At 71.2% G+C, this 40,934-nt stretch carries 35 protein-coding genes and 1 pseudogene; 11 read left to right on the plus strand and 25 right to left on the minus strand.

Translation table 11 applies throughout. From position 1 onward, the window contains the following. The first annotated feature begins 347 nt into the window (after positions 1-347). Together AB0B28_RS18450 and AB0B28_RS18455 are read left to right on the plus strand one after the other, a co-directional pair. A complete protein-coding gene (locus AB0B28_RS18450; protein WP_360122632.1) occupies positions 348-1,250 on the plus strand; it encodes a 2-hydroxyacid dehydrogenase in 903 nt (300 codons plus the stop codon). Between the two features lie 41 nt (positions 1,251-1,291). Then, positions 1,292-2,008: a spermidine synthase gene (locus tag AB0B28_RS18455; protein ID WP_360122634.1), complete on the plus strand. Its 717-nt coding sequence runs from the start codon at positions 1,292-1,294 to the stop codon at positions 2,006-2,008. A gap of 4 nt (positions 2,009-2,012) precedes the next feature. Here the strand turns inward: AB0B28_RS18455 and AB0B28_RS18460 are convergent, their stop codons facing one another. The 12 genes and pseudogenes from AB0B28_RS18460 to uraD all read right to left on the minus strand — a co-directional run bounded on the left by AB0B28_RS18460 (position 2,013) and on the right by uraD (position 12,727). Further along, positions 2,013-2,351 carry a tRNA-binding protein gene (locus AB0B28_RS18460; RefSeq protein WP_360122637.1) on the minus strand — a complete coding sequence of 113 codons (339 nt, stop codon included), beginning with the start codon at positions 2,349-2,351 and terminating at the stop codon, positions 2,013-2,015. Between the two features lie 15 nt (positions 2,352-2,366). Then, a complete protein-coding gene (alc, locus tag AB0B28_RS18465) occupies positions 2,367-3,341 on the minus strand; it encodes an allantoicase (RefSeq protein ID WP_360122640.1) in 975 nt (324 codons plus the stop codon). After that, a complete protein-coding gene (gene allB, locus AB0B28_RS18470; RefSeq protein ID WP_360122643.1) occupies positions 3,338-4,705 on the minus strand; it encodes an allantoinase AllB in 1,368 nt (455 codons plus the stop codon). The genes alc and allB overlap by 4 nt, the downstream gene beginning before the upstream one ends. Continuing rightward, a complete protein-coding gene (locus tag AB0B28_RS18475) occupies positions 4,702-5,079 on the minus strand; it encodes a gamma-glutamylcyclotransferase (protein WP_360122887.1) in 378 nt (125 codons plus the stop codon). The genes allB and AB0B28_RS18475 overlap by 4 nt, the downstream gene beginning before the upstream one ends. Positions 5,080-5,099: 20 nt before the next feature. Next, on the minus strand, positions 5,100-6,107 hold the full coding sequence (locus AB0B28_RS18480; RefSeq protein ID WP_360122646.1) for an XdhC/CoxI family protein: 1,008 nt from the start codon (positions 6,105-6,107) through the stop codon (positions 5,100-5,102). Beyond that, entirely contained in the window at positions 6,104-8,275 is a 2,172-nt protein-coding gene (locus AB0B28_RS18485; RefSeq protein ID WP_360122649.1) for a molybdopterin cofactor-binding domain-containing protein, read from the minus strand. The genes AB0B28_RS18480 and AB0B28_RS18485 overlap by 4 nt, the downstream gene beginning before the upstream one ends. Then, positions 8,268-9,629 (minus strand): 8-oxoguanine deaminase, encoded by a 1,362-nt coding sequence (locus AB0B28_RS18490; RefSeq protein ID WP_360122652.1) that lies wholly within the window; start codon positions 9,627-9,629, stop codon positions 8,268-8,270. Before AB0B28_RS18490 ends, AB0B28_RS18485 begins: the two co-directional genes overlap by 8 nt. 140 nt (positions 9,630-9,769) lie before the next feature. Then, positions 9,770-10,216: pseudogene (locus AB0B28_RS18495) on the minus strand ((2Fe-2S)-binding protein); the annotation flags it as partial. After that, entirely contained in the window at positions 10,213-11,067 is an 855-nt protein-coding gene (locus tag AB0B28_RS18500) for an FAD binding domain-containing protein (protein ID WP_360122655.1), read from the minus strand. The pseudogene AB0B28_RS18495 and the gene AB0B28_RS18500, both read right to left, overlap by 4 nt. Then, positions 11,064-11,909: a factor-independent urate hydroxylase gene (gene pucL, locus AB0B28_RS18505; protein WP_360122658.1), complete on the minus strand. Its 846-nt coding sequence runs from the start codon at positions 11,907-11,909 to the stop codon at positions 11,064-11,066. The genes AB0B28_RS18500 and pucL overlap by 4 nt, the downstream gene beginning before the upstream one ends. Then, the gene (gene uraH / locus AB0B28_RS18510) at positions 11,910-12,236 is read right to left on the minus strand and encodes a hydroxyisourate hydrolase (protein WP_360122661.1); all 327 of its coding nucleotides are present in this window, start codon (positions 12,234-12,236) and stop codon (positions 11,910-11,912) included. Then, on the minus strand, positions 12,233-12,727 hold the full coding sequence (gene uraD, locus AB0B28_RS18515) for a 2-oxo-4-hydroxy-4-carboxy-5-ureidoimidazoline decarboxylase (RefSeq protein WP_360122664.1): 495 nt from the start codon (positions 12,725-12,727) through the stop codon (positions 12,233-12,235). The genes uraH and uraD overlap by 4 nt, the downstream gene beginning before the upstream one ends. A 216-nt stretch (positions 12,728-12,943) precedes the next feature. On the opposite strand from uraD, the gene AB0B28_RS18520 reads away from it, so the two are divergent. Together AB0B28_RS18520 and AB0B28_RS18525 are read left to right on the plus strand one after the other, a co-directional pair. After that, positions 12,944-14,473, plus strand: a complete 1,530-nt coding sequence (locus tag AB0B28_RS18520) for a PucR family transcriptional regulator ligand-binding domain-containing protein (protein WP_360122667.1) — start codon at positions 12,944-12,946, stop codon at positions 14,471-14,473. Positions 14,474-14,532: 59 nt separating this feature from the next. Then, a complete protein-coding gene (locus tag AB0B28_RS18525) occupies positions 14,533-15,120 on the plus strand; it encodes a nucleotidyltransferase family protein (protein ID WP_360122670.1) in 588 nt (195 codons plus the stop codon). Positions 15,121-15,235: 115 nt separating this feature from the next. Here AB0B28_RS18525 and ndk read toward each other — a convergent pair whose 3' ends face one another. After that, on the minus strand, positions 15,236-15,643 hold the full coding sequence (gene ndk / locus AB0B28_RS18530) for a nucleoside-diphosphate kinase (protein WP_360122672.1): 408 nt from the start codon (positions 15,641-15,643) through the stop codon (positions 15,236-15,238). A 124-nt stretch (positions 15,644-15,767) separates the two neighbouring features. Between ndk and AB0B28_RS18535 the strand changes: the two genes are divergently transcribed. Together AB0B28_RS18535 and AB0B28_RS18540 are read left to right on the plus strand one after the other, a co-directional pair. Further along, positions 15,768-17,915 (plus strand): VOC family protein, encoded by a 2,148-nt coding sequence (locus AB0B28_RS18535; RefSeq protein WP_360122675.1) that lies wholly within the window; start codon positions 15,768-15,770, stop codon positions 17,913-17,915. Positions 17,916-17,927: 12 nt separating this feature from the next. Continuing rightward, on the plus strand, positions 17,928-18,929 hold the full coding sequence (locus tag AB0B28_RS18540) for an SCO2521 family protein (RefSeq protein ID WP_360122678.1): 1,002 nt from the start codon (positions 17,928-17,930) through the stop codon (positions 18,927-18,929). Here AB0B28_RS18540 and AB0B28_RS18545 read toward each other — a convergent pair. The 3 genes from AB0B28_RS18545 to AB0B28_RS18555 are packed head-to-tail and all read right to left on the minus strand — an operon-like array spanning position 18,926 to position 22,733. Beyond that, positions 18,926-19,921, minus strand: coding sequence for an SCO2522 family protein (locus tag AB0B28_RS18545; protein WP_360122681.1), 996 nt, complete (start codon positions 19,919-19,921; stop codon positions 18,926-18,928). The genes AB0B28_RS18540 and AB0B28_RS18545 overlap by 4 nt on opposite strands. After that, positions 19,921-20,865, minus strand: coding sequence for an SCO2523 family variant P-loop protein (locus AB0B28_RS18550; RefSeq protein WP_360122684.1), 945 nt, complete (start codon positions 20,863-20,865; stop codon positions 19,921-19,923). The genes AB0B28_RS18545 and AB0B28_RS18550 overlap by 1 nt, the downstream gene beginning before the upstream one ends. Before the next feature lie 2 nt (positions 20,866-20,867). Further along, positions 20,868-22,733: an SCO2524 family protein gene (locus tag AB0B28_RS18555; protein WP_360122890.1), complete on the minus strand. Its 1,866-nt coding sequence runs from the start codon at positions 22,731-22,733 to the stop codon at positions 20,868-20,870. Positions 22,734-22,940: 207 nt separating this feature from the next. Here AB0B28_RS18555 and AB0B28_RS18560 point away from each other — a divergent pair, with 207 nt between their 5' ends. Beyond that, entirely contained in the window at positions 22,941-23,180 is a 240-nt protein-coding gene (locus AB0B28_RS18560; protein WP_360122687.1) for a hypothetical protein, read from the plus strand. A gap of 106 nt (positions 23,181-23,286) precedes the next feature. On the opposite strand, the gene AB0B28_RS18565 is transcribed toward AB0B28_RS18560, so the two are convergent. The 5 genes from AB0B28_RS18565 to AB0B28_RS18585 are packed head-to-tail and all read right to left on the minus strand — an operon-like array spanning position 23,287 to position 29,848. Continuing rightward, positions 23,287-23,709 carry a DUF4233 domain-containing protein gene (locus AB0B28_RS18565; protein WP_360122690.1) on the minus strand — a complete coding sequence of 141 codons (423 nt, stop codon included), beginning with the start codon at positions 23,707-23,709 and terminating at the stop codon, positions 23,287-23,289. Next, positions 23,702-25,039, minus strand: coding sequence for a folylpolyglutamate synthase/dihydrofolate synthase family protein (locus AB0B28_RS18570; RefSeq protein ID WP_360122893.1), 1,338 nt, complete (start codon positions 25,037-25,039; stop codon positions 23,702-23,704). Before AB0B28_RS18570 ends, AB0B28_RS18565 begins: the two co-directional genes overlap by 8 nt. 52 nt (positions 25,040-25,091) lie before the next feature. After that, on the minus strand, positions 25,092-27,710 hold the full coding sequence (locus AB0B28_RS18575) for a valine--tRNA ligase (protein ID WP_360122693.1): 2,619 nt from the start codon (positions 27,708-27,710) through the stop codon (positions 25,092-25,094). Positions 27,711-27,752: 42 nt separating this feature from the next. Then, a complete protein-coding gene (gene meaB, locus AB0B28_RS18580) occupies positions 27,753-28,673 on the minus strand; it encodes a methylmalonyl Co-A mutase-associated GTPase MeaB (protein WP_360122696.1) in 921 nt (306 codons plus the stop codon). Then, positions 28,673-29,848, minus strand: coding sequence for an acetyl-CoA C-acyltransferase (locus AB0B28_RS18585; protein ID WP_360122699.1), 1,176 nt, complete (start codon positions 29,846-29,848; stop codon positions 28,673-28,675). Before AB0B28_RS18585 ends, meaB begins: the two co-directional genes overlap by 1 nt. Positions 29,849-29,890: 42 nt before the next feature. Between AB0B28_RS18585 and mce the strand changes: the two genes are divergently transcribed. The 3 genes from mce (at position 29,891) to AB0B28_RS18600 (ending at position 33,811) form a co-directional block, all read left to right on the plus strand. Then, positions 29,891-30,319 carry a methylmalonyl-CoA epimerase gene (gene mce, locus AB0B28_RS18590; protein WP_360122702.1) on the plus strand — a complete coding sequence of 143 codons (429 nt, stop codon included), beginning with the start codon at positions 29,891-29,893 and terminating at the stop codon, positions 30,317-30,319. Between the two features lie 228 nt (positions 30,320-30,547). Then, positions 30,548-31,759 carry a cell division protein DivIVA gene (locus AB0B28_RS18595; RefSeq protein ID WP_360122705.1) on the plus strand — a complete coding sequence of 404 codons (1,212 nt, stop codon included), beginning with the start codon at positions 30,548-30,550 and terminating at the stop codon, positions 31,757-31,759. Between the two features lie 177 nt (positions 31,760-31,936). Then, positions 31,937-33,811 (plus strand): DivIVA domain-containing protein, encoded by a 1,875-nt coding sequence (locus AB0B28_RS18600; RefSeq protein ID WP_360122708.1) that lies wholly within the window; start codon positions 31,937-31,939, stop codon positions 33,809-33,811. Between the two features lie 223 nt (positions 33,812-34,034). Here the strand turns inward: AB0B28_RS18600 and mmsB are convergent, their stop codons facing one another. The 3 genes from mmsB to chvE form a co-directional block, all read right to left on the minus strand. Next, a complete protein-coding gene (gene mmsB / locus AB0B28_RS18605) occupies positions 34,035-35,333 on the minus strand; it encodes a multiple monosaccharide ABC transporter permease (protein WP_360122711.1) in 1,299 nt (432 codons plus the stop codon). After that, positions 35,330-36,883, minus strand: coding sequence for a multiple monosaccharide ABC transporter ATP-binding protein (gene mmsA / locus AB0B28_RS18610; protein WP_360122714.1), 1,554 nt, complete (start codon positions 36,881-36,883; stop codon positions 35,330-35,332). The genes mmsB and mmsA overlap by 4 nt, the downstream gene beginning before the upstream one ends. Positions 36,884-37,033: 150 nt before the next feature. Beyond that, entirely contained in the window at positions 37,034-38,119 is a 1,086-nt protein-coding gene (gene chvE / locus AB0B28_RS18615) for a multiple monosaccharide ABC transporter substrate-binding protein (protein ID WP_360122716.1), read from the minus strand. A 340-nt stretch (positions 38,120-38,459) separates the two neighbouring features. Here chvE and AB0B28_RS18620 point away from each other — a divergent pair, with 340 nt between their 5' ends. Further along, the gene (locus AB0B28_RS18620; protein ID WP_360122719.1) at positions 38,460-39,767 is read left to right on the plus strand and encodes a protein kinase; all 1,308 of its coding nucleotides are present in this window, start codon (positions 38,460-38,462) and stop codon (positions 39,765-39,767) included. Between the two features lie 52 nt (positions 39,768-39,819). On the opposite strand, the gene AB0B28_RS18625 is transcribed toward AB0B28_RS18620, so the two are convergent. Then, complete coding sequence (locus AB0B28_RS18625; RefSeq protein ID WP_360122896.1) at positions 39,820-40,587, minus strand: alpha/beta hydrolase; 768 nt, start codon at positions 40,585-40,587, stop codon at positions 39,820-39,822. Positions 40,588-40,934 lie beyond the last annotated feature (347 nt).

Here is a 40,934-nt window from a genome sequence, read left to right on the forward strand (position 1 = left end):
ACCCCGCACCCCGCACCCCGCACCCCGCACCCCGCACCCCGCACCCCGCACCCCGCACCCCGCACCCCGCACCCCGCACCCCGCACCGAAAGCGAAGCTCCCACCTCCCACCGGGCGCGAATGTCACACCCCTCGGGCAGGGTTGTTGCCGGGGATGCCGCGAAAACACGCGCGGGTAACTCGCCCCCATCGCGCCCAGTGCCCCGCCCAAGCTCCGCCGCGCCGCCACCGAGCGGCGGCACCGCCTCCCGCCGCGACGAGCATCGCCTCCGTCGCTCGTGAGTGACCGGTTCTTACCTGCCGGCCGGTGAAGCGTGGGCGTAACGCGAGGGTCCTACGATGGCCGCATGAAGATTTGGATCGCTCATGAAGCGGGGCTGTCGCGGCTGGGGGCGGTGCCCGATGGCGTCACCGTCGAGGTGTTCGACGGGCCCGAGTACCCCTCCGACCCCGCCGATGTCGTGTACTGGGTGCCCGCGCTCGATCGGGATCCGGCGACCGTATTCAAGGACATGCCGAACCTGCGAGCGGTGCAACTGCTCAGCGCGGGCGTCGAGGCGTGGGTCTCGCGCGTTCCCGAGGGCGTGGCCCTGTGCGGCAACCGCGGCGCGCACACCGAGACCACCGCCGAGTGGGTGCTGGCCGCCACGCTCGCGTCCGTGCGCCGCCTCGACGAGTTCGCGCGCAGCCAGGCCGAGAGCGACTGGGCCCCGCGCAGCGCCGGGACCCTCAACGGCGCGACCGCGCTCACCGTGGGCGCCGGGTCGATCGGCGAGTCCGTGGCCCGCCGCTACGAAGCCTGCGGCGTCACGGTCCACAAGATCGCCCGCACCGCCCGCCCCGGCGTCGGCACCCTCGCCGACCTCCCCGAACTGCTGCCGCGGGCCGACGTCGTGGTGCTCATCGTGCCGCTCACCGCCGAGACCGAGGGCCTGGCCGACGCCGCGTTCCTCGCCCAGATGAAGGACGGCGCGCTCCTGGTCAACGCCGCCCGCGGCAAGGTCGCCGACACCGCCGCGCTCACCGCCGAAGTCGCCTCCGGGCGGCTGCGCTGCGCGCTCGACGTGACCGACCCAGAACCGCTCCCGGCCGATCACCCACTGTGGACGCTTGACGGCGCGCTCATCACCCCGCACGTGGGCGGCCACGTCGAAGGCGTCATCGACCGCTGGTACCCGCCGGTGGGCGACCAGATCCGCCGCCTCGCGGCCGGAGAGCCGCTCGCGAACGTCGTCGCCAACGGCTACTAGGCGACACCCGCGCCGGTCGGGCTTGATGGTTCTATTGCACGGTGAACAAGCGGATTGAAGAACTGGGCTGGCGCCGGACGCCGAAGGGCGAGATCAGCCTCCGAAGACGGTTCGACCCGGTCGTGGGCGCCGTGGTGTACGAGGTCAAACTCGACGACGAGTTCCTCATGTCGAGCCTGTTCACCGTCGCCGAGATCGAGCTGGCGCGCCTCGGGCTCGCGCGCGCCGAGGGCGAGGAGCTCGACGTCGTCGTGGGCGGTCTCGGCCTGGGCTACACCGCCCAAGCGGCCCTTGAGCATTCGCGGGTGCGCGAACTGGTCGTGGTGGAGTACTCCGAGGACGTCATCGATTGGCACGAGCGCCAGCTCCTGCCCGACACCAGGCAACTGGTCGGCGACGAGCGCCTCCGCCTCACCCAGAACGACTTCTTCGCCGCCGCGACCGGCCCGGCGGGGTTCGACCCCGAACGTCCCGGCCGGGTCTTCGATGTGATCCTGCTCGACATCGACCACTCGCCGCGGCACCTGCTCGACTCCCCGCACGCGGACTTCTACACCCACGAGGGCCTCACCGCCCTCACCGCCCACCTGCGCCCCGGCGGCGTGTTCGCGCTGTGGTCGGACGACCCGCCGGACCAGGAGTTCACCGAGATCCTCGAAGGCGTCTTCGAAGACGTGACCGCCGAGCGCATCTGGTTCGACAACCCCTACACCGGGGGCCAGTCCTCGAACACCGTGTACGTCGCCACGCGGCCCTGACCGCTCAGGCGACGCGCGAACCGATCGGGACCTCGGCGTCCGGGGTCAGGAGCACCACTTCGTCGGTGCCCTCGACCGGGACGCCGAGGACCAGGACCTCCGACATGAAGTCGGCGATCTGGCGCGGCGGGAAGTTCGTCACCGCGATCACCGTGCGCCCCACCAGGTCCTCGGCCGCATAGCGCGCGGTGATCTGGGCGCTGGAGCGCTTGACCCCGAGCTCGCCGAAGTCGATCCACAGCTTGTACGCGGGCTTGCGGGCCTTCGCGAACACCTCCGCGCGCTCGATCCGGCCCGCGCGGATCTCGGTGCGGAAGAAGTCCTCGGCGGTCGTCTCAGTCATGCGCGGAGGATACCTTCACGCCTCGAACCGCTCCCGCATCGCCGCCAGGGCCTCGTCGGTGAGGCGCCCGTACAGGCGCAGTCGGGCCATGCCGCCGTCGGGGAAGATGTTGAGCCGCACCGAGGTCGCGGGGCGTGCGGTGAGGATCGCGAAGCGGTGCACGGTGTCCGGTTGGAGCGGGGTGCGCGGCAGGAGTTCGAAGGCTTCGGACCCGTCGTGGGCGTCGAGCGAGGCGGCCGAGGGCGCGTTGTGCTTGAAGTGGGTCGTGTCGAGCTCGGCCACGCGGACGACGCCGCGCCCGGCCAGGCGCAGGTCGAGCCATTCGTGGCCGGGGGTGCGGCGGCGGGCGGTCTCCCAGCCGTCGGCCTGATTGGCCGCAAGGCCCGGCCGGATCGCCCCGGCCGGGTCGGAGTAGAACGCGTTCGAGGCGTCGATCACGCTGCCGCCGTTGACGAGTGCGGCGAGGTCGAGCGGCAGGTCGGCGAACAGCGCGGGGTCGGGGACGGGCGTGCCGTGCAGCCGCAGGCGGGCCACACCGCCGTCGGGGTGGAGGTTGAGGCGGACGTGGGTGTAGCGCCGTCCGCTGTGGACTCGGTATTCGTTCGGGTGGTCGCCCTTGACCTCTGAGACGGGGACGAGCGGTTCCCATGCGGCGGCGAGGACTTCGGCGAGCGAGGGGTGGCCGTCGACGCGGGCGGCGTCGATCGAGACGCGGGGAGGGTGGTTGCCGGTGAAGTGGGCGGTGTCGACCACGGCGTGGTGCGCGATGCCGGGGACCGCGAGGCGGACCACGGCCCAGTCGTGGCCTTCGGTGCGGCTGCGGCGGGTCTCCCAGCCGTCGTATATCTGTCCTCTGTGGTCGAACGTGCGCGGGTGGTGCGCGACGGGGTAGGGGGCGATGAGGTGGTCTTTGGCGGCGAAGGACTCGTCGTTGGCGGCGAGGACCGCGCCGCCGAGGGCGCGGGCGGCGAGGTCGGGAAGCGGGTTCATCGCGGGTTCCTTTGCGGGTCTCGGCGGTGCAGGAGGCGGCCGCGCGGCGCGCCCTCGGTGTCGACGCGGGTGCCGCGCAGCCAGGTGGCGGCGACGCGGCCGCGGAGGATCCGGCCCTCGTACGGGGTGAGCGGATGGCGGTGGAGCAGGCCTGCGGCGCGGACGGTCCAGGACCGGTCGGGTTCGAAGGCCACCAGGTCGGCGTCGGCTCCGGTCGCGATGCGGCCCTTGCGGTCGAGGCCGACGAGGTCGGCGGGGCGGGTGGACGTCCACTGGACGAGTTCGGCGAGGGTGAGGCCGCGGCGACGGGCCTCGGTCCACAGCACCGGGAGTCCGATCTGGAGTGAGGCGATGCCGCCCCAGGAGGTGGCGAAGTCGCCGGTGCGCAGGTCTGGCGGGCTGGGCGAGTGGTCGGAGACGACGAGGTCGATGAGGCCTTCGCGCAGGGCGTCCCAGAGGGCCTCGCGGTTCGCGGCGGCGCGGATCGGCGGGCAGCACTTGTGGATGGTGGAGGCGTCGGGGATGTCCTCGGCGGCGAAGGTCAGGTAGTGGGGGCAGGTCTCGGCGGTGATGCGGACGCCGTCGCGGCGGGCCTCGCGCAGCAGCGGGAGCGCGTCGGCGGTGGCGAGGTGGAGGAGGTGGACGCGGGCTCCGGTGGCGCGGGCGGCGGCGATGAGGCTCGCGATGGCGGCGGTCTCGGCTTCGGGTGGTCTGGAGGCGAGGAAGTCCGCATAGGACGGTGAGGGTGCGGCGGGGTGGAGGTGCGCGGGGTCTTCGGCGTGGACGAGAAGGAGCGCGTCGAGGTCGACGGCGACGGCGCAGGCGCGGTGGAGGCCGGGGCCGTCGAGGTGCGGGAACTCGTCGACTCCCGAAGGGGCCGTGAAGCATTTGAACCCGAACACGCCCGCGGCGTGGAGGCGCTCGCGGTCGGTCTCGTTGCCGGGGGTCGCGCCGCCCCAGAAGCCCACGTCGATCCAGGTGCGGCCCTTGGCGGCGGCGCGTTTGGCGTCGAGCGCGGCGGTGTCGACGGTCGGCGGGATCGCGTTGAGCGGCATGTCGATCAGGGTGGTGACGCCGCCCGCGGCACCGGCCCGGGTCGCGGTCGCGAAGCCCTCCCAATCGGTGCGGCCCGGTTCGTTGACGTGGACGTGGGTGTCCACCAGGCCGGGCAGGAGCGCGAGGTCGCCGAGGTCCTCGGTGCGGGCGGCCGGGATCGGGTCGGCGTAGTCGCCGATGACCGCGATGCGCTCGCCCGCGATCGCCACGGCCGCAGGGCGTTCGCCGTCGGGCAGCACGGCGCGGCGCGAGCGCAGGACGAGGTCGTAGACGAGGGGCGATGCGATGTCGCCGGGATCGGCGATCACCGTTCACCGAGTCGGGCGAGGTGGGCGTTCCAGGACGCGAGATCGGAGATGTCGGTGAGGTCGGCGTCGCCGTCGTAGGCCGCGCGCAGGACCATCCCGAGGGATTCGGTGCCGTCGTGGAGGAGGACCACCCCGAGTTCGAGTTCCGGTGGTTCGGAAGGGAGGAGGTCCTCGCGGAGCAGGCGCATGGGCAGGTCGTAGAGCTCTCCGGCGACCGCCACGCCGCCCGCGTCGACGGGCACGAGCGCGGGATAGCGGTCGGCCACGGAGTAGAAGCGGTAGCGGGCCGCGGTGCGGGTCTCGGCGATGAGCGCCGCGCCGCCGAGCAAGTGGTGGATCGGGCCGCCGCGCATGCCGCCGCCGTTGAGGAACATGTGGACCACGGGGGCCTCCTTCAGTGGTGGATGGGACCTTCGGCGCCGCTGAGGAATCCGGCGTCCGCGCGGTTCCTCACGGCGGTGATCTCGGCCAAGATCGCGAGCGCGGTCTCGGCGGTGGTGCGGCCGCCCAGGTCGAGGCCGATCGGGGAGCGCAGCCGGGCGAGGTGGGTCTCGGGGACTCCGGCTTCGCGCAGGCGGGCGAGGCGGTCGCGGTGGGTGGCGCGGGAGCCGAGCGCGCCGACGTACCCGGCGGGCGAGGGGAGGGCGCGTTCGAGGAGCGGGAGGTCGAATTTGGGGTCGTGGGTGAGGACGCACACGGCGGTGTCGGCGTCGGGGGCGAGCTTGTCGAAGTGGCGGTGGGGCCAGTCCACGATCACGTCGTGGGCGTGGGGGAAGCGGATGGGGGTGGCGAAGACGGGCCGGGCGTCGCACACGGTGACGTGGAAGCCGAGGGGCACGGCGAGTTCCACGAGGGGCGCGGCGAAGTCGACCGCGCCGTAGACGAGGAGCCGGGGCGGGGGCCGGTGGACTTCGACGGCGTAGCGGTCGGATGCCGCGGGCGGTTCGGTGTCGAGGGTGAGCGGGCCGATCGTGCCCGCGGCGGTGATCGCGGCGGCCTGGCCGAGGTCGGGGGCCTGGAGGGAGCGGACGAGGGTGACGCTTTCGCGGGCGAGGATCGCGTCGAGCGCGGCGGTCAGGGCGGGGTCTGCCGGTTCGATGCGGACGATGAGCACGTCCATGGTGCCGCCGCAGGTCAGGCCTACGGCGAACGCGTCCTCGTCGCTGTAGCCGAAGGATTCGACGGCCGGGACGCCGGTGTCGAGGACCTCTTGCGCTTTGGTGTAGACGGCGGCTTCGACGCACCCGCCGGAGACGCCGCCGAGCGCGGTGCCGTCGGCGTCGACGGCGAGGGCCGCGCCGAGCGGCCTGGGGGCGGGGCCGGAGGAGCCGACGAGGGACGCGAGCGCGAAGGGGCGGCCTTCGCGCATCCAATCGCGCAGGGCGGCGGCGATGGCGTTCATGCGGGCCTCCCGGTGGTGAGGTGCTCGGGCCGGATGGGGACGCGGGTCAGGGCCAGGCCGGTGGCGTCGCGCACCGCGGCGGCGATCGCGGGCGTGGACGAGAGCGTGGGCGGCTCGCCCGCGCCGCGGAGTCCGTACGGCGCTTCGGGATCGGTGTTCTCGACGATCTGGAGGCGCATCGGCGGCATGTCGAGGATGGTGGGGATGAGGTAGTCGGTGAAGGACGCGTTGGCGACCAGGCCTTCGCTGGTGCGCAGTTCCTCCATGAGGGCGAGGCCGAGGCCTTGGGCGGAGCCGCCGTGGATCTGGCCTTCGAGGGCGTTGGGGTTGATGGCGCGGCCGACGTCTTGGACGCAGGTGAGGTCGACGACCTTGACGAGGCCGAGTTCGAGGTCGACGTCCACTGTGGCGCGGTGGACGCAGAGGGCGAGTTGCACGTGCGAGTCGCCTTGGCCGGTGACGGGGTCCATGCGTTTGGTGGGGCGGTGGCGGAAGACGCGGGTGGCCTCGATGGGGCCTGCGGCGAGGTCGTGGTCTTTCCACAGGTCGCGCACGGCGGCCGCGGCGGCCCGCACCGCGCCGCCGGTCATGTAGGACTGGCGGGACGCCGAGGAGGACCCGGCGGAGCCGACGCGGGTGTCGTTGGGGGCCAGTCGGACTCGCTGGACGCCGAGTTCGGTGCGGACTATCTGGGTCTGGAGGTTCCAGTGGCCTTGGCCGACTTCGGCGGCGGCGGTGTGGACGGTGGCGACCGGTTCGCCCGCTTCGAGTTCGAGGCGCACGAGCGCGGTGGAAAGGTCGTCGAAGCCTTCGGAGTAGCAGACGTTCTTCAGGCCCACGCCGTAGCCGGTGCCGCGGCGGATGCCTTCGCCGATGGTGGTGTTGCCTGAGCCGCCGGGGTGGGCGGTGGGGGCGTCTGCGGCGGGGATGGCGGCGAGGCGGTCGAGGAGGTCGGCGAGCGGGGAGAACCGCTCTTCGCGATCGGGCGCGTCGATGATCTGGCCGGTGATGAGGCGCGAACCTTGGGCGACGGCGTTGCGGCGGCGGATCTCCAAGGGGTGCAGGCCGATCGCTTCGGCGAGGGCGTCCATCTGGGACTCGTAGGCGAAGCAGGTCTGGACGCCGCCGAAGCCGCGCATGGCCCCGCACGGCGGGTTGTTGGTGCGCGCGCCCCACGCGTCGATCGAGACGTGTTCGACCTCGTAGGGGCCCACCGCGAGTGAGGCGGCGTTGCCGACCACGGCGTCGGTGGTGGAGGCGTACGCGCCGCCGTCGAGGACGATCGCGGCCTTGACGTAGACGAGGCGGCCTTCGGCGTCGGCGCCGTGCTCGTAGCGCATGCGCGCGGGGTGGCGGTGTACGTGGCCGAGGAAGGATTCGGCCCGGTCGTACATCATCTTGACCGGGCGGCCGGTGGCGAGGGCGAGCATGGCCATGTGGACCTGCACGGAGAGGTCTTCGCGGGCGCCGAACGCGCCGCCGATGCCGGACATGACGAGGTGGAGGCGGTCGGCGGCCAGGCCGAGGCAGGGCGCGAGCTGCTCCAGGTCGGAGTGCAGCCATTGGGTGGCCACGTGGAGGCGCAGGCCTTCGGCGGTGGGGACGGCCACGCCGGACTCGGGGCCGAGCGGGGCCTGGTCCTGCATGCCGACGGTGTACTCGCGGGCCACTACGTATGCGGCGGTGGCGGTGTCGGGGGAGCCGACGCGGACCGGTTGGTAGCGGAAGTACTCCCCCGCGTCCACGGCCGCCTGCGGGTCGGATTGCGGGGCAAGGGGTTCGTATTCGATCTCGATGAGCTCGGCGGCGGCGCGGGCGAGGTCCAATGTGGTGGCGGCGATGACGGCGACCGGTTCGCCGTGGTAGTTGACCTGGTGTTCGGCCAGGACCGGCTGGTCGGGTTCGACGAGGCCGTAGCGGTTCTCGCCGGGCACGTCGGCGGCGGTGAGCACGGCGGCGACGCCTTCGGCCGCAAGGGCTTTCGTGGTGTTGATGCCGCGGATGCGGGCCTTGGCGTGGGGGCTGCGCAGCGTGTGGCCCCACAGCATGCCGTCGAAGCGCAGGTCGGAGGCGTAGTCGAAGGTGCCTGCGGTCTTCGCGGCCGCTTCGGGGCGGATCGGGGACTGGCCGACGCCGCCGGGGGTCTCGTTCACCTGCACCTCAGGCATCGGCGGCCTCCTGGAGGTTCGCGGCGGCGGCCGCGAGGTCGCGGGCCAGGGTCTCGGGGTCGGCGGTGCGCAGTTCGCCGCCCGCGACCACGGTGCGCCCGGCGACGGTCAGGAGCCGCAGCGGCGCGGGCGGGCCGAGGACCAGGGCCGCGACCGGGTCGGCGATCCCGGCGTGTCCGAGGCCGGTGAGGTCCCACAGGGCCAGGTCGGCCTGCTTGCCCGGTTCGAGGGAGCCGATCTCTGCGTCGCGGCCGAGGACCCGCGCGCCGCCGATCGTGGCCAGCCGCAACGGGGTCCGCACGTCCATGACGTGGGGACCGTGGAGTTGGCGGGCGGTGTAGAGGGCCTGGCGCAGCTCCTCCCCCAGGTGCCCGGCCTCCTGGCTGGCCGCGCCGTCGACGCCGAGGCCGACCGGGATGCCCGCGTCGAGCATCGCCGGGACGTCGGCCGGGCCGGTGCCGAGGCGGGCGTTCGAGGACGGGCAGTGCGCGACCCCGGTCCCGGCCGCGCCGAGGCGTTCCCTTGCGGCGCCGTCGAGGTGGACGGCGTGGGCGAGCCACACGTCGGCGTCGACCCAGCCGACCCGGGCCATGTACTCGACCGGGTCGCAGCCGTGGACCTCTTGGCAGAACCGGGCTTCGTCGAGGGTCTCGCACAGGTGGGTGTGGAGGCGGACGCCCTTGTCGCGGGCGAGGTCGGCCGATTCGCGGAGGAGGTCGGTGGAGACCGAGAACGGCGAGCAGGGGGCGACGGCGATCCGCAGGGTCGATTCCGGGGACGGGTCGTGGTGGCGCGCGATCGCGTCGGCGGTCGCGGCCAGCGCGGTGTCGAGGTCTTCGACGAGGTGGTCGGGCGGCAGGCCGCCGTCTTTGCGCCCGCGGTCCATCGAGCCGCGGGCGAGGTGGAGGCGCAGACCGATCCGCTCGGCGGCGGCGATCTGGACGTCGATGAGGTCGGTAGTGTGTCCGGCCGGGTAGATGTAGTGGTGGTCGGCGGCGGTGGTGCAGCCGGAGAGCGCGAGGTGGCCGAGCCCGGCGGTGTTGGCGGCGGCGACGTGCTCGGGGCGCAGGTGGGCCCACACGGGGTAGAGCGCGGTGAGCCATTCGAAGAGCGTGGCGCCGGTGGCGTGGCCGCGGGTGGCCCATTGGTAGAGGTGGTGGTGGGTGTTGACGAGCCCGGGGGTGAGCAGGCAGCCGGTGGCGTCGATGCGCTTGGCCCCTTCGAGGTCGGGCGCGGGCCCGGAGCCTACGGCGGTGATGCGGCCGTGCTCGGCGACGAGGTGGCCGATGGCGTACTCGGTGCCCGCGGCGTCGACCGTGGCGATCGCCGTGTTCTCGATCACGATGGCGCTCAAGGCGTGTCCTCCCCGATTTCCGCTTCGCCGCGTGGGAGAGTGTCGACATTTATCCATTGGTTGCGGTGAAGGTGGGAACGGGAGGGTATCCGGGGAGTCCCGTCTGCCTCCGCCCCGCGCGACCCCGCCGCCGTCGACATCGCTTGCGCCGCAACATGAACAGCCTCGATGATCTTCTCGTAACCGGTGCAGCGGCACAGGTTTCCCGCCAGCGACTCGCGAATGCGCGCATCGTCGGGGTCGCTTTCGCGGTCGAGCAGGTCGGCCACCGCTACCAGGAATCCGGGTGTGCAGAACCCGCATTGCACGGCCCCGCAGGTCACGAACGCGTCGCGCACCTCCCCCGGCACCGCGGCCACGGTGCGCACGTCGCGGCCTTCGCATTGGGCGGTCGCCACCAGGCACGAGCACACCGGATCGCCGTCGAGGAGCACGGTGCACGATCCGCATTCGCCTTGCTCGCACGCGTTCTTGGTGCCGGTCAGGCCGAGTCGGTCGCGCAGGGTCCCCAGCAGGCTCTCGCCGGGGCGGTCGACCTCGGCCCGAGTCTCGACCCCGTCGATGCGCAGGTGTACGGGAACGCTCATACGCGGCTCCTCTCGAAGGCCGCGCCCCAGGTGCGGCGCAGCGCCCGGGCGGCGCAGACGGCGAGGGCGTGGCGGCGGTAATCGGCACTCGAGCGCACGTCGTCGATCGGGGACGCCGCGGCCGCGACCAGGCGGCCGAACTCGGCGACCGCGGCGTCCGAGAGGCGGTGCGGGGCCGTCCACGGCAGGTCGAGGCGTTCGGCTTCGGGCGCGGCGAGCGGGGTGGGCCCGGCCGAGCCGATGCCGGTGCCGAGGCGCCTGGCCTCCACGTCGAGCGCCAGCGCGATCGAGCACACGGCGATGACCATCGCGTTCCTGGTGCCGACTTTCAGGAACTGCTGCGGGCCTTGGGCTTTGGGGACGGTGACGGCGGTGATGAGCTCGCCTGCGGCGAGGGCGCTGCGTTTGGGGCCGGTGAAGAACTCGCCGATCGGGACGGTGCGGGCGCCGGTGGCCGAGGCGAGGTGGACGGTGGCGCCGGTGGCCAGGAGCGGCGGGTGGCCGTCGCCCGCGGGCGAGGCGGTGGCGAGGTTGCCGCCGAGGGTGCCGCGGTTGCGGATCTGCGGGGAGCCGACGGTGAGGGAGGCGGCGGCGAGCGCGGGCAGGTCGGCGGCGAGGTCGGCGACGATGCGCGTGTACGGGACGGTCGCGCCGATGCGGATCGCTTCGCCTTCGTCGGACCATTCGCGCAGTTCGGGGACTCCGGTGAGGTCGAGGATCGCTTCGGGCCGGGTGTGGCGGTAGTTGAGGGCGACCATGAGGTCGGTGCCGCCGGCGAGCGGGACCGCGCCGGGGTGGTCGGCGCGCAGGCGCAGGGCCTCGGCGAGGCCCGCGGGGCGGTGGAACGTCATGGCCGCTCCCTCCTGACCGTGCCTTCGATGAGCCCGTAAGGCCGGTCGGCGGCGTGGAAGACCAGGCCCGGGTTGTCGAGGCCGAACGGGGCGAGGTCGAACAGGTGGTGGTGCCGGTTGGGCATCGTCAGGCGCACCTCGCGGGCCCCGGGGACCGCCTTCAGTATGCGCTCGCCGACGGCGTAGAGGGTCTGTTGCAGCGAGAGCGAGTACGTGTCGGCGAACGCTTCGGTGAGGGCTGCTCGGGCGCGGGCGAAGTCGCGGTCGCAGTCGCCGGTGGCGGTGTAGTCCCAGGCGGCGGCGACTTCGGTGGCGAGCACGCGGTCGTCGGTCTCGGGGAGGGTGGTGTAGGCGTCGGTGAGGAAGCCGTTGAATTCGGAGCCGGTGGTGTTGAGCAGGAGGAGGTGCTCGATGCCGGCGGTGACGTGGGCTTCGCCGTCGTAAGTGACCTCGGCGGTGCGCATCTCGCCGCCGGAGCCGCGGGCGAAGGAGTGGTCGCCGGTGCGGGTCCAGGTCTGCTCTTCGACGCGGACGCGGGCGGTCTCGACGGGGCCTGCGGTGTCGACGAAGTGGCGGGCGAGGCGTTCGGCGAAGGCCTCGGGAGTGCCGATGCCCTCGCGCGCGAACGCGTACACGGTGTTCTTCTGGGTGTCGGTGGGCAGCACGGCGGTGTTGTCGCCGCGGTGGTGGACGGCGTCGAAGCGTCCGGTGAGGGAGGTGTGGACGGTGAGGTCGCGCAGGTCGTGGCGGGGCGCGTCGCGCATCACGCGGACCACGCGGATGCCGGACTTGCCGTAGGCGTTGGGGCCCAACTCGAATCCGGGGCTCGGGAAGTCGCGCATTCAGCTCCCTCGGTAGGTGGAGTAGGCGAAGGGGCTCAGCAGGAGCGGCACGTGGTAGGACGCTTCTGGGTCGGCGGCGTCGAAGACGATGTCGATCTCGGGGTAGAAGGTGGGCGTGCCTCGCGTGGCGAACCAGTCGCCGGTGGCGAAGCGCAGGCGGTGCAGGCCCGGTTCGGTGGTCCAGCCCGCGACGCGGCCGTCTGAGTCGGTGGTGCCGGTGCGGACGGGCGCGAAGCCGTCGCCTTCGCGGCGGTAGAGGGTCAGGCCCAGGCCCGCGGCGGGTCGGCCCAGGGCGGCGTCGAGGACGTGGGAGGAGACGGTGCTCATGGGCGCTCCCCGAAGGCTTTGGCCAGGCGCAGGGCCACGATCTTGCGCAGTTCGGCGGTGGATTCGGCGGCTTCGGTGGGCTCGTCGTTCCCCAGGCGGCGGCCCAGTTCGGAGAGGATCCGCTCGGCGGTCAGGCCGGTCGCGCAGATGAGGAACACGCCTCCGAAGCGGCGTTCGTACGCGGCGTTGGCCTCGGCGAGCGCGGCCCGGACCGCGGGGTCTGCGGACTGGGCCCCGGACTGCTCGCTGCCCGACCACGCGTCACCGGTGACGGGGCCGCCGATCCGCGGGTGGGCTTGCTTGGCGGCGGCCAGTTCGGTGTCGTCGAGGTCGTCGAACGCCGCGAGCGCGGCCGATTCGAGGGCGTCACGGGTCTTGTAGGGGCGGGCGGCGACGAGTCGTTCGGCCCACTCGCTCGAAGCGCAGCAGGCGAGGAGGATTCGGCTTGCCGCGTCGGCGTCCATCGTGTCGAACGCTTCGAGCGTCCACATCGGCGGCTCCTTGGTCCGTGCGTACCGATACCGTGCCACGGCGATCCCCGTGCGGGTCCAGTGAAACGCGAAACCGGGTCCGGCGAACATGTCCACCGGCTATGAAACCTTCGTTTCCCGGCCGTTAAATGCTGGAGGATCGTCCAAAGTCCGCGCTCGGGCGGAGCTATGGTGGCCTTACCTACCGCGACCGACCCGCGGACCCCTGGGGGCCTCATGCGACTGCGTTCACTGCTGCACATGCCCGAACTGGGGCTCACCCTGGTCTCCGGACGGCACCACCTCGACCGCGAGGTCCGCTGGGTCGTCCCGACCGACCTCCACGACCCGAGGCGGTACCTTTCGGGCGGCGAACTCGTGCTCACCGGGATGATGTGGCGCGGCAGCGAACCGGGGGCCGACTCGGACCTGTTCGTGCGGCACCTGGTGGCGGCGGGGGTCACGGCGCTCGGCGCGGGCGACCATCCCGAACACCATGCGGTGCCCGAGGATCTGGTGGACGCGTGCGCGCGGCACGACCTGCCTCTGTTCACCGTCGACGCGGCCGTGGCGTTCGCCGAGATCACCGAGCGGATCGCGCAGCGGCTCTCGGCGGGGCGTTCGGAGGATCTCGCGTCGCTGCTCGACCGGCACCGGCGGCTCATCGCCGCCGACGGGATCGGGCAGATCCTCGAACTCATCAAGGCCGAGCTGGGCATGGAGTGCCTGGTGCTGTCCCCGGCCGGGCGGGCGCTGCGCGGGGGCCTGGTGCTGGGCGAGGCCGAGCGGGCCCAGGTCGTGGCGCGGGCGCACGCGGCGGAGCGGTTGCCGCAGAAGGTGACCTTGGACCGGCACCGCTGCCACTCGGTGTTCGGGATCGGCTCGACCGTCCACACCGGGCGGTTCCTGGTGATCGACGACGACCACTCGCGGTGGTCCCCTGAGCGGCGGCGCGTCGCCGAGCAGCTCGCGGCCTTGATCGCGCTCGAACTGGACGACCCGGCGGTGCGGCCGGTCCCGCAGGTCGAACTCGTGACCGCGCTCAGCGAGGGCCGCGTCGAGGAGCACCTGCTGCGTTCGGCCGGGCTCGGCGTCGGCGACGAGGTCACCGTCATCGCCGCCGTCAGCGGGCCCGAAGCGGTGCGCGAGACCATGGTGGCCGAGACCGTGGCCGGATTCGGCGAGGGCGATCCGCTCGCACCGCCGCCCGCCGCGTGGGCCACGATCGGGAACGAGACCATCGCGGTGCTCGCCGGAGAGGCCGGGACGGCCGCCGAGCGCCCGCGGCTCCTCGCATGGGCCCGGCACTGCGCCGCCGCGCTCTCCAAAGCCGGCGGTGAAGCCGTAGGGGTCGGCCTGGCCGACCCGGTGCGAGCCCCCGAAGGGCTTTGCGGCGCTTTGGAACAGGCCCGGCACACCGCCACGCTCGCGCAACCGCGACCCGGCGGGATCGACGTGGCCGAACCCGACCATCTCGTGTCACACCGGATGCTCCTGGCGGCCGTCGCGCCCGAAGTGCGGGACGCGTTCCGCACCCGCGTGCTCGACCCGCTCACCGCCTACGACGCGCGGCACCGCTCCGACCTGCTGGTGACCCTGCGGCGGTTCCTCGAATGCGACGGCTCGTGGCAGCGCTGCGCCGCGAGCCTGCACCTGCACGTCAACACCGTCCGCTACCGGATCCGGCGCGTCGAAGAGCTCACCGGCCGCGACCTGCGCAATCCCCTCGACCGGATGGACCTCGCGCTGGCGGTGAACCTCGACTGAGGCACCGCCGGGCGAACAGACCGGGACCCGCGGACGCGGGACCGTTGAAGGGGGAGAACATGAAGAACACTGCGGGGCTCGTGCTCGCCGCGGGCGCCGGGCGGCGCTTCGGCCAGCCGAAGGCCCTCGTCGAATACGAGGGGCGACGGCTGCTCGACCGGGCCGTGGCGACCTTGCGCGCCGGCGGCTGCCGCCAGGTCCTGGCCGTGCTCGGCGCGGGAGCCGAACAGGCGCTCAGCGTCGCGGCCGAAGCGTTCACGCCGGTCGTCAACCGGCGCTGGGGGCAGGGCCTGTCCACGTCGCTCAAGGCCGGACTCGCGGCCGTCCCTGAGCGTTACGACGGGGTGATCGTGACGCTCGTGGACCAGCCGCGGATCGAATCCGAAGCGGTCAGGCGGCTCATCGCCGCCGCCGAAGAGGGCGCGACCGTGGCGCTCGCGAAGTACGGGGACCGCCTGGCCCACCCGATGTACTTCGCCCGCGAGCACCTCGGGTCGATCGCCGCCGGTGCCGTCGGCGACCGGGGCGCGCGCGACTTCCTCGCCGCGAACCCCGGCCTGGTGCGCGAGGTGCCGTGCCCGGGCGACCCGCTCGACGTCGACACGCCAGCCGACCTCGCCGCGATCACCGACCCGAGCCCGGCCTGACCTCGCGCGTACCGCTGCCAGCGTCGTCAGCGGTGCGCACGCCTCGGTCGATCGAATGCGGGCGCGGCCCCTGTCGTTTGGCCCCGCGGGCCTGCTGTCCCTCGGAGAACTCCGTCTAGGACGCGAACCAGAGGTCGATCTCGCGCTTGGCCGACTCCTCGGAGTCCGAGGCGTGGATCAGGTTCTGCTGGTTGGACACCGAGAGGTCCCCGCGGATCGTGCCCGGCTCGGCCTTGCGGCCGTCGGTGGCCCCGGCGAGCTTGCGCACCACCGGGATCGCCTCGTCGCCGGAGACGACCAGGCTCACCAGCGGACCGGAGGTCATGAAGGTCTTCAGGCCCTCGTAGTACTCGCGGCCCACGTGCTCGGCGTAGTGCGCGTCCGAGAGCGCCGCGTCCATCGTCCGCAGCCGCAGCTGCTCGACGCGCAGGCCCTTGCACTCCAGGCGGGACAGGACCTCGCCGATGAGCCCGCGCCGGACGGCGTCGGGTTTGATCAGCACGAGCGTGCGCTGTTCGGCCACTGGAACTCCTTGAGAACGACTGTCGGATAGTGGCAGTCATCGTAAGCGATGTTGTGTCTGTTGCCTCACCCACGTACGATTCACGTTGAAACCCGGTTTCCCAGGTGTGGATGAGGTGTCCCCGATGCCCCCGAGACAACCAGCGCGGCCGGCCCCACGGTCTACCAAGGCGCCCAGCAAGGGTGCGGCCAAGGGCGCTGCCGCGCGCGGCGGGGCCAAAGGCGGGGCCAAGGGTGCCGCGGGCGGCGCCCGCAAGGCCCAGCCCGCGAAGGCCATGCCCCGCGGCGCGCGCCAGCCGGTCGGGCGGGGGGCGACCTCCGAGCAGCTGCGGCAGCAGCGGCTGACGATGGACCAGCAGCGGCGCGAACGCGAAGCGCGCTGGTGGGCGATCAACCAGCACGCGATGAAGGACCTGCACTCGCGCCAGCACCACGCCGCGGGCGGCGAGGCGATCGGGACGGTCCTCAACGCCGACAGGCGGATGCGGTGGCGGACCTCGCGCGCGGTCGGCGCGATCACTTTACTGATTCTGGCGTTCTTCTTCACCTCGATGGCGATCGGTGCCCAGAGCATCGGCATCGCCGTGCTCGCGTTCGCGTGCCTGGCGGGCTGCATCGCGTTCTTCACCGTCGAGCACTCGGCCCGCCGCTTCCCGCAGCCGGTCCCGGCCCCGCCGCTCATCGGCCAGCACCGGCTCGAAGACCTCATCGTGGAGGACGACCCGAGGCCCGCACCGCCGAAGGACCCCGCCCCGACCACGATCGACGCCCTGGACGACATGTTCGAGGCCCCGCCGCGGCCTGAGCCGAAACCGGCTGCGGCGACGGTCGCACAGCCGGAGGCGAAGGCGACGCCGGTCGAGCGACCGGAAGCGCAGACCGAGACGCGGGCGGCATCGGTCGCGCAGCCGGAAGCGAAGGCCGCGCCGGTCGATACGACGCGGGTCGAAGTGATCGACATGCCGCTGGACGAACCGGTGGCGACGGCGGCTGAGCCCGAACCGGCCCCGAGTGCGTCGAGGGGCGAACGGTTCGACATGCCGTTCACGACCGGCCCAGTCGAGCCGGACTTGTCAGAGGGCGTTCGAACCGCCGCGACGCGGACCGGACCGGAATTGTCTGCGAGCGAGCCGGTCGAGGAAGCGGCCTCGGTCGAACCGCTCGACTCGCCGGGCAACCAGCCAGCGGCGAGCACTGCCGGGCCCGGGGCCATGTCCCCGGTCGACCTGCCGCCGGACGAGCCCGCGGTGACCACCGCCGAAGCGGCGGCCGTTTCCGAACCGGATGCGGTCTCGGTCGAGCCGCTCGACTTGCCCGGCAACCAACCCGCCGCGAGCGCCGCCGGGCCTGGGGCAGTCGCCCCGGTAGACCTCCCGCTGGACGAGCCCTCGGTGGCCTCGGCCGTTGCGGTCGAGCCGCTCGACTCGCCGGGCAACCAGCCCGCCGCGAGCGCCTCCCGGCCCGCGACTACCACCCCGGTAGACCTCCCGCTGGACGAACCCCCGGCAACCGCCGAGGCGACCGCCGCCTCCGAAGCGGCCTCGATTGAGCCGCTTGACCTGCCGAGCAACCAACCCGCCGCAAGCGCCGCCGAGGCCGATGGCCTGCTCGACCTGCCGCTCGACTCTCCCGCTTCCGAGATCGCCGGGCCCGTCAACGGGCACGAGCCGCATTCGAAGCCCGGCGTCAAGTCGCCCGGGCTCTCGTTCTCGATGCCCTCCGATCGGATCGGGGGGTCGATCGGGACGCCCGTGCCGCCGCTCGATCCGGATCAGGTGCCGCCGAAGGCGCCCGCCGCCGAGGCCCGGGCCGAGCCGCCGCGTCAGCGCGATTCGGCCGAAGGCCGCAACCCGGCGCAGGACCTGGCCCGGATGCTGCTGTCCGAGGAGGCGCTGGAGGGCACCGACGTCACCGACACCGCCGCGACGCTGATCGTGGCCGACCTTCAGCGGTCGGTCGAGTTCTACACGGACGCATTGGGACTGCACATCCTCGACCGCACCGACGAGGCCGCGGTCCTGGAGGCCGGGTTCGGGCGGATCCTGTTGTGGGAGCGGCCCGACGCGCCCACCGGGGAGACCGGGATCATGCACCTGACGTTCGAGGTCGGCGACATCGACACCACGTTCGCGGAGATGAACCAGGCCGGCGTCCAGTTCCTGCACCTGCCGCGCACCGCGCTGCTGGGCCAGAACTACCAGATGCGGGCCGCGTCCTTCCGCGACCCGGACGGCCACGGACTCGCCATCACCGAGCACCGGGAGCGCGACTAAGGAGTGAGGCCCATGCTCATCGTCGGTGAGATCCACACCGCGCTGCTGCCGCACTCGCGGCCGCTCACGGCCGAGGAGGCGCGCGCGGCCCTGTCGCTGGCGGTCGGTGAGACCGTGGTGCAGTGGGCCAGGCCCGTCGCGCACACCGCCTCGCCGACGCTCCTGCACGGCGTGGACTGCCGACTCCCGTTGGGGGCCAAGCCCGAGAAGCGGCACGCCGACAAGGGCGCGAGCACGGTCAGGGCCGTCGGGACCGTGTGCTCGCGCGCGGTCCTCACCGGCGGGCACCTGCTCCAGGGCTCGGCCTGGACGACCGTCGCCGCACCCGAGCAGCCGAGGCGCATGCCCTGGTCGCACTACCTCGCCCACCCCGGGACGCTGGAGACCATCGGGAACTTCGAGGCCCGCCGCCTCGCCGAGGGGTTCCTCCTGGCCGAGGGCCGCCGCGACCGCACCGGCCTGGTCGACACGGCCGCGATCGCCCGGCATTCGATCCACGACGTGCTCTCCCGGCCCGTGCTCGACCAGCGGCCACCCATCAAGACCGGCTCGACCCGGCTGCGCTGGGCCGCGATCGCCGACGCCGGGTCCGGACGAGCCGTCGCGTTCCGCCTGGTCGGCAACGACCGGCGGCGCATGAGCCTCGTGACCGGACTGTGCGAACCCGAGCAGATCGCCGCGGCCGCCGAAGACCTCGCCGTCCACGACTGGCTCCTGACGGCCGTGTCGGCGCGGATCGCCCTGGCGCGCATCGGCGACGACCCGCGGCACACGCTGCGCACCCTGCGGCCGGTCGTGGACCACCTGCTGCACCTGTGGTCGTCGGGCACCCGCACCTCGCAGGACCTCGAATTCATGTGGGACCAGCTCGAACGCAGGCCCGGACTGACCCGGCAGTGGACGACCATGACCGAACGCGTACGGTCCCAGATCGACTACGGCGCAGCCGATCTGGCCGCGAAGATGCTCGACCTGATGGAAGAGCGCCAAAGGCAGTCGGGCGGGCCGTACTAGAAGGGGCCTTGGAAGATGTAGGTCATCCGGTCCACGAGCTCCTCAGGGAGCGCGACTCCCTCGATCTCGGCGCTGCGGCGGATCGACTCGATCGCGCCCGGGTCGGGGCGCACCGAACCGCAGATCACCCGCACCGCGTGCTCGACCTCCAGGAAAGAGCCCGACAGGACCGAGACGGTGCGGTAGGCCGGGAACGGGAAGGCCTTCGGCTCCAGTTGCAGGATCGAGGGCATCGAGGACCACTCGCCGGGGAAGCGCTCGCCGCCCGGGTGGGCCGGGTCGTGGCTGTGCTCGGCCGGGACCAGCTGGTCCTCCAGTTCGGGCACCCCGATGCGGCGGCCCTGGTTGCGCAGCACTCCGAGGCGGATCAGCTGCCACACCGCGGCGAGCATCGGGCACGACCAGCGGCGGCCGTTCTTGCCTTCGTTCCACAGCTCCACGTCGAGGAACACCGAGTGCTCGCGCCGCGCGTTCTGGTCGGGCGGGCGCCACAGCAGCGGCGCGCCCATCGCGATCCCGCGGGGCTTGGGCGAGGGCACGCCGTTGGAGAGCCACCCCGAGTCCGACACGGGCGGACGCGAACCGGTGGTCCCGGCGGGCGGCTCGAACACGATCCGGCCCGCCACCAGGGCGGCCAGGTCGAGCGAGTCCATAGTCGCGCAGGCCGACTCGCGCGCGAGGTAGTCGATGCGCAGGCCCGCGTCCTTCGCGGCGTCGCTCAAGACGGCGATGAGCTTCTCGGGGGCGGGCAGGTTGTCGTGGAAGTAGTCGTCCACGAGGTAGCAGGTGCTGACGCGGGGCTTGCGGCCGCCCAGGCGGGCGGCGAGTGCGGCGGTGGTGCCCTCGACCCAGGCGGCCGCGGCGGCCATCTCCTCGCGGAGCGCGTCGGGGCGGGCCAGGTCCTCGGCGTAGAGGTGGCCGACCTCGATCGAGAGGTGGGACATGCCGAACCGCTCGGTGCGCTGCTTCGCGCTGGCCTCTTCGTAGGTCATCATTCGATCCCCCGCGCGATCGCCTCCAGGCCGGGCGCGAACAGCTCCTCGGAGGACTTCACCGCCAGGTCGACGAACGCCTTCGCGGTGGCGAGGTTGGCGATGTCGAGGTTGCCGGTGTCGTCGTCGGTGATGATCTGCTCGCGCCACTGGAGGACCGGGTCGAGCGGGACCGAGCCGAGCAGGTTCATGCGGCCGAGCTTGCGCTTGGCGGCCATCTGGTGGAGGTCGGCGTCGATCTTGCGCAGCCAGCTCACCTGGGTGGGCTTGAGGCCTTCGAGGTCGTCGCCGTCGGGGTTGACGACCGCGGTGCGCACGTAGCGGATCGAGGCGAGGAACTTGCGCTGGAAGTTCTGATCGAAGATCTTGGAGGTCTCGACCAGGCCCCGCTCGCCGTAGACGAGCGAGTGGGCGGCGAGCACGTGCTGCTGGGTCCAGCGGTGGTAGACGATCCAGCGCCACGGCAGGTTCGCCAGTTCGGGGCGGGCGGTGGCCGACATGACCATCTCGGTGGCGTGCGAGCGGCCCGCCGAGAGGTCGACGATGACGAGGTCGAATTCGCGCGAGAGCTCCAGGAGCAGGTTCACGCAGCGGTCCACTGTGTACTCGTCGCCGGGGAACTCCGAGCCGTCCGAGTCGCCGGGGCACAGCACCAGGTCGCCCGCGCCGTCGGGGCGGGCCTGGAGTTCGGGGCGGTCGCTCTCGGCCCACACCGAGTGGCGCTCGGCCTCGGAGTCGGCCCCTTGCAGGTAGTCGTGGATGCCTTGGCCGGGGGTGCCGTGGCGCAGTTCCTCGATGTCGAAGATCGCCCCGGCAGTGGGGGAACCGAAATCGAAGTCCACATAGCACACGTTCGCGCCTTGGAGCGAACGGCGGTAGGCGAGGTTGCAGGAGCTGACCGACCGGCCCGTGCCCCCTTTGTCGGAGGTCGCGAACAGCAGCATCGTCACACCCCGGTCTCGGCGTCGCGCCCGGCCTCGATGAGCCGGTCGAGGTCGATGAGGGCCTTCACCCCGAGCGCGAACGCGGTGCTCGGACGCTCGTCCACGATGTCCTTGGCGTGGCGGATGGTCTTGCCGACCGAGCCGATCTCGCGCGCCAGCGCGGGCCCGGCGGTGCCCGAGCCCCTCAGGAGTTCCTGGTCGTAGACGTGTTCGGCTTCGACGAGGAGTTCGTGGGCGAGGTTCTCCAGGTTGCGGGAGCGGGCGGGTTCGGCGGAGGCGAACTGGGCCGCGAGCACCAGGGACTCGACCACGCGGATCGTGAAGTGCCAGGACGGGTCCTCGAACCAGTTGGGGATCTCGCCGAAGACCTGGCTGGGCTGGTCCCACAGGCGGGCGGCGGCGCCGTCGCGGATGCGCCTGCGCGAGAGGTGGTCCCAGACCTGGTCGGCCACTTCGAGCAGTTCGGCGCGGGCCTCGATGGTGACCAGGAGTCCGGCGGCGTCGTAGAGGCGCTTGAGGAGCAGGGGCGCGAAGTCGACCATGTTCCAGACCATGGCCGGGCCGTCGAGCTTCTCGATGCCTTCGAGTTCGGCCTTGACGCCGGGGAAGTGGGTCTCGATCGAGCGATCGCCGGCCAGGGCGCGGCGGGTGATGCGGCCGCGGTTGGCGAGCTCGATGAGCACGTCGCCGAGGCGGATCAGATCGTCGTCGCCGCCGCGGCGGGCGCCGAAGCTGCCGGTGGCCACGGCGCAGACCAGAAGGCTGTAGTAGTCGTATTCGAGGCCGTCGGTGGTGCGCCAGGGGACGTCTTCGAGGGGCCATTTGGAGCCGCCGCCGAAGGAGGCGACCATGGCCCAGTAGCGGCGGGTGACGTCAAGGCGCAGCTGGAGGGACTGCGCGAGGCGCTGCTCCTCTTCGGTGAGGAGGTTGCGGCGCATGACCCTCGCGGAGAAGAGGGTGTTGATCGCTTCGAGGGCGACCACGGTGAAGTAGAGGTAGGGGGCGTCCTGGGCGCGGCCGGTGCGCTGGGTGGAGGTGTCGGAGACGTCGGGGATGTCGGGGGCCTTCTCCACGACCGACCAGGACCAGCCGATCTCGAAGAGCTTGGTGGGCGCCTCGACGCCCGCGTGGCCACCCGAGCCCACGGTGATGTTGCGCAGCGAGGCGATGATCTCCTCGGAGGAGTCGCGGAAGCGGCGCACGATCTTGCGGTCGGGCTGGCCGTCGACGTTGATGAGGGCGATGAGCTGGCGGCCGAACTCGTCGCCCGCGTCGAAGGTGGACACGGCGAAGGAGCGCAGCAGGCCGGTGATCGCGCCGAGGAGACGGCGGTGGACGGTGCGCTCGACCGATTCGAGCTCCTCGATGAGGTCGAGGCGGCCCATGCGGTCGACGGTGGGCGCGAAGTCGGCGAGGAAGGACAGCGCGGTGAGGCTCAAGGGGATCGAGAGCGCGAAGCCCTCGGTGACGTCGACGGCGCGCTGGTCGGGGTGGGCGGTCTGGGAGCGGTCGACGCGGTGCATGTTGGAGCCGCCGGAGTAGACCGGGACGCCTTCGGCGTCGACGTGTCGGTCCATGTAGTCCTTGATCAGGCGCATGATGCGGATCGGGATCTCCACGGCGTCACCGAGGCCGTTGAGCGCGTTCAGGACCGCGTCGCTGGTGGCGTCGGGGTCGGCGTAGCGCAGGTCGGGGAGCTCCTGGGCGGGGTAGAGCAGGCACAGCAGCTGCTGGGCGTCGCCCACGGCGTCGGAGTCGTTGCGGCCGCCCCAGTGCCAGACCTTGCGCTTGGAGCCCTCTTCGACCGGGCGCCAGCTGTAGGCCACCTGGGCCCGCCAGATGTCGAGGAGCTGTTGCCGAGGCTGCATCTTCACTGGTGACCACCGCCGAATGCGCTCATGACCGAATCGGACAGCTTTCACTATGGCATGCGGATGCGACACGAACCGACTCGCAGAACGTGTTTTGTCGCTTACCCGACAGTTCGAAGGCGTCCGTTCGGGCCCCGACAGGCGTCATATCAGTGGGGGCGGCAAACCGGGTGAACCGGTTCCCTACGGACACAAGGAGTCGAGATGGTTGAAATGATCTTGGCGGGCCTGATCATAGGCGCCGTGGCGACGCTCGCGATCATCTCCGCCGTCCGCGACCGCGGCCGCCGCAAGGAGACCCGCAGGGCCGAAACGGCGGGCCCTGGCCGGTCGGAGCCGATCCCGAGCGGCTGGACGGAGATCGAGCGGAAGCCGCCGACACAGCGCAACGGGAACGAGACGAACGCGGAGCCGTGCGCGGGCGGGCGTTCGGGGCCTGCTTAGGACGGGTTCACGAACCCTCGCCGTGTCGCCCGGTCCGGCCCCGGGAGCGGGCGGACGCTGTCGGGCCCGGCCGCTTCGCCGTCCGCCCCACCGAGTCGGACGCCGCTCAGCGTTTCGGAGGCCTGCTGAGTTGGCGTTTCACCGACCAGCAGTAGGCCCACACCAGCGCGAACACGATCCCGGCCGCGCCGAGGGCCCAGTGGAGGGGCCAGCAAGCGATCACCGCGACCTGGAGCACCGCGCCCGCGGGCCAGATCCACGGGCGTTTCGCCATGCCCGCCAAGGCGATGCAGGCGACCACCAAGACCACGATGACCACCGTGGTGGGGCCGGGGTCGTCCAGGAGCATCCGCATCGGCACGATCGCCATGAGCAGCGCCAGCGCCTCGAAGCTGAGGGCCATCGCCGCGAGACTGCGGGCCGCACGGGCCGGGTCCCGCAGGCCTGAGCGGTTCGGGTCCGGTTCGCTCCAAGGGGCCTCGGCCTCTTCGGGTTCGGGCTCCTCGTGCGCGGGGTTCCGGTCAGCCACGGCGGCCCACCAGGACGCGGCGGGCGTCGGCCACGGTGAACACCGAGCCGGTGACGAGCACCCCGCCGCCGCTCTCGTACAGGTCGTCGGCCTCCTCGGCGAGTTCGATGCCGCGGGCCACCGCGTCGGCCAGGTGCGGGACGACCGTGACGCGCTCCTCGCCGAAGACCTCGCGGGCGAGCTTCGCGAGCGTCGCGGCGGGCATCGCCCGGTCCGAGGAGGATTTGGTGACCACGATCTCGTCGAGGACCGGTTCGAGGAGTTCGAGCATGTGGTCGGTCTCCTTGTCGGCGAGCATCCCGACCACGCCGACGAGCTTGCGGAAGTTGAACTCCTCCTTGACCGCCTGCGTCATGGCCTCCATGCCCGCCGGGTTGTGCGCGGCGTCGAGGATCACCGCGGGCGCGGTGCGCACGACCTCCAGGCGGCCCGGGGAGGAGAAGTCCGCGAAGGCCTCCCCGACCACTTCGGCGTCGAGGGCCTTCGGCTCGCCCGCGCCGAGCAGCACTTCGACCGCCGCGAGCGCCAGGGCCGCGTTGTGGGCCTGGTACTCGCCGTGGAGGGGCAAGAAGAGGTCCTGGTAGCGCGCGGCGCGGGTCTCGATCGTCACCAGCTGGCCGCCGAGGGCGATCTCGCGGGAGGTGACCTCGAAGCCACGGCCCTCGGCGATCAGGTTGGCGCCCACCGCGTTCGCGCGGCGCAGCAGCGGCTCCATCGCCGAGCGCTCCTGCGCGGCGGTGACCAAGGTCGATCCCTCGTGGACGATCCCGGCCTTCATGGTCGCGATCTCGGCGAGGGTCTCGCCGAGCCACTTGGTGTGGTCGATCCCGATCGGGGTGATCACCGCGACCTCGGCGTTGAGGATGTTGGTCGAGTCGGTCTCGCCGCCGAGCCCGACCTCGATGACGCCCACGTCGATCGGGGTGTCCGCGAACGCGCCCATCGCCAGCGCCACGGTCATCTCGAAGTAGGTGAGCGGCTCGGAGGCCTCGCGGTCGACCAGGTCGGCGAGCGGGGCGATCTCGTAGTACTGGGCGGCGAAGCGGTCTGCGGAGATCGGTTCGCCGTCGACGCAGATGCGCTCGTTGACGGTGTTGAGGTGCGGCGAGGTGAACATGCCGGTGCGCAGGCCGTGGCCCCGCAAGAGGCGCTCGATCATGCGGGAGGTGGAGGTCTTGCCGTTGGTGCCGGTCAGGTGCACCGAGCGGAAGGCCCGCTGCGGGTCGCCCATCATGTCGAGGAGCTGCTTGATGCGGTCGAGCGTGAAGTCCCAGCGGGAGAAGCCGCGGGATTCGAGCGCGGCCTCGACTTGGGCGAATTCGGCGTTCAGTTGGTCCCCCTGATGTGGACGGGACGGCCGCCCGGAGGCGGCCGCCGCCGTGTTACGCGAGTCGTTCGAGCTGGGCCGTGACGCGGGCGATGTCCGCTTCGGCGGCGGCCTTGCGCGCCTTGATCTTGTCGACCACGGCGTCGGGGGCCTTGGCCAGGAACGCCTCGTTGCCGAGCTTCCCGGTCGTCCCGGCCAGTTCCTTCTCGGCGGCGCCCAGGGCCTTCTCCAGGCGGGCCCGCTCGGCCGCGACGTCGATCGTGCCCGAGGTGTCGAGCGCGACGGCGACCTCGTCGGAAACGGCCAGGTCGGCGGTGGGCGCGAAGCCCTCCCCCGCGGCCTCCAGGCGCACCAGGGCCCGGATGAACGGCTCCTGGTCGGCCAGCCCGACCGCGTCCAGGCCCGACAGGCGCGCCGGGAGCGGCTGGCTGGGCTTGATGTTCTGGTCGCTTCGGAAGCGGCGCACCTCGGAGACGAGGTGCTGGAGCACGGCCACGCGCTGCTCGGTCTCGGCGTCGCTGCCGGCCGGGGTCGGCCAGGCCGCCACGGTGAGCGAGTCGCCGCGCGCCTCGCCGCCGGTGAGGGTGAGCCACAGTTCCTCGGTCACGAACGGGATCACCGGGTGCAGCAGGCGCAGCAGCTGGTCGAACACGTGCCCGATGACGCGGCGCGTCTCGTCGGCCTTCGGACCGCCTTCGGCGAGCACCGGCTTGGTCAGCTCCAGGTACCAGTCGAAGACGTCGCCCCACGCGAAGTGGTAGAGCGCGTCCATGGCCTTCGCGAACTCGTACTGCTCGAAGTGGGCGTCCACGGTCTCGATCGTGGTCGAGAGCCGCGAGAGGATCCACCGGTCGATCAGCGACGGGTCGGTCGGCAGGTCGCCTTCGAGCGTCGCGCCGCTCATGAGGGCGAACCTGGTGCCGTTCCACAGCTTGTTGCAGAAGTTGCGGGAGATCTCGGCCAGCTCGATCGAGGCGATCGAGTCCGCGCCGGGGTTGGCGTCGCGCGCGAGCATGAACCGCAGCGCGTCGGCCCCGTACTGGTCGACCACTTCGAGCGGGTCGATGCCGTTGCCCGAGGACTTCGACATCTTCTTGCCGTGCTTGTCGCGGATGAGGCCGTGCAGGAACACCTCGGTGAAAGGCGCCTTGCCCATCGCGTAGGTCCCGAACATCATCATCCGCACCACCCAGAAGAAGATGATGTCCCAGCCGGTGACCAGCACCGCCGTCGGATAGAACTTGTCGAGGGCCTTCGTGTCCTCAGGCCAGCCGAGCGTGGAGAACGGCCACAGCCCCGAGGAGAACCACGTGTCGAGCACGTCGGGGTCCTGGGTGTAGCCCTCCGGAGCGGTCTCGCCGGGGCCCACGCAGACCTCTTCGCCGTTCGGGCCGTACCAGATCGGGATGCGGTGGCCCCACCACAGCTGACGCGAGATGCACCAGTCGAGGAGGTTGTCCACCCACGAGAAGTAGCGCTTCTCCATCTCCGGCGGGTGGATCTTGGTCTCGCCGCCTCGCACGGCGTCGCCCGCGAGCTTCGCGAGGCGCTCGACCTTCACGAACCACTGCTTCGACAGCCGCGGCTCCACGGTGGTGTCGCAGCGCTCGCAGTGGCCCACCGCGTGCATGTACGGGCGCTTCTCGGCGGTGATGCGGCCTTCGGCCCGCAGCGCGGCGGCGATCGCCGAGCGGGCCTCGAAACGGTCGAGCCCCTGGAACGGGCCGTGCGCGGTGATCGTGCCGCGCTCATCCATGATGAGGATCGACTCCAGGCCGTGCCGCTGGCCGATCGCGAAGTCGTTCGGGTCGTGCGCCGGGGTCACCTTCACCGCGCCGGTCCCGAACTCGGGGTCGACATGGGCATCGGCGACCACCGGGATGCGGCGGCCGGTGAACGGCAGTTCGACGGTCTTGCCGAGCAGGTGCCGGTAGCGCTCGTCGTCGGGGTGGACAGCCACGGCGGTGTCGCCGAGCATCGTCTCCAGCCGGGTCGTGGCCACCACGATCGACTCCTCGCCGTCGCCGTAGCGCATCGACACGAGCTCGCCCGCGTCGTCCTGGTGCTCGACCTCGATGTCCGAGAGCGCGGTCATGCACCTCGGGCACCAGTTGATGATGCGCTCGGCGCGGTAGATCATGCCGTCGTCGTACATGCGCTTGAACATCGTCTGCACAGCGGCCGAGAGCCCGTCGTCGAGCGTGAACCGCTCGCGGTCCCAGTCGACGCCGTCGCCGATCTTCTTCATCTGCGAGGTGATGCGCTCGTGGTAGACGTCCTTCCACTCCCACACCTTGTCCACGAACGCATCGCGGCCCAGGTCGTGGCGGGACAGGCCCTCCTTGTCGGCGAGCTGGCGCTCCACCACGTTCTGCGTCGAGATCCCGGCGTGGTCGGTACCCGGCAGGAACAGGGCCTCCTTGCCCCGCATGCGCTCACGCCGCACGAGCGTGTCGATCAGCGTGTGGTCGAGGGCATGCCCCAGGTGCAGCTGGCCGGTCACGTTCGGCGGCGGGATCACGATCGCGTAGGGGTCGCGGTCCGAATCGTCGGCAGCCTTGAAACGACCGTCGGCTACCCACTTGTCGTAGCGTCGCGCCTCTACCTCTACGGGCGCGTACGTCTTCGGCAAGTGGGCGGCCAGGTCCGGTGTCTGCTTAGCTGCGTCTGTCACACGACAAGTGTAAAGAGCACGCGTGCTCGTTCGCGAAGCGGTTTACGCAGTGTCGTCCAGAACCCTCCGGGCGGCTGAGGCCACGTCGGTCTCGCCTTTCGCGACGGCCTCGGCCAGGGCATCGGTCACGCGGTAGCGCTGGCGCAGGGCCGCGTCGACGCGGGCGCGGATCTCGGCGGCGGCGCGGCGGCGGCGCTGGTCGGCGAGGCGGTCCTCCCCGGCGAGCCAGTCGCGGTGCTTGCCGATGGCGGCCACGAGGTCGTCGATCCCCTTGGACTCGGAGGCGATCGTGGTGCACACCGGCTGGCGCCATTCGCCCGGTTCGCGTCTGACGAGGCTCATCATGGCCTTGAGGTCGCGCACCGTGCCGTCGGCGCCGGGCCGGTCGGCCTTGTTGACCACGTAGACGTCGGCGATCTCCACCACCCCGGCCTTGACGGCCTGGATGCCGTCGCCCATGCCGGGGGCGAGCAGCAGCAGCGTGGTGTCGGCGAGGCTCGCGATCTCCACTTCGGCCTGGCCCACGCCGACGGTCTCGACTATGACCACGTCGAAGCCGAGGCCTTCGAGCAGGCGCACGGCCGCGCCGGTGGTGGCCGCGAGGCCGCCGAGGTGGCCTCGGGTGGCGATGGAGCGGATGTAGACGCCGTCGTCGAGGGCGTGGTCGGCCATGCGGACGCGGTCGCCGAGGATCGCGCCGCCGGTGAACGGACTGGACGGGTCGACGGCGAGGACCCCGACGCGCAGGCCCTGCTCGCGCCAGGCCCCGATGAGGGCCGAGACGAGCGTGGACTTGCCGACGCCGGGCGAGCCGGTGACGCCCACGACCGTGGCGTCGCCGCCCTTGACGAGGCGGGCGAGCTCGGCCGCGCCCTCGTACTGGTTCTCGACGATCGTGACGAGGCGGGCGGTGGCCCGGCGGTCTCCCGCGCGGGCCGCCTCCACGAGCTGCTGGAGCCCCATCAGGCTCCCTTGAGCACGATGGCGTCGCCTTGGCCGCCGCCGCCGCACAGGCCCGCGGCGCCGAGCTGCCCAGGGGCGAGCTGGCGGGCGAGGGTCTGGGCGAGGCGGGCGCCGGACGCGCCGATCGGGTGGCCGAGGGCGATCGCGCCGCCGTCGGGGTTGACGCGGTCGAGGTCCACGCCGAGGGTCTCGGCGGAGGCGAGCACGACCGCGGCGAAGGCCTCGTTCATCTCGACCACGTCGAGGTCGGCGGCACTGACCCCGGCGAGGCCGAGGGCCTTGGCGATGGCGTTGGCGGGCTGGTCGAGCAGCGAGTTGTCGGGTCCGGCCACAGTGGCGTACGCGAGGATCTCGGCGGTCCAGGCCCAGCCGTTGGCGATCGCGGTGGACTTGCGGCACAGGACGAGTGCGCTCGCGCCGTCGGAGATCTGGGAGGCGGTGGCGGCGGTGATGGTGCCGTTCTCGGTGAACGCGGGGCGCAGCGAGGCGAGCTTCTCGGGGGTCGACTCGGGACGGACGCCTTCGTCGGCGTCGACCAGGCCCTTGCGGGTCTCGACCGGGGTGATCTCCTCGGCGAGGCGCTCGGCGGCTTTGGCGGCCTTCTGGTGCGAGTCCGCGGCGAACGCGTCCTGCTGCTCGCGGGTCAGCGAGCGGCCCCCCAGGTGGCGTTCGGTGGACTCGCCCATGGAGATGCCGTCGTAGGCGTCGGTGAGGCCGTCGTGGGCGAGGTGGTCCAGGAGCACGGCGTCGCCGTACTTGAAGCCGCGGCGAGAGCCCGGGAGGAGGTGCGGGGCGCGGCTCATGGACTCCATGCCTCCGGCGACGATCACGTCGGCGGCTCCGCCGCGGAGGATCTGGTCGGCCAGGCCCACGGCGGTGAGCCCGGAGAGGCAGACCTTGTTGACCGAGAGGGAGGGGACGCCCATGGGCAGCCCGGCGGCCACGGCGGCCTGGCGGGCGGGGTTCTGTCCGGCCCCGGCGGGGAGGACCTGGCCGAGGATGACCTGGTCGACCTGGTCGGGAGTGACGCCCGCGCGTTCGATCGCGGCCCTGATCGCGGTCCCGGCCAGGTCGGTGGCGGGGATGTCGGCGAGGGCGCCGTTGAAACGCCCGATCGGCGTCCGGGCGGCGGCGAGGATGACGGTGTCGTCTGCACCCACGGTGTTGTCGTTCATGGCGGACCTCCGTTGGTCGTCTTGCTGGATACGCTCGATCGTATGACGTTCACCGAAGGAATCGGATTGCGGCGCATCGATCACGTCGGGATTGCCGTCCCCGACCTGGATGCGGCCTTGGAGTGGTACACCGGGGTGCTCGGCGGGAGGGAGACGCACCGCGAGGTCAACGAGGCGCAAGGGGTGATCGAGGCGATGGTCGCCTGGCCCGACGGCAGGGAGCAGGTCCAGCTGCTCGCGCCGCTGGGGCCGGAGTCGACGATCGCGAAGTTCATCGACGCGAAGGGGCCGGGGCTCCAGCAGCTCGCGTTCACCGTGGAGGACGTGGAGGCCGCCGCGGCGGCGCTGCGCGTGTACGGGGCGCGGGTGCTGTACGACCAGGCGCGCCCGGGCACCGCGGGGTCCAAGATCAACTTCGTGCACCCCAAGGACACCGGCGGGGTGCTGATCGAATTGGTCGAACCCGCGTAGTTCGCTTGCAGGACTCATGCCGCGGCGTGGCCGTTCACTCACGGAAGTGTCGGATAGACGACGCCGATCGGGTGAGAACGGCTTCGCCGCGACTTCGCGACGTGATTCGACTTCCGTGTCGTTTCAAGGATTTCGCCCGTTTTGCGGCTAGTGTTGCGGGTGTTTCGAGCCCCATGAACACCTGACCTTGCTGTCGACATTCCCACTCGCGTCTGCAAGTATTGGTCCATGTCGCAGCAGCCCTCCAGCAGTACCTTTTTCGACAACGACCAATCGGCGCCGGAATTCCCCGTGCAGTTGCGGGGTTACGACCGGCACCAGGTGGATGAGTACATCCAGAAGAAGACCGCCCAGTTGAAGCAGACCGAGGGTCAGCGCACTGAGGCCGAGCAGCGGATGACCGACGCACAGCGTCGCCTGCGCCAGGCCGAGCAGCGCATCCAGGGTCTGGAGCAGCGCCTCGCCGAGCAGCAGAAGCAGCTTGAAGAGAACTCGCGTCCCACGCTCTCCGGGCTCGGCACCCGGGTCGAGCAGATCCTGCGTCTCGCCGAGGAGCAGGCGAACGAGCACCGCGCCGAGGCCAAGCGCGAGACCGAGGGCATCCTGTCGGCCGCGCGCCTTGAGTCCCGCGAGATCACCGACGCGGCCCGCACCGAGGCCGGCAGCCTGAAGCAGACCGCCGAGCGCGAGGCCAACACGCTCCGCACGCAGGTCGAGCGCGAGGTCGCCGAGCTGCGCACCAACGCCCGCCGCGAATGCGAGACGCTCCGCGCCGACGCCGAACGCGAGACCAAGCAGCTGCGCACCGCGACCGGTCACGAGGTCGCCGAGCTCAAGGCCTCCGTCGAGCGCGAGGTCGCGACCCTCCGTGCCACGGCCGACCGCGAGATCACCCAGCTGCGCGCCAAGGCCGCCCGCGAGGCCGAGGAGAAGCGCGCCGAGGCCGCGAAGCTCTTCGCCGAGGCGAAGGAGAAGCGCGACAAGGACCTCCAGGCCCTCGACCTCGAACTGGCCGAGCGCAAGGAGAAGGCCGAGCGCGAGGAGTCCGAGCGCCACACCCGCGCCGTGGCCGAGACCCAGAAGCTCGTGTCCGACGCCGAGAACCGCGCCCGCGACGCCGAGGAGCGCGCCAAGACCGCCGAGACCCGCGCCGAGGACAAGCGCAGCGAGGCCGACACCTACGCCGAGGAGACCACCTCCAAGGCCAAGAAGGACGCCAACAAGCTCGTCACCGACGCCAAGGCCGAGGCCGAGCGCCTGCTCGCCAACGCCAAGGCCGACGCCGAGTCCGTCACCCAGAAGGCCGAGTCCGAGGTGGCCGACCTCACCGCCAAGCGCGACCAGGTCCAGGCCACACTGCGCAACCTGGGCGGTCTGGTCAGCGGGGCCCTGAGCGGGGCCCTCGACGGCAGCCTCGGCGACGCCGACGACAAGAAGTAGAAAACCCTGACAACGAGTAAAGGTGGCGAATCCGCGTTACCGTCGAAACCTACGACAGTGAAGAATAGTCGTCGTAGGCGTAGGTCGACGGTGGAGGAACCACAGCTTCGGCCGCGTCCCGTCACATCCGGTCCCTTGCCGGGTGAGGCGGGACGCGGCTTACGTGAGGATGAGGGTATGGCGCGTGAAGACAGACTGGGCGACGATTCGGAACTGCTGACCGGATTCAACGAGGGCGGACCCGTCGAATACGAGTTCGAGACCGCACTGCGCGGTTACGACAAGGGACAGGTCAAGCGGTTCCTCCAGCAGATGCAGTTGCAGATGGACACGCTCGCCGGTGAGCGGGCCGAGGCGGTCGCGCAGATCGACCGGCTCGTCATGCAGATCCAGCAGTTGCAGGCCCAGATCCAAGAGCTCAGGCGGCGCAGCGCCGCGGGCGACAAGGCTTCCTATCGCCATCTGGGCGTGCGCATCGAGCACATGCTGACGCTCGCCGAGGAGCAGGCCGAGGAGATCAAGGCCGGCGCCCACGCGCAGACGCAGCACCTGCACCAGCACGCCGATCAGCGGCTGCGCGAGGCCGAGGCGCAGATCGAGCAGGCCCGCAAGGACTTCGAGACCACGCTCAAGGCCCGCCGGGCCGCAGCCGAGAAGGCCGAGGCCGACCGGCGCGCCATCATCGACGCCGAGATCAACAAACGCGCCCGCGAGGCCCAGGCCCTGGTGGACCAGGCGAAGGAGCGTTCGGCGACGATGATCGCCGAGGCCGAGCAGGACGCCGAGAACAAGCGGGCCGCCGCTGACGAGCAGACCCGGCAGCTGGTCGCTCACGTCGAACGCCTGCGCGCCGAGGCGCAGCAGCTCAAGGACGACGCCACGGTCGCGTCCGAGCAGGCCGTGACCGAGGCCCGCGAGAAGGCCGACCGGATCATCGCCGAAGCCGAGGCCGAGGCCGAGCGCAAACGCGGCGAGCACGAGGCCGACCTGCGGGACCTGCGCACCGAGGCCGTCGAGAACCTCGAACGGTTCAAGCAGGAGACCGAGACGTTCGCGCAGACCGTGCGCACCGAGGCCGAGAACGAGGCCACCCGGCTGCGGGCCGAGGCCGCCGACAACGCGACCCTCGTGCGCACCGAGGCCGCCGACGAGGCCAAGCGGCTCCGCCAGGAGGCGCAGCGCCGCCTCGAAGAGGCCCAGGCCGAGGCCGAGCGGGTCACCGCCGAGACCGATGCGAAGGTCACCGCGCTCTTGGCCGAGTCCGAGCAGGCCGCCCGCGCCGAGAGGGAAGCGGCCGAGGCCGCCGCGCTGCGGCTGGCCGAGTCCACCGAGCAGGAGACGCAGCGTCTGCGCGCCGAGGCCGCCGACGCCTCCCGCAGCCAGCGCGAGGCCGCCGAGAAGGCCGCTCGCGAGTTGAACGAGTCGGCCGCGGCCGAGACCGCGAAGCTGCGCGAGGACGCCGCAGCCGAGGCCAAGCGCCTCACCGACGAGGCGGCCCGTGAGGCCGAGCGTCTGACGGCCGAGGCGGCCCAGCGCAACGAGCGCGCGACCGCCGAGGCGGCCACCGAGGCGAAGGTACTGCGCGAGAACGCCGAACTGGCGAAGGCCGAGGCGGAGGCGAAGGTCGAGAAGGCCCGCGCCGAACTCGCCGAGATCGAGGCCGAGCGCGAACGGCTCCTGGCCGAGGCCAAGGCCGAGGCGGCGAAGCTGCTCGAGAAGGCCGGCCTGGAGGCCGAGGAGGTCCGCGCCGAGCGCGACCTGTACGTGTCCGAGGCCGAGAAGAAGGCCGAGGCGGCGAAGCGTCGGGCCGAAGAGGTCTCCAAGTCCGCCAAGCAGACCGCGCGGCGCGATTCGGAGGCGATCTTGGCCACGGCCCGCGCCCAGGCGAAGAAGCTCATCGAAGAGGCCCGGGCCGCCAAGCCCGCGACCGAGGGCAACGAGTCGAAGCCGGACGCGAACGTCAACAAGCCGAGCTCGAACGGCCGCAAGCGGACGGCGCAGAACGGCGGCAAGCAGACGAACGAACCGGCGGAGAAGGTCTCCTCCTCCTAAGGCGAAACGAACGAAGGGCCCGGCGCGGTTGCGCCGGGCCTTTCGCATGCGACCCGAAGAAGCCACCACCGCCCACCCCCGCGGTCGGGCGTGTCCGAACTCGACGCCCCCGATCGCAATGATCGCGCAAGGCACCGACATATCCTCGCCCCTCGCCGACGGGACGTAAGACAAAGGGCCCGCGCCGATCGCTCGGTGCGGGCCCCTTCTTGCCTTGTTGCGGTTACTCCGTGGAGTCCTCGGCGGGCTCCTTGGGTTTTTCGGTCTTGCGCTTGGCTTCGCCGGAGCCGCCCGGGGTGGTGCCCACGATCGGGAGGCCGCCGCCGGTGGTGCGCTTCTTGTTCCACACGTCGAACAGGACCGCGGCGAGGACGACGAGGCCGAGGATGACGCTCTGCATGTCCTGGCCGACCGACAGGATCGACATGCCCTGGTTCATGACGCCCATGACCAGACCGCCGATGACGGCGCCGATGATGGTGCCGACGCCGCCGCTCATCGAGGCGCCGCCGATGAACGAGGAGGCGATCGCGTGCAGCTCGAACATGGTGCCCGCGTCGGGCGTCGCCGAGGCGAGGCGGGCGGTGAGCACCACGCCGGCGAGGCCGGAGAGCGCGCCCATGTTCACGAAGACCCAGAAGGTGGTCTGCTTGGTCTTCACGCCCGAGAGCATCGCGGCCTTCTCGTTGCCGCCGCCCGCGTAGATGTGGCGGCCGAACACGGTCCGGTTGGTCACGAACGTGTAGACGACGACCAGCACCACCAGGATGATGCCGATGATCGGCAGGCCCTTGTGGGCGGCGAGGGTCAAGGCGCCGACCGCGACGGTGGCCGTCAGCAGCACGGTCTTGATCACGAAGGCGATCGGCGAGCCGGTCGCGACACCGGTGCGGACGGCCCTGCGGCGGCCCGACACCTGGATCCACAGGATCGCGGCCACCGCGAGGGCGCCGATGACGAGCGTCGGCAGGTGGTAGCCGCCGTTCTCGTTCTGCATCCAGTAGCCCGAGCCGAGCTGGCGGAACTCGCCGGAGCGGATCGAGATCGTCTTGGACTCGAGGGCCCACAGCGTCAGGCCGCGGAAGAGCAGCATGCCGGTCAGGGTCACGATGAACGCGGGGATGCGCACGTACGCGATCCAGAAGCCCTGCCACACGCCGATCAGGGCGCCGATGCCCACGGCGACGACCACGGCCAGGTACCACGGCAGGCCCCAGCTGGAGAGGGCGATCGCCGACATCGCGCCGGTGAAGGCCAGTACCGAACCCACGGAGAGGTCGATGTGGCCGTTGACGATGACCATCATCATCCCGATCGCCAGGATCAGGATGTAGGAGTTCTGGACGATGACGTTGTTGATGTTCGCCGGCGTCAGGAAGTTCTGGTCGAGTTTGGCCACTTCCAGGAACTGGAACAGCAGCATGATGAACACCAGGGCGATGATCATGCCGTAGGCGCGCAGGTTCAGATGGCGCAGGCCGGAGAGCAGGCTCGGGCGGGATTTGGTCTGGACGGTGCTCATTGGTGTAGTTCTTCTCCCCCGGATGCGGTCTCAAGGGTCATGAGTCGCATCAGTTCTTCCTGTGTGGCGTTCTCGCGGTCGACCTGACCGGTGATGTGACCGGCGCTCATCGCGTAGATGCGGTCGCACATGCCGAGCAGCTCGGGCAGTTCGGAGGAGATCATGAGGACCCCCTTGCCCTGGTCGGCCAACTTCTGGATCAGCTCGTAGATCTCGTACTTGGCGCCGACGTCGATGCCTCGGGTCGGCTCGTCGAGGATCAGGAGCTCGGGATCGGTGAAGACCCACTTGCCGAGCACGATCTTCTGCTGGTTGCCGCCCGAGAGGTTCCCGGCGAGCGAGTAGACTGACGGGGCCTTGACGCCGAACTCGGTGCGCAGGCGCTCGGAGACGGAGTTGATCTGGTGCTGGTCGACCACGCCTCGCTTGGAGACCTTGCCGAGGCCGGGCAGGGTGAAGTTCTGCCGCAGGTCGTAGTCGAGGTGCAGGCCGTAGTGCTTGCGGTCCTCGGTGGCGTAGGCCAGGCCCGATTCGATGGCGTCCGGAACCGAGCCCAGGCGCAGGGTCTTGCCGTCCATGGTGGCGGTGCCGGAGATGTTCGAACCCCAGCTGCGGCCGAACAGGCTCATCGCGAACTCGGTGCGGCCGGCGCCCATCAGGCCCGCGAGGCCGACGATCTCTCCGCGGGCGACGTTGAGTCCGGCGTTGTTGACGATGACGCGTTCGCGCTGGTCGGGGTGGTGCACGGTCCAGTCGTGGACCTCGAAGAAGACCTCGCCGATCTTGGGTTCGCGCGGCGGGTACAGGTGTTCGAGGTCGCGGCCGACCATGGACTTGATGAGGCGGTCCTGGGTGACCCCGTCGGCCTCGGTGTGCAGCGTCTCGATGGTCCGGCCGTCGCGCAGCACCGTGATGGAGTCGGCGACGGAGAGGACCTCACCCAGCTTGTGGGAGATGATGATGCAGGTGACGCCTTCTTCGCGGAGGACGCGGAGCAGTTCGAGCAGGTTCTCGGAGTCGGTGTCGTTGAGCGCGGCGGTCGGCTCGTCCAGGATCAGGAGTTTCACCCGCTTGGACAGGGCCTTGGCGATCTCGACGAGCTGCTGCTTGCCGACGCCGATCTTCTCGACGAGGGTCTGCGGGTTGTCCTGGAGGCCGACCTGCGCCATGAGGCGCGCGGCCTCGGTGTTGGTCTTCTCCCAGGAGATGAAGCCGCCGGTCTTCTGCTCGTTGCCGAGGAAGATGTTCTCGGCGATCGACAGCTCCCCCACGAGCGCGAGCTCCTGGTGGATGATGACGACGCCCGAGGCTTCGGAGTCGCGGATGTTGCGGAATCGGGCGGGCTCGCCCTCGAACTCGATCTCGCCCTCGAAGTCGCCGTGGGCGTAGACGCCCGACAGGACTTTCATGAGGGTGGACTTGCCGGCGCCGTTCTCGCCGACGAGTGCGTGGATCGTGGCCCGCTTGACCCGCATGTCGACCCCGGACAGCGCGAGCACGCCCGGGAATCGCTTCGTGATCCCCCCCATGCGGAGGATGTCTTCAGACATGACTGGTCCTATGTGGAATTGCTGGAGTGCGCTGGAGAGAGGTTCGGGGGCGTCCGGGCGGGTCGGACGCTCCCGAGTTGAAGCGATGGATTCCGGGGGAACCGGGTCCACGGCGATGCCTGAGGACCTCGTGGGCCCTCACGCGCCTCCTTAGAGGTCGGCCTCGTCGATGTAGCCGGAGTCGATGAGGAGCTCCTGGTAGTTCTCGACGGTCACGATGTGCGGGACCAGGAGGTTCGAGGGGACGACCTTGACGCCGTTGTCGTAGGACTCGGTGTCGTTGACCTCGGGCTCTTCGCCGTTGAGGATGGCGGTGACCATCTCGACGGTGACCGAGGCGAGTTCGCGGGTGTCCTTGAAGATCGTGGCGGTCTGGCGGCCCTCGATGATCATCTGGACCGAGGCGAGCTCGGCGTCCTGGCCGGAGACGGCCGGGAGGTTCTCCAGGGTGTACCCGTTGCTCTCCAGCGAGGCGATGATGCCGCGGCTGATGCCGTCGTACGGCGACAGGACCGCGTGGACCTGCTCGCTGGAGTAGTGGGTGCTCAGCAGGTTGTCCATGCGGCTCTGGGCGATCTCGCCGTCCCAGCGCTCGGTGGCGACGGTGTTGATGTCGACCTCGCCGGACTTCACCACGAGCTTGCCCTCGTCGATGTAGGGCTGGAGGGTCGCGACCGCGCCGTCGAAGAAGAAGAACGCGTTGTTGTCGTCGATCGAGCCGGCGAACAGCTCGATGTTGAACGGACCCTCGGCGTTGTCGATGTCGAGCGCGTCGAGGACCGACTGGGCCTGGAGCACGCCGACCTGGAAGTTGTCGAAGGTGGCGTAGTAGTCCACGTCGCCGGTCTCGCGGATCAGGCGGTCGTAGGCGATGACGGTGATGTCCTCTTCCTTCGCCTGGGCCAGCACGCCGGTGAGGGACTGGTTGTCGATCGCGCCGATCACGAGCACGTTGGCGCCCTGGGTGATCATGTTCTCGATCTGGTTGACCTGCTTGGCGACGTCGTCATCGGCGAACTGGAGGTCGGTGTCGAAACCGGCGGCCTTGAACTCCTCCACCAGGTTGTTGCCGTCGTCGATCCAACGCTCAGAGGTCTGGGTCGGCATCGCGATGCCGACCTTCTTTTTGTCGCCGCTGCCGCCCTCGCCGTCGCCGGACGCGCAGGCCGAGGCGGTGAAGGCGATGGCCGCCGCTCCGGCGGTGCCGCTGAGCAGGTGGCGTCGGTTGACGTTCATATAACGAGTACTCCTTCGTACCGGACGGCTCCGGTGCACGACCGATGTCGCCCTGGGGTCAAGACGGATTCGATAGTTCAACGTTTTTCCACAAGCGTCAACAGCGGATGGGTCTCGTGTCCGAATCGTTGCCTTTCAAGTTCCCCGAAATCCGACACTCGGCCCGCCCGCGGCACAACGGGCACCGCGCTCCCACCGAAAATTGACCGTGCGTACCGAACTGGTCACCAGTTCGTGCCACACCCCTATGGCCGACTACCGCTCGACCGATCGGATGGGTTAGCCTCACATTTAGTGCCAAATCACGACACCGACCCGAGGACCCCCGAAGGAGGTGAGGATGTCGAGCACCCAGACCGTCGGACCCGCCGCCGTGGACCGTTTACTGCACCGGGACACGGTGTGCAGCGTTTTCAGCGGCACCGTCGCCGCGGGCCCGACCGACCTCCTGTGCGTCACCGTCGCGCATGAGCGGGTCGACGGCTCCCGCCGCGAAGTATTCCTCGAATGGGCCGCGAAGCTCACCGGACTCGCCGCCCACCCCCATCTCTCCCCTTGCACCGCAGTCGGACTCACTGAGAACGGACGCCCCTACCTGGCCGTGGGAACCGCCAGGCGCTCCCTCGCCGACCACCTCGCCGAGCAGGGGCCCATGCCCCCCGGGCAGGTCCGCGCGCTCGGCGTGGCCCTCAGCGACGCCGTCGCGGTGTACCACCGCGCCGGGCTCATCCACGGCGCGATCCAGCCCGCGCACATCCTCGTCGGCACCGGGCACCACCTCAAGCTCACCGCGTACGACGTGACCGCGCCGGTCCTGGCCGCGCCGCTGCCGCCCTCGCCGTACACGGCCCCTGAGCACCTCGACGCGGCCGTCGCGGGCGAAGTCGCGGCCAGCCCCTCCGGGGACGTCTACGCGCTCGCCACGGTGCTCTACGCGGCCCTGGGCGGGCGGCTCCCGTGGGTCAGGCACGCCCGCGAGGACGCCGCGGACCCGCTCCTGCGCGCCGCGCCCGTGCCGCACATACCCGGCGTGGACACCGAACTGACCGACCTGATCGGCGCGGCCCTGCGCCCCGACCCCCGGCGCCGCCCCACCGCCGAGGTCTTCCGCGAGCACCTCGCCAGGGTGCCGCTGGCCGGGCCGGTCGCACCGGGACGGCGCACCGACTCCGTGGCCCCGGGACTCCTCCCCCGGCGCGGCCTGCGCCCGGTGACCGTGGCCGTCTCGACCGAGCTCGCGCCGTACCGGCCCGGACCCGAGCGAGTCGGCCTGCGGCCCAGGCTGCGGTCGATCGCGACCGCCATCGCCGGCGTCGCGCTCACCGGCGCGCTGCTCGGTGGAGCGGCCCTGGCGACGTACGCGGCCACGAACCCGGAGAGCACCGGGACGGTGTGCACCGACCCGGCCGTGCTCGGGGTGCGGATCGGCGAGCACCTCGAAGACGGCGACATCGTCGACAGCTGGTGCGCCGACGACGGCGACTACGTCGCGGCCACGATCCTGTTCCCCGGAGGTTCGGGAGGGGACGGCGACGGCGGCACCGAGCGGCGCGTGTGGCACATCGAGGGCGAGACCCTGGTGCCGGTCACCGAATGCGAGGGCGCCGATCTGCCTGCGAGCATCGCGAAGTTCCTCGACTGCGCTTAAGAATTAGACGAACCCGCGGCGACAGCGGTCGCCGCGGGTTCGCGCGTTTAGGTCAGTCGCGTTCGGGCTTGGGCAAGAACCCGCCGAACGAGGCAACGGTCTTGTTGGCGTAGGCGGAGGTGTCGCCGCGCTCCATCGGTCCGTCCCAAGTGGTCGGCAGCGGGGCGTGTTCGGGGAGGATACGGCCCACGATGCGGTCGAGGGCCTCCTCGGCCTTGCCGACCCAGAGGTGGCCGCCGTTCTCGATCTCGACCACTTCGGCTTGGGGGACGGCCGCGAAGCGGCGCTTGGCCTCGGGGTACTGGAGGTAGTCGTCCTTCTCGGGAATGAGCGCCAGAAGCGGGCGGTCGTCCTCGGACCAGCGCTCCAGATCCTCCTCTTTGGAGTATCGCAGCGGCGGGGAGAGGAGCACCGCGCCCTCGACGCCCGGCTCCAGACCGTACTTCAAGGTCAGGTCGGTGCCGAAGGACCAGCCGACGATCCACACGCGGGGCAGCTCGGCGAACTCGGCGTACTCGACGGCCGCGGCGAGGTCGAAGCGCTCGCCCACGCCGTGGTCGAACGCGCCCTGCGAGGTGCCCTGCTGGGACTCGGTGCCGCGGGTGTTGAAGCGCAGCACGGCCATGTTCGCCAGCGCGGGGAGCCGCCAGGCGGCCTTGCGGAAGATGTGCGAGTCCATCATGCCGCCGTGGGTGGGCAGCGGGTGGACGCAGATGAGCGTCGCCTCGGGCGCTTGGCCTGCGGGCAGGGCGAGTTCGCCGACGAGTTCGAGCCCGTCGGCGGTGTGGAGCGTGAGCGCCTCGCGTTCGGCGGGGAGCATGCTCGCGGATCTGATGACAGCCACGCGCAAAGTATCCCCAATACCGGCCGGATGCGACACCACGTGTGGCACACCTGGCACCGAGAGCGCGGAAGTAGGCGGGCGCGGGGCGGCCATCCCTAGCCCCCGCCCACCCAGAGGGGAGAAGAAGGTACGGCCATCTTCCGGCGGGGGTACGACAGGAATCGGGCCGCGAGGCGATCATGTCACCCGAAAGCGGGAGCGAACACGAGAGCAACGCGCACTGCGGCGCGAGACGCGAGACGCGAGACGCGAGACGCGAGACGCGAGACGCGAGACGCGAGACGCGAGACGCGAGACGCGAGACGCGAGACGCGAGACGCGAG

This window comes from Glycomyces sp. NPDC046736, from assembly GCF_040645615.1.
Classification (GTDB): Bacteria; Actinomycetota; Actinomycetes; order Mycobacteriales; family Micromonosporaceae; genus Glycomyces.

What these genes read in the sequence shown, in the direction of transcription:
- pucL (WP_360122658.1), bottom strand. Translation starts at nt 11,909, where the DNA reads ATGCGCGACTTCCCGAGCCCCGGATTCGAGTTGGGCCCCAACGCCTAC.
- meaB (WP_360122696.1), bottom strand. Translation starts at nt 28,673, where the DNA reads ATGGGGCTCCAGCAGCTCGTGGAGGCGGCCCGCGCGGGAGACCGCCGG.
- uraH (WP_360122661.1), bottom strand. Translation starts at nt 12,236, where the DNA reads ATGAGCACCGTCTCCTCCCACGTCCTCGACGCCGCCCTGGGCCGACCC.
- uraD (WP_360122664.1), bottom strand. Translation starts at nt 12,727, where the DNA reads ATGTGGACGCTCGAAGCGTTCGACACGATGGACGCCGACGCGGCAAGC.
- mmsB (WP_360122711.1), bottom strand. Translation starts at nt 35,333, where the DNA reads ATGAGCACCGTCCAGACCAAATCCCGCCCGAGCCTGCTCTCCGGCCTG.
- chvE (WP_360122716.1), bottom strand. Translation starts at nt 38,119, where the DNA reads ATGAACGTCAACCGACGCCACCTGCTCAGCGGCACCGCCGGAGCGGCG.
- AB0B28_RS18500 (WP_360122655.1), bottom strand. Translation starts at nt 11,067, where the DNA reads ATGACGTTCCACCGCCCCGCGGGCCTCGCCGAGGCCCTGCGCCTGCGC.
- AB0B28_RS18585 (WP_360122699.1), bottom strand. Translation starts at nt 29,848, where the DNA reads ATGAACGACAACACCGTGGGTGCAGACGACACCGTCATCCTCGCCGCC.
- AB0B28_RS18620 (WP_360122719.1), top strand. Translation starts at nt 38,460, where the DNA reads ATGTCGAGCACCCAGACCGTCGGACCCGCCGCCGTGGACCGTTTACTG.
- mmsA (WP_360122714.1), bottom strand. Translation starts at nt 36,883, where the DNA reads ATGTCTGAAGACATCCTCCGCATGGGGGGGATCACGAAGCGATTCCCG.
- AB0B28_RS18480 (WP_360122646.1), bottom strand. Translation starts at nt 6,107, where the DNA reads ATGAACGCCATCGCCGCCGCCCTGCGCGATTGGATGCGCGAAGGCCGC.
- alc (WP_360122640.1), bottom strand. Translation starts at nt 3,341, where the DNA reads ATGAACCCGCTTCCCGACCTCGCCGCCCGCGCCCTCGGCGGCGCGGTC.
- AB0B28_RS18460 (WP_360122637.1), bottom strand. Translation starts at nt 2,351, where the DNA reads ATGACTGAGACGACCGCCGAGGACTTCTTCCGCACCGAGATCCGCGCG.
- AB0B28_RS18540 (WP_360122678.1), top strand. Translation starts at nt 17,928, where the DNA reads ATGCTCATCGTCGGTGAGATCCACACCGCGCTGCTGCCGCACTCGCGG.
- AB0B28_RS18625 (WP_360122896.1), bottom strand. Translation starts at nt 40,587, where the DNA reads ATGCTCCCCGCCGAACGCGAGGCGCTCACGCTCCACACCGCCGACGGG.
- AB0B28_RS18560 (WP_360122687.1), top strand. Translation starts at nt 22,941, where the DNA reads ATGGTTGAAATGATCTTGGCGGGCCTGATCATAGGCGCCGTGGCGACG.
- AB0B28_RS18545 (WP_360122681.1), bottom strand. Translation starts at nt 19,921, where the DNA reads ATGACCTACGAAGAGGCCAGCGCGAAGCAGCGCACCGAGCGGTTCGGC.
- AB0B28_RS18555 (WP_360122890.1), bottom strand. Translation starts at nt 22,733, where the DNA reads ATGCAGCCTCGGCAACAGCTCCTCGACATCTGGCGGGCCCAGGTGGCC.
- AB0B28_RS18475 (WP_360122887.1), bottom strand. Translation starts at nt 5,079, where the DNA reads ATGTTCCTCAACGGCGGCGGCATGCGCGGCGGCCCGATCCACCACTTG.
- AB0B28_RS18600 (WP_360122708.1), top strand. Translation starts at nt 31,937, where the DNA reads ATGGCGCGTGAAGACAGACTGGGCGACGATTCGGAACTGCTGACCGGA.
- AB0B28_RS18520 (WP_360122667.1), top strand. Translation starts at nt 12,944, where the DNA reads ATGCGACTGCGTTCACTGCTGCACATGCCCGAACTGGGGCTCACCCTG.
- AB0B28_RS18595 (WP_360122705.1), top strand. Translation starts at nt 30,548, where the DNA reads ATGTCGCAGCAGCCCTCCAGCAGTACCTTTTTCGACAACGACCAATCG.
- AB0B28_RS18525 (WP_360122670.1), top strand. Translation starts at nt 14,533, where the DNA reads ATGAAGAACACTGCGGGGCTCGTGCTCGCCGCGGGCGCCGGGCGGCGC.
- AB0B28_RS18550 (WP_360122684.1), bottom strand. Translation starts at nt 20,865, where the DNA reads ATGCTGCTGTTCGCGACCTCCGACAAAGGGGGCACGGGCCGGTCGGTC.
- AB0B28_RS18535 (WP_360122675.1), top strand. Translation starts at nt 15,768, where the DNA reads ATGCCCCCGAGACAACCAGCGCGGCCGGCCCCACGGTCTACCAAGGCG.
- AB0B28_RS18450 (WP_360122632.1), top strand. Translation starts at nt 348, where the DNA reads ATGAAGATTTGGATCGCTCATGAAGCGGGGCTGTCGCGGCTGGGGGCG.
- AB0B28_RS18485 (WP_360122649.1), bottom strand. Translation starts at nt 8,275, where the DNA reads ATGCCTGAGGTGCAGGTGAACGAGACCCCCGGCGGCGTCGGCCAGTCC.
- mce (WP_360122702.1), top strand. Translation starts at nt 29,891, where the DNA reads ATGACGTTCACCGAAGGAATCGGATTGCGGCGCATCGATCACGTCGGG.